The following is a 56105-nucleotide window of genomic DNA, read 5'->3' as shown; positions in this document are numbered from 1 at the left end:
GTTCGGCCCACGTCGCCTTGTACGGTGAGTGGGACGGACGAGGGCAGGTCTCGTTAAGGTGGTTCCATGACTGATGAAACCCTTCGCCTCACAGCCCGAATCACCGGAGTGGTCCAAGGGGTCGGGTTCCGTTATTGGACTGCCCGTAAAGCTGACGAGCTCATGCTGAAGGGAACGGTCCGCAACTATCACGACGGCTCGGTGCTGTTGGTCGCTGAGGGGGAAGCATCCGAGGTCAGTCAGCTCACCTCTTGGCTCCACTCCACGCAAGCACCAGGGCGGGTAGAGAATGTTGACTTTGAGGTTTCCGAAGCAACCGGAGAGTTCAACGACTTCCGTATTTTGGGCTAGGTCCTTGCTAGGTCCTTGCTAGGTCCCGGGCGACACCGTGGTGAGCCCTGATTCGGTAGCGGCGAGGAGTATCTCGTGATCGTAGGCGACCAGCCTGTCGGTCTGCAGTCGAATGGCTGTTTCCAAGTGAATAGCATCCGCGCTTCTCAACTGTCCCGGGACTGCCGCTGCGTACATGAGGTCTGAGCGGGTTACGTCAACCAAGTTGATTCCGGCCAAAACGGAATTGACGACGTCGAACGCCATGTTCCTCCGACGGGCCACACAGTGCAGTTCCGTGTAGAGCAGCATGGAAGCCACGAGATGCGCTCCTGAGCCTGCCATCTCCACCAAGTAGGCAGCAGCGGCGGCTGACTCCTGTTCGCTAACCACCAACTTCATGACCGCAGAAGTGTCAACGTAAACGATCACCTGTCGCCGCGCAGATCGGCCAGGATGTCGGCTGTAGTCATGTCGCTGCTGACGCGGGGCAAGATTGTGAAGTCCACTGGTGTCTCGCTTGCCGGCCGGACGCTGCCTGCTTGGAGTAGACGCTCAAAGGGTGAAGCCGAGGTGGAATGAGGGTTGCCGCCACCTCGCCGTTGTTGGTGACGTCGATGACTTCCCCATTTTTGACGCGTTCCAGAATCTTACTGCTCTGATTACGCAGTTCCCGGTGCGGAATAGTTGTCATGATCAGCCTCCGTAGCAATCGGAGCACGGCCCGGGCTGGAGGGGTCGTCTGCTGTCTCAGGCAGGCTGAATGGCAGCGCGCGATGCCTCAATGTAGTGCTCCAGCGGCTTCAGCGCAGGCTGGGAGGAGCTATCCCTGACAGCGTCGGCGCCAACGGCGTTGGCTGCACCGAGGGCGTGCGCGTACTCAAGTCCGGACTGGAGCGCCAGGACCAGCGCTGCACAGAATGCATCCCCGGCACCGATGGTGTTGGCAATATCAGTGACTCGCACTGCCGGAGCTTCAGCCGCCCTTTCGCCGTCGACGAAGATCGCCGAACCGTCGCCGCCGTAGGTTACAGCAACCAGGGGAGCGTCGCGGAGGGCCGGAATCAGTTCATATTCCGTCTCGTTCACGATCACCAGGTCACAGCGCTCCAGCAGCTCGGGAATGAGCGGTGCTGCCGGCGCAGCGTTCAGGACAAAGAAGCCCTTGGCCCGGCGCGCGGCTTCCAGCACAACTTCCTGGTCCACTTCGAGTTGGCAGAGGACGGCCTCGTCGTCAGCGAACGTAGCACCTTCCAGGCTCACCGAAGCGTTGGCGCCGGGGCAGACCACAATCTGGTTTTCACCCTCACTGTCTACCAGCACCAGCGCCGTTCCTGTGGCTGCATCTGCCCGGGAAACGTCTTGGACGTCGACGCCGGCGGCCGCCATGGCGCTGAGAAGGCTGGCGCCGGCGTCGTCCTGGCCTACAGCCCCCACCATGCGGGAGTGTCCGGCGAGCCGGGCCGCAGCAACAGCCTGGTTGGCGCCCTTCCCGCCGGGTTGCTGGCGGAGAACGCCTCCGCCCACGGTTTCGCCGGGCGAGGGGAGGCGGTTGGCTGTCGCCGTGATGTCGAGGTTGATGCTGCCCACGACCGTAAGTGCGGGGGCCAATTTAGGCGTAGGGGACTGCAGGGGCGTGCTCATGGAAGAACCCTTTCGGGAAATTAGCGGAGGGGAGGATTCAGGAGGACTGGATGACGGAGAGGTGCCCGGCCTTGGCGGCCACCAGGCACTTGGCGAGATAGAACGGAGAACCGTTCCTTCGCACGTATTGGGTGAGGACCAGTACGGGATCGGAGGGGCGGAGGCCCAGCAACTTGGCACGGCTGGGGCCGGCGGTGCTGAGGCTGATCTGGCATTCGCCGGGGCCAAGGGTCGCGCCGGGCAGCCCGCTGAGGACTTCCAGGAGCGTTGATGCGGAAAGCGTGGGAGCTTCTGCAGCTTCGGCCAGCGCTTCGGCTTCGGGGATTCCTTGGGCGACGTTCTCCTGGAGGTGCGCCAGGGGCTCACCGTTCCGGATGAGCACGCTTTCCCAGAACCACACGTCCTCGTCAGGCTGGACACCGATGCCTGGCGCCACGAATTCCGACGCCGGTTGCGTGATCGCAGCTACCCGTTTGACCTGGATGTCCTGCTCGGATCCGCCAAGAAGCTGATCGAACGGTCGAATGTGTTCAATGCCGATGCGGGGGAGCGAATCGGCAACAAACCGGCCAACTCCGCGTCGTGCCCGGGTGAGGCCATCTTCTTCCAGCAGCATCAGCGCTTCCCGGATCACGGTACGGCTGACGTCCATCATGCTGCCCAGCTCGGTCTCCGTGGGGAGCAAGGAACCCGGCGGCAGGATTTTGGTCCGGATCGCTTCGGCGATGCGGGAGTAGGCCGCGACGCGCAACGGCTGCCCGGGTTGGGCGGCGATGGGTCGTGACAGGAACTGGACGGCGTTGTCGGTCAAGGGTGCCTCACTTGAGATGGGTTACGGATACTGTACCGGATGACTGTGATAGGTTGCACAAGCTCGTAATACATGCTTGTATAACAACTCACATCTCGTGGCGCCCCTGCGCCCTCGGACAAAGGAGTTTGATGTGAACATCCCTAATACCGCGGTCGACCCGCAGGCCCCATCAGTGGTGACATCACCAACTGAAGCAGCCGCAGACGAAGGCCGTTTCCACGGCAAGGCGGCCGCGCTGCTGATCACCACGCTGGTTCTGGCGGTGCTGGCATTCCAGCTCAACGCCAGCATGATCACCCCGGCGCTGCCACACATCGGCTCCTTCTTCGGCGAAACGCCCGAAGCCGTGGCCCAAGTACAGTCGATGTTCTTCCTCGCCGGCGCCATCGCCGGACCCGTGATCGGCCGCTGGAGCGATTTCATCGGACGCCGTAATGCACTCCTCCTGGTGCTGGCCATCATGGGCGCGGGAACCGTGTTGTGTATCTTCGCCCCCACCCTGCCGTTGCTGGTCACCGGCCGCTTCATGCAGGGTGTTTCCAGTGCCATCTTTGCGCTTTCCTACATCGTCCTGAACGAGTACCTGCCCGCCCGACTCTTCGGAACATCCATCGGCATCATCGCTGCCATCAACGGTGGGGTTGGCGGCGTGGATGGCTACTTCGGCGGACTCATGGCTGAGACCCTTGGCTTCCAGTCGATCTTTGTCGCCGTCCTGGTACTGGCCGCGATCGCCGTCGTGTGTGTCATCAAAGTTGTCCCGGGCGGTAAATCCGCCGTTGCTCCAGGCCGGATGGACTGGTGGGGCGCGGGTTCGCTGTCCGTGTTCCTGGTGTTCATCACCTACTTCGTGTCCACAGGCTCGTCGGCGGGCTGGACCTCACCGGCAGCCCTTGGCCTGCTTGCCGGCAGCATCGCGTCCTTCACGGCCTTCTGGCTCATCGAGAAGAAGCGCGAAACCCCTCTTGTGGCCGTTCACCACCTTCGTTCACGCCAGGTGTGGCCCGTCATCGCCACTACCGTGCTGACGCTCGCGGGCATTTTCGCTATCATCAACTTCACTGTTGTGTTGCTGAGCCAGGACAAGGAAAACGGCTTCGGATTGTCCGCTTCTGTCGCTGCCTTGCTGTTCCTCACACCCGCAGCACTTATTGGTGTCTTCGCGGCTCCGCTCGCCGGGTGGATCGCCGACCGACGCGGCTGGATCAAGACCGTCCGCGTCGGCACGGCAACCAGCCTCGCCTGCGCAATCATCGCGGCGCTATTCGCCCACAACCAGGTAGCGGTGCTCATCGCCATCGCCGCTCTGGGCATCTTCTACAACGGCTTCTTCCTCACCGCCATCAACGGCCTGTCCGTGCTGCTCTCGCCCAAGGAAGCGCCGGCTGCACTGCCGGGCATCAACGGTGCCTCCTTCGGCATCGGGGCGAGCCTCGGCGTCGTGGTCGTTGCACCGTTCGCAGGCCAGGGCACCGCAGCCGGATACTCGGCGGCCCTCTGGATTTCGGTGTCCATCACGGCGCTTGCCTTCATCGTCAGCCTGTTCATTGCGGCCCCCAAGGGCGAAAAGATCTAACGCACGACGCCGGCACCCGGCTGCGCGCGCAACTCACCGCAGCTTCAGCCCACTCCGCACAACAAGCAGTCCGCTTCACCTGAAACGAGAGAACAAAATGACCCAGCCCGCCCCCTTCTTCCTCGACTGCGATACCGGCATCGACGACGCCCTCGCCCTGGCTTACCTCCTGGCCTCCCCGCGGGCCGACCTCGTGGGCATTGGCACCGTAAGCGGCAACGTCAGTGCGGCCGGCGGGGCCCGGAATACCCTGGACCTGCTGAACTTGGCTGGCCACCCCGACATTCCCGTGGCTATCGGCGCGCATGACCCGCAGGTTGGCACTTTTCACGGCGGCGCTCCGCACGTCCATGGTGACAACGGCATCGGCGGGGTAGATCTGGTCCCGTCGGACCGTGAGCCCGTCAAAGCCACGGCCGCGGAGCTGCTGGTCCAGTTGGCGCATCAGTATGAGGGGGAGCTTCGCCTTGTGGCCATCGGCCCGTTGACCAACATCGCCGAAGCGCTGCGTCTGGAACCGAAACTGCCCGAGCTGATTGCCGAGGTCACCATCATGGGTGGTGCAGCACTGGCCCCGGGAAACATCACGCCTGTTGCCGAGGCCAACATCGCCAACGATCCCGAGGCTGCCGCCGAAGTCCTGGCCGCCGACTGGAACGTGACGCTGGTGCCGTTGGATGTCACCATGACCAACGTCCTGGAGGAAAACCACCGCCAGGAACTGCTCGCCACAGAACACCCGGTTTCGCAGGCACTGGGCGAAATGCTTGGGTACTACTTCGGCTTCTACATCGACATCTTCGGTCGGGCTTGCTCGGCCATGCACGATCCCCTTGCCGCGGCCATCGCTGTCAGGGGGGTGGAACTCGCACTGGCACCGACCGTCCGGGTCCAGGTGGATACCACCGACGGACCTGGCCGCGGCCAGACGGTCTGCGATCTCCGTGGCCTGTACGCGGGATTCCCGGAGCAGCGCGGTTCGCGTTGCCGCGTGGTGATGGAGATTGGTGAGGATTTCGCGCCGCACCTGCTGGGTACCATGCAGGCGGCCTGGCTTACTGAGGCACAAGCGGTGGCACCGGTCGCCTGACTGGCGGAAGACTGAGGTATCGGCGACGACGGGGGCCCAAGCGGCCCGCCGTCGTCGTCCTCTTTTAAGCCGTAGTCCTCTAGTGGCTACGCGTACATAAGCGAGCCGGGGGTGGTGAGGGTTTCGCCGGTTTCCAGCCAGGTCTTGAGGCCCGAGAGGATCATGGGCCAGCCGCCGTACAGTTGGTCGTTCGCACCTTCGCGGAGCTGATCGTGTGTGACGGTGAGGTGGCAGGAATCGCCGACGGGCTCAATTTCCCACGTGATCCGCGACGTTCCCTCGGCCTTCACATCCTCGCCCCAGAGCGCACGCATGGTTTGGACGAGCCTGCGTGGGGGATCCACTTCGATGTTTTCGCCCTCGCCGAGTGGCGCGTCCGCCTTGACGTTGTGCATCTCGAAGCGGCTGCCCGGGGTCCAGTCCGAGGTAAAGGTGTTTCCGAACTGGTATTTGCTGCGGATCTCGCTGTTGGTTATGGCCTCCCAGAGCCGCTCCGGGGTGGTCTTGATGTAAATTTCGAAGATCTTTTCCATGGGACTTTCCAATCTGGATTTGAGGTCGCTGAGGGCAGCGGCCCATGGTTCTGCGTATTTGCTCACCCAGCGATCGTGGATGAGGCGGATGGGAACCGGATTCAGGAAGTGCAGCTTTTCGCGCCCCCGACGGCGGGTGACCACCAAACCTGCATCCTCCAACAACTTGAGGTGCTTGGCGATACCGAAACGGGTCATCTCGAACCGGGCCCCCAAGGCGGAGGCAGATTGGCCGTCCTCGCGGAACAGCTCATCCAGCAGTTCCCTGCGGGTCGGGTCTGCCAAGGCCTTGAACACTACGTCCATGGGCTCAGAATAGGTGACCAATTGGTCACATGTCAACGGTCGACGGAGCAGGGCATCCGCGCGGGGCGAATGTGCCCGCCTTGTTAGTACCTGCCCGATTGCTCCGCGAGCGGTTACCGGGTGATCTGCTCACGGAGGATGTCGGCATGACCGCAGTGTTGTGCGAGCTCGCGGAGCATATGCAGGTACACCCATCTGAGTGGGAGGGGACCGCGTCGGTTGCCCAGCACCAGGTCATCGAGTCCAAGGGGAGCGGCTGCCCGTCTGGAGGCTTCGCACGCCTCTCGATGCGCCGCCTGGATACTGGCGATGGTGTCTTGGTCGTCCAGAATGAACGACTCGTCAGGCGTGGCAGGGATGCCAATCTCGCTCCGTGGCCGAGAGGTGATGGCTTCGTCGAACCACACGTTCTCAACAAAGGTCGAGTGCTTAACCAAACCCAGAAGTGTTGTTCGGGAAGGCACCAAAGAACGGCGTGCTTGCTCCTCCGTGAGTCCATCCAGGCACTCGTTGAGGGCGCGGCGGTGCTCGTCCAGGAAGGCATCGAACTGCGTCCGGGCATCGAGCTTGATGACATCCTCAGCGAAGGTCGGCGGTTGGGTACTCATCCGAAAACCACCGTGCCGTCGTCGTTAATGCGCCAACCGGGGTTGTGCGCGATTTCCCAAACAATCCCATTCGGGTCCTTGACGTGGCCATGGAAGATGCCGCCGAAGGCCCCGGACTGGGCGGGTTTCACCACAGTGGCACCAGCCGACGCCAGGGCGTCAATGGTGCTGGACACCTCAGCCGGGCTGCCGACGTTGTGTGAAAGTGTTACGCCGCTGACGCCTGAAGTAGGAGTAGTGGTACCGAGGTCCTGATCGAACTTCTCGGCGTCAAACAGTCCGAGCATCAGTCCCGGCGCAACCTGGAAGAAAAGGATTTCGCCGGGAACATCCATGGCCGGATCCCAACCGAGCCCGTCCTTGTAGAAGGCGCGTGCAGCGTCGAGGTCCTTTGTGGCGAACGTGAGGAAATGCAGTCGCTGGTCCATACGGGAATCGTAGCGGGAAGGTACGACGGCGGTAGCCGGCTGTCGTCGCGCCGGCAGACCCGCCTAGGTGCTTCTGCAACGATCCGGTGGTCATTCGCGGGAATTAGGAACCCCCGACCGTCCACCGCGGCAACAATTAGGACATGAGTTCCTCTGCACGTTTGGCCCGGCGTCGGCTTCCACGTGCGGCCCTGCCGATAGCAGCGGCAATGTTGGCGACCTTAGCTTCCGCAGGTTGCGGTGCCTCGGTAGGCGGGGCGCCGCCTTGCTTGCCGCCGGAACATACCGTCAGTCCTTCCTCCGCGAAACCGGGTGATTCAGTCATTGTTTCTGCACCGGACGCCAAGTGCGATCCCCGATACGGTGACGACGCCCTGATCAGTATCGTGTTCATTGATGCGGCTGGGGTAGAGGTGCTCAACACGACAGCACCTATGGCCGACGGCGGCGGGTTCACCTTCACCGCGGAAGTCCCTTCGAACTCCGCCCCAGGCGTTATGGCTGTGAATGCCATGCCCCATGGCGTCGATTGGTGTGACGACACCGGCAAAAACAACCGGGTAAGCCAAGGCGAGTTGCCACTCGAGAGGGCATCCTGCGTGCTCCCCACGAAGCCCCTCAACATCAGCAAGTAGCCTGACTTGCCGGGTCCTGTTGAGGCCCGGTCAAAGCTGGTGGGAGGATGGAGCAGTGGAACCCCTCTTCGACTTCCTTGGCAGTTACTGGTGGCTCATTTTTCCTATCGGCGGGATGGCTGGTGGCTGGGCAAGGTCGTGGTCCAAGGCCAGCGAGGAGCGGCACCGGCGCAAGGTTGAGTTACTGAAGTTACGGAACCAACTGGCGGTCCACGAGGAAGCCAACCAAGCCGAGGTTGTTTCGCTGATTGCCGCACATGACTCGGTGAACCACCGGTGGCTGGAGTACGAGCTCGACGTAGGCAACCTCATTGATTTCCCGCTCATGACGGACGTCCGCGAACCCCTTACAGTCGCGTTCCTCAGAGCCAAAAAAGAAGCCGACGGCTTACGCCCCGCAGCACCCGAGGACATTACGACGCCGGCCCGGTTGGCCGAGTATCGAGCAGCTGTCCACAGCTTTGAACTCGCTTTCGACGTCGCCGAACGGGAAGCCAGGCGCATCAAGGACGGCAACTTCAGCGGCCCGGAACGGCAGCGATTGGCTACGGCAAGGAAGCTGCTCCGCATTGCTGAAGACACCGCAGCCACCCCAGCCGAACGCCAAACGGCGTACAAACGTGCCCGCAAAGAACTCGATGGCCTGATCGTCCTTCCGGAGGCAACGGTCGCCGCTCTTGAAAGCAAGATCATCAGCATGCTGGACACCCGCAAGGACCCCGATACGGACGTCCGGTTCGCTTGAGACTCTGGTGGTGTGGCTTCCTGACCCTCTTTGAACCCCCAACGCGAGCCATTCAACCGATATTGGGTGCTTTCCAAGCATTCAGAATCCAAAGTGGGTCGGGACGGCACAGCCGCTAACCAAACTCGACACCCATCACCGTCCGCGCCAACTCCCCGCCCAGATCGTCCTCGAGCTGTCGCATTCCCAGCCGCTCAGCCACCCGACGCGAGGCTGCGTTGTCCGGGTGGATAATCGCCACCAGACGAGCAACCCCAAGAACATCCCGCGCAAGTTCCAGGCACGCGAAAGCCGCCTCCGTTGCATAACCCCGGCCCTGCAGATCCCGGCGAACGTGGTAACCGACTTCGAGCTCGGACCGCCCGTTGACTTGTTGCCAAGTCAGCCCGCAGTCGCCGACGAACCCGCCGTCGTGCGTTTCCACAATCCACAACCCAAAACCGTCGCGAGCGTAATTCACCTGGTTCCACTCAATCCAAGCCAATGCTTCATCCCGCGTTTTAGGCGCGGGGTAGTACGTCATCACTGCAGGATCGCCGAGTAGAGAGCTCATCTCGTCGAGGTCATCGAGTGACATCTCACGGAAGCGGAGGCGGGCCGTCCGGTATGGGAGCATCTTTGAAGCCTAGCTGCAGAAGACCTGTGCCTTCCTCACCTTCTTTGAAATGGGCAGGGCCCTAAAACAACCGTGATCGGCTGAATTAGGGCCCATAAGACTCCAGAGTCGGTAGTGATGGCACGCCGTCTCTAAACGTGAGCCTCCTATCAGCCCCGGCCCATGCTCGTCGATGGGTCGCCGCCGCTTTCTGACGGGTCGGCGCGCAGGTCATCAGGGTCGCCGCTGGGCAGGCCGGCCGGGCCCGACACGTCGCCTGAGCCTGAAGAAACGTCAGCGTCCGATTCGCTGTCATGGCGAGTTCCGGCGTCGGTGTCCCGCATGCCAGAGTCGTTCGCGCCAGCGTCGCGGTGCCTGGGCGCATCACCTGTCGCGGTGCGGCCCTGCTGGGTGTCATTCGGAGAGAGGTCCTCATCCATGGCGTTGGAGCCTTCGCTGATGGAGGAGTGGACCTGGATGTCGTCGTCTTTGTCGCCCGGCTCGGGGACATGCCCGTCGTCGACGGGGTCGGAGGTGCCTGCCAGATCTTCCATCGCGTTTTCGGTGGCCTTGCGGATGCTGTCTTCTACGCCCATCAGAACGACTCCTTTGCACGAATGGTCCGTATCCGGATCTCGGATTGCATTAGTAAGCCTACTTACTTCCGCGAGCATACGAAACCCTTCCCGGGGTTGACAAATGCCTCTTCGCCACTCATGTATCCGCAGGTCAAGACCACTCGAGCCGCACTTTGTACCGGTGATCGTTGGAGGATAAGGTATTGCCAGACCGTTTTGCAGAGGGCGGCAATATTCGCTCCTTTGCTGTCTGCTGGGGACGCATTTCAGTCAGTAGGAACGTGCATGGTCAACCCCCGCCCTGAGCAGGAAGCTCTCCAGAATGGCTACTTTTTGGATCTAGTCCTGGGCAGCGAAGATGTCGAAGCTTTTCTCGGCGATCTCGCGGCTTTCTCCGCCGAAAGCCTCTCGCACCCGGAAGCACCCGTCTTTTGTGGCATCACTGTATTGCGTCGTAAGAAGTCGGCGACCGCAGCCAGCAGCGATGACCGCGCCAGAGCGATGGATGAGCTCCAGAACGACTTTGATGGCCCTTGCCTCACGGCCATGGACAAGCTCACCGCAGTGATGGTGCCGGATCTTCTTCGGGAGCATCGCTGGCCGGAGTACGTGCAGGCTGCCTCACATTCCGGGCTGCGGTCCATCCTCAGCGTCCCACTCTTGGTGGAAGGCGACACACGTGCTGCGTTGAACCTCTACTCGGAGCAGCCGGATGCCTTCAGCAATGACGACATTGAGCGGGCTGAAGTTTTCGCGTCCCATGCTTCAAAGTCGTTACGACTCGCCCTGAAGATTGCACAACTCAGTGATGCCCGGAACGATCTCGCAGCAGCCATGCAGTCCCGCACGGTGATCGATCTTGCTGTGGGGGCAATCATGGCGCAGAACCATTGCAGCCAGGAAGAGGCCTTCACCATCCTTCGCACCGCGTCCAGCAACCGCAACATCAAGCTGCGGCACTTGGCGAAGTCGATCATTTCCGCTGTTTCGTCGGGGAAGATCACCACGCACTTCGAGGAGTAAGTCCGCCCACCGAACCTGCTTCGTGACCCGAGGCAACCATGGAGCAGACTTAGACGGGTGACCGCCAATAAACCCCGCCCCGGCCTTGCGATCGCCGCGCTGAGCCTCGGGACGGCGCTGAATCCGTTGAACTCGTCCATGATTGCCGTGGCGCTGGTGGTTCTGCGGGAGCATTTCGAGCTCGACGTCGCCACCGTCACCTGGGTGATCACCTCGTTCTACCTTGCGTCCGCTGCGGGCCAGCCGCTCATGGGCCGGCTCGCCGACCGCTTCGGTCCGCGCCGCCTGTTCATGTTCGGCATGGCGCTGGTGGCGGTCACGTGCGCAGTCGCACCGTTCCTCCCCAACTTCGCCTTGGTCTGCGTGGCCCGCGCGCTCATGGCTGTAGGGACCGCGACGGCGTACCCGTCCGCCGTCGTGATGGTCACCGAGTTGAGCCGGCTGGCCAACCTGCCGTCCACTCGGCCGTTGGGCCGGATTCAGATGGCGAACACGTCGGCCGCGGCTGTGGGTCCCGTGGTGGGCGGGCTTTTGGTGAGTTTGGTGGGGTGGCAGGCGTTGTTCGCGATCAACGTGCCCATCGCGTTGTTGGCAATGATCGTGGTGTACAAGGTGGCGCCGGTGGATTCCGGGCGCGAGACCGGCAAGCTCGGGCAACTGATCCGCGATTCCGACATTCCTGGCATCCTCGCGTTCGTCACTTCGCTGATGTTGGCCATGATGGCGCTGCTCAACGTGATGCCCGGCTACCGCTGGTACCTGTTGGGTGCCGCTACGGTGATCGGCGCGCTGTTCGCTTGGCGCGAGCTGCGTTTCCAACCGCCGTTCCTGGACCTGCGCTTGCTGGGCCGGAACCGTCCGTTGCTGCTGGTCTACTTGCTGTTTGTGGTGTTCAGCGGCGTCTACTACTTTGCGTTCTTCGGGCTTCCGCAGTTGCTGCAGGAGGCAGGGAATTACGACGCCGGTGTGGTGGGCCTGCTGATGCTGCCACTTGCGGCGTTGTCGGTTGGGGTGACGCCACTGACCGTGCGGTTTATTGAGCGGTTCGGCGTGCGTTCCGTACTGATCGGAGGGGTGTTGATCCTGACGATCGCGACCGGCGCACTCGGGTTCCTGACCATGACCCTGTGGGCGCCGCTGGTGTTCGTCCTGACTGCCTTGATGGGTGTCCCGTATGGGGTGGTCAGCACGGCGTCGAACCAGGGCCTTTACGTTTCCGCCCGCCCCGGAGAGAGGGGAGTGGCCTCCGGGATCTTCCAGACCTGCCGCTACCTCGGGGCCATCACCGCGACTGTACTGATCGGCGTGCTCTATGGCCCGGGCGTGAACCAAGCGAACTGGGGGATCTTGGTGCTGGTGATGCTTGGCCTCAGTGCTGTGGTGCTGTTGCTGGCTGTGATGTGGCGTAAGCCAGCGGTTTAACGCCCCGAACTCGCCCGTCCGTGTAGCTTACTGGCGCGTGTAACTTACGCTCCGGTGTGGCCTATGCGCCGGTGTGCTGCGCGCAGTGCTCGCAGCAGAACATGCCGCGTTCGTTTTCCATACCGTGACCCAGAATGCGGCAGCCGCAGTGTCCGCAGTTGGGGGCCATGGCGTGGATGGCGCATTCGAAGCTGTCGTAGGTGCCGGTTCGCTCGCCTTGGGTGATGGTGAAGGTCTTGTCGTAATCGTTGCCACATGTATCGCAGGTTGCCATGGTGGAGCTCCATTCGAAGAGGCGGACCCGGCTCCCGCTGGAGGTGAGAGCCGGGATGTTCTTAAGCTAAGCATGCTTACTATCTGCCATCAAGACGGTGCCATAGACGATCTCTTGACTAAATAACTGAGTACACTCATAATTGAGTTAAGTCAGTAATTATCCAAGGAGAGTCAGTGAAAGCCTTCGCCCTCACGCAGTACAAGCAGCCGTTGCAGCAGATCGATGTGCCTGAACCCGTCCTCGGAGACCACCACGTGTTGGTGGAAGTGAAGGCTGCCGGCCTGAACCAGTTGGACGAGAAGATCAGGCTGGGGGAGTTTAAGCAGATCCTCCCCTACAAGCTGCCGCAGGTTCTTGGCCACGATGTCGCAGGCGTGGTTCTGCAGGTCGGAGCGAAGGTTCGGTCCTTCAATCCGGGCGACGAGGTATTCGCCCGCCCCGGAAATGACAGCATCGGCACGTTGGCGGAGCGCATCGCCGTAGCCGAGGGTGACCTGGCCATCAAGCCGGCAACCATCAGCATGGACGAGGCCGGCTCACTTCCGCTGGTGGCGTTGACCGCCTGGCAGGCGCTGATAGAGAGGGGCTCGGTGCGCCCCGGCCAGAAGGTGCTCATCCATGCGGGTGCCGGGGGAGTGGGCTCCATCGCTATCCAGCTAGCCAAATACCTTGGGGCCACGGTGGCTACTACGGTCAGTGCCGGGAACAAGGACTTTGTTCGGGACCTCGGCGCGGATGTGGTGATCGACTACCGGACCGAGGACTTTGCGGAGATTATCCACGACTATGACCTCGTCCTGGACAGCCTCGGCGGCGAGAACCTGGAGCGCTCGCTGACAGTCCTGAAGCCCGGCGGAAAAGTCATCGGCATTTCCGGGCCTCCGGACGCTGGCTTCGCTCGCCAAATAGGTGCGAACGCCCTGTTGCGGGGTGTCATGACCCTGATCAGTTCAGGTGTGCGACGCAAAGCCAAGCGCCTCGGCGTCACCTACGAGTTCCTCTTCATGCAGGCCAACGGCAAGCAGTTGAGGGAAATTGCGGCACTCGTTGATGCCGGAGACATCAAGCCGGTAGTGGGACGAGTGGTTCCGTTCGGTCAGACCTCCGATGTCCTGGCAGCACTTGAAAAGGGCGGCGTCCGCGGCAAGACCGTGGTCAGCCATCTCTAGGACAAAACCATTTCGAAGCGATAGGACCAAAACCATGAGCAGTGAACAGCAAAACCAGGGCAGTTACTTCCAGGTGCCCGCGAAAACCGTGACGGCTAACGGCGTCAGCTACGCGTACCGCGAATTGGGGCCCAAGGGTGGTGTCCCGGTGGTTTTCCTCATTCACCTTGCGGGGACCATGGACAACTGGGATCCGCGCATCATCGATCCCATCGCGGAGAAACATCACGTGATCACGTTCAGTAATCGCGGCGTGGGCGCATCCACAGGGTCCGTTCCGGACAGCATCGAAGGCATGGCGGACGACGCTGCCACCTTTATCAAAGCCCTCGGTTATCAAAAGGTGGATCTCTTCGGATTCTCGCTTGGTGGCATGATCGCCCAGTCGCTAGTGGTCAAACATCCCGGGCTCGTCCGCAAACTTGTGCTCGCCGGCACGGGTCCTGCCGGTGGAGAAGGAATCCAGAAGATCATCGGAACAACGTACTACGACGTACTCCGGGGTACTTTGACCCGACAAGATCCTAAGGAGTTCCTGTTCTTCAACCGCAACTCTGCAGGCAAACTTGCTGCGCGGGCTTTCATCGATCGACTGAAAGAGCGCACCACCAATCGCGAGGCACCCGTCAAGCTCCAGGCATTCCAGACGCAACTGAAGGCCATCCGCAGGTGGGGAATGTCGCCGTCGGACGATCTGGGGGTCATCACCCAGCCGACGCTGATCGCCAACGGCGACAACGACCGCATGGTGCCCTCGATTCTTTCGAGCGACATGCACCGCAGGATTCCCGGCAGCGAGCTGGTTATCTACCCCGACTCCGGGCACGGCGGCATCTTCCAGTTCCATGACAAGTTCGTCCCTATTGCCCTCGAATTCCTGAGCCGCTAATACGTCGGGCCGCTGATACGGTAGCTGAATGCAGCCTGCGCCCCAGACACTTGGCCGACGTGAGCGGAATAAGCAGGAAAAGCTTGACCGCATCACCGCGGCCGCACGAGAACTTTTTACCCAGTACGGAGTAGACGAGGTCACCACCCAGCAGGTGGCTGAGAAGGCCGACGTCGGATCGGGAACCTTGTTCTTGTACGCCAAGACCAAGGCGGAGCTACTTCTCCTAGTGCACAACGTGAAATATGCCCAGGCCCTCGACTCGGGAATCGAAGCAGCCTCCACGGAAAAATCGGTGCTGGACGCCGTGATGGCCATCATTCGCCCCATCATTGAGTGCAACCGGGTTCAGATCGAGAACGGCCGTACTTATCTTAGGGAGATCGTCTTCGGCGATCCTTCCGAACCGCACCATGCAGAGGCGTTGTCGCTCACTATTCGCACCGAAGCCGCCATCGCAGAGATTTTTTCCCGGGATGAGCGGCTGGTGGCCCGTGATCCGGAGAAGCTGGCCCGGATCGTCTCGTCGATCATGTTCATCAGCATGACGTCATCAGCCAACGTCGGACACACGGACGCCCAGGTTGGCGACGAGATCCGGGATCAGATCAACGTGCTCCTGGGCGCCTAGTTTGTAAGGGCTGGCCGGTTGGTGAATTGGCTTAGCGGTTGAGGAACGCCTCGTGCTGGCGGTGCGCTTCGGCCACCTGCTCGCGGATCTGCTCCACGTCCTTGGCCTTGTTCCTGTACTTCAGCGGCATCTGCACGATCTGGGCTTCTTCCGCGGTCAGGGCCCGGTAGATACGTTCGCGCTCGTTGGCATCAGCCGTGTAGTCGAGGTCGAGGTAGTTGACGGCGTGGCGGCGGGCGTTGTTGATGGCAGTCTGGGCCTTTCCAGCCGGGCTGAGGAGCGAGAGTACTACGGTAATGATCAGGGTGCCGATGATGACGCTGAGCGAGAGGCCAGTGGTGATTTCGATGACGTTGACGTGCTCGCCGTCGTTGATGAACGGCAGGTTGTTCTCGTGCAGGGCGTGCAGGATCAGCTTGACGCCAATGAACGCGAGGATCGCCGCCAGGCCGTAGGAGAGGTAGATGAGGCGGTCCAGGAGTCCATCGATCAGGAAGTACAGCTGGCGCAGGCCCATCAGTGAGAAGGCCGTGGCGGTGAACACGATGAAGACGTTCTGAGTCAGGCCGAAGATTGCCGGGATGGAGTCGAGGGCGAAGAGGATGTCCGTTCCGCCGATGGCTACCATTACCAGCAGCATGGGAGTCAGGGCCCTCTTACCGTTGACCATGGTGAAGAGCTTGTCGCCGTCGTACTTGTCCGTGGTGTGGAAGAACTTCTTGGCGAGCCGGATGATGAAGTTGTTGGCCTGGTTATCGCCGTGGTCGCCGGGCTTGAGGAGGTTGCCGGCCGTCAGCAGCAGAATCAGGCCGAAGATGTAGAACACCCAGGCGAACGAGTTGATCAGCGCGGCACCCAGGAAGATGAAGCCGGTCCTGGCGATCAGCGAGAAGACGATGCCGAAGAGAAGGACCTTCTGCTGATCCTCACGAGGGACCCGGAAGCTCGCCATGATGATCAGGAACACGAAGAGGTTGTCTACCGAGAGGGCCTTCTCAGTGATGTAGCCGGCGAAGTACTCGGACCCCATTTGGCCGCCGCCGAAGATCAGCACCAGGATGCCGAAGACCACTGCCAAGCCCACGTAGATGCCGGACCAGACGGCCGCTTCCTTCAAGGTGGGGACGTGTGCCTTCCGGATGTGGAAGAAGTAGTCGAAGGCGAGCAGCGCCAGAATAACGACGATGGTGATGCCCCAAATGAGGGGAGAGACAGTCATATGATCCTGCTTTCGTGAGGTGCGGCGTGGTACTCACCGAGGGTCAGAACTTCTGGGCTCAAATTTACCGGCTTCGTTGCGGCGGGTGATAACTGGGTGACATGCTTGCCGGTAGCCGTCACTTTCACGAGCCTGGCCATTATGGGTTCCCTGCTAATGATCGGGATGCACATTGTGACCCATACCGGATACGGCGCGGCCCTTCTGGCCTGTTCAGTGGGCGCCTGGGGTGCGATCACTGCGTGCATCTGGCCCATGTTCCAACGGTCAACCAAGGCCGGCTTCACCAAACGCTTCCTCACGTCCCTCATCGCCTACTTCGCCTTGTACGTTGTGGCGCTGGTTGGCGGTGCGTACTTCTTCCCGAACGGTAACCTCTGGTTCTACATCCCGGCCGCTATCGCCCTGGCTGCCATCGGACTTGCCGCTGCCTTCCGTGAGCTGCGCGCATGAGCACGCCCACAGAACACCCGCGGCACAAGCTCAACGAGCTCGTCCACTCGCCCGTCCGTTTCTCCATCATGGCGGCCCTCTCCAGGGCTGAGGCGTTGGACTTCAAGGACCTGCGAGATGCCATCCAGGTGAGCGACTCCGTGTTGAGCAAGCAGCTCTCGATTTTGGAGAAGGCCGAGTTCGTGAAGATCAAAAAGAGCTTCGCCGGCAAGATGCCCCGAACGTCGGCTAGCCTGACGGCTGCCGGCCGGGATGTATGGGCGGCGCACTTGCAGACGCTGCGGGAGATTGCTGGCGGCTAAAGCACCGCGATCGGTGCGGAAAGCACGACACCGGGACTCGTGTTGGGGTCAGAGTGTCTTCCGCAACCTGGCGCTATTCCCGAAGCTGGCCAGGCGCGGTTTCGCGTAGAGCCACGCGAGGAGTCCGAGGAGCGGGAGTACAAAAAGTAGGACCACCCAGAGCACCCGGGTGGTTTGGTCGAGACGAACTTCGCTGAGCACATCAAAGACTGCCCAGATGATCGATCCCATAACGAAAATAGCGGACGCTCCCGCCAACAACACCAAGATCCACTGCCAAGCTTCCACGTCGTCCCCCTCGACCAGATGGTCCGATCAAGCTAACACCCCTCGCTAGCCGCGGAGTAGCCCCTTGCCGCGGCTCATCTCCTGCGTCAACACAAAGTACGACGGCGTAGGTGCCCTTAATGCCGGCGGCTTAGCTGACCTGCTTCATAAGCCGTAGAGCGCGCGCCGCAAGAAGCTCCATGATCGCTGACGTTAGCTCTGAGGTCACGCGTTCAGCATAGTCATGCCCGGGCGGCTGCTCCGTGCTTAGGAGGGTTCGCCGTCGTTGTTTGTTAGTAGGAACTTGCGCAAGAGGTTAGCGAGTTGCACTCGCTCGGTTTTGGACAGCCCTTCGAGCATCTTGTGCTGGTTCTCCACGTGGTGGTCTACCACTTCATCCACCAAGGCGAGTCCCTTAGGGGTGAGGCTGATCAGCAGTTGCCGGCGGTTGTCCGGGTTGGTCTCACGATGAACCAGCCCCCGGTTTACGAGTCGGTCCACGCGGTTGGTCATGGCTGCGGAACCGATCATGGTCAGGCTGGCCAATCGTCCGGGAGTTAGCGGCGCTTCTGCTGCCGAGCGCCGGAGCGTTGCCAGCACGTCGAACTCCCACGGCTCCAGGCCGAACTGGCTCATGAACTTCTGCACGTCCAGTGATGCCAGGCGGCTGGCCCTGTTCAGCCGGCCCAGAACGCCCATCGAACTGACGTCCAGGTCGGGGCGCTCCTTGTTCCATTGCTCAAGAATCGTGTCTACTGCGTCGCGGTCCATCATCCCTCCAAGCTTGACCTCAAACAGTACACCACCTAGATTGTCTTACATCAAATAGTTCGACATCAAAATATATGGAAGTGGACAATGGTTAAGGCGTCTCCTCGGGATCTATTCATCACTGCACTGGCGCCCATGGTCTGGGGATCGACTTACTTGGTGACCACCGAGTTTCTCCCCGCCGACAGGCCGCTCCTGGCCGCAACCGTCCGTGCCCTTCCGGCTGGCATCGTGCTGATGCTCGTCACCCGCACATGGCCGCGGGGGAGCTGGTGGTTCAAGGCGGCCGCCCTGGGCGCACTCAACATCGGGCTGTTCTTCTTCCTCCTGTTCTTCACCGCCTACCAACTGCCCGGTGGGGTGGCGGCGCTGGTCGGGTCGATTCAGCCGCTGTTCGTGTTGCTTCTTGGAGTGCCGCTGCTGGGGGAGCGGATCCGCATGACGCACATCGTCGCGTGCGCTGTGGGAGCGGCCGGAGTCGGTTTGCTGGTCCTGCGGTCCACCGCGACGCTGACGGTTATCGGTGTGCTTGCCGGGATGGCCGGCGCGCTGAGCATGGCGGCAGGGATTGTGCTCACCAAACGCTGGGGAAGGCCCGACGGCGTGGGGTTGCTTGGGTTTACCGGCCTGCAGTTGGCGATGGGTGGAGTCATGCTCCTGCCGGTGACGTTGGTGGTTGAAGGGCTGCCACGGTCGGTCTCGGTGCCTAACCTGGCAGGCTTTGCTTACCTCAGTGTGATCGGTGCGCTGGCGGCCTACGCGGTGTGGTTCCGCGGGATCCAGCGGCTGCCCACGATGGTGGTTTCGTTCCTGGGATTTCTGAGCCCCTTGGTAGCTACGGTGTTGGGGTTTGCGTTCCTGGGGGAGGCGTTGTCGGGCTGGCAGATTGTGGGGGCTCTGTTAGTTCTGGCGGCTGTGTTTTTGGTGCAGCGGCCGCCAGCTGAGGCGAGCCCAGACCGTCTACGTCGGGTAGATACGCTTAGGTAGCGGGCGGCAACCAACGTGCGACGATTGGGCCGCTGGTCCGCGCAGGAAGGTGAAACTGCGGTGCCGAACTGCCCCTCTGAGGCCTCGATTCCAGCGTTGTGTGGCTTCGCCTGCAGGTCAGCGGGATACGCAAGGTCATAGCGGAGACCCGTCGACGGCTGTCCGCATCCCCCACACATTGCGGCTGTCGCGGGCAGTTCATGGGAACTTGATTCCAGCTGCCTCGTTGCCTCGGCTGTCTGAACGGACAGTTCTTGAACGCCGTATGCAGAGGCTTTGTCTATTGTCTCTCATACCCAATACCCTGGCGAGGTGAATACATTCGATGGGGAACTCGGGCGCACAGCGCTCCCTGAAGGGCTTTACGAACTCCTGCAAACGACGCGTCTGGAAGCCAAGCTCGCGCTAGTCCCGGAACTCAGCGCTACAGTCGATGCGATTCACGAAGACGACGCCCCGGATGTGCTCGCTCGCCACATCGCCGAAGTGGTCAAAGACGCGCTCATGGCTGCCGAGCCAGAGGAACGCGTCACGCTAGCCAACCGCCTCCTTTCCCAGATCCAGGCCGACAACCAGATCACGCCTGGCCCAAGTCAGCTGCTCTCGTTGCACCGACTGGACGCCCTAAAGCGACGGCAACTCAGGCGGCCCACCACGAAGCTCAGTGATTCTGCGCTGCTCACCAATGGCAAGGAAGATCCCAATCTTGCAGCTGAACTTCGATCCGAAATTGAATCGGCAAACACAGTCGACCTGCTTTGCGCCTTTGTGCGATGGACAGGCCTAAGGCTTCTCCAGCCTGCCCTCGAACGGTTGCGCGATCGTGGCGTGAAGTTCAGGGTTATCACAACCACTTATATGGGAGCCACCGAACGTCGGGCCATCGACGAGCTCGTTCGCCGTTATGACGCTGAAGTGAAGATCAGCTATGAAACGCAGGCAACGCGCCTACACGCCAAGGCCTGGCTCTTTCGTCGGGACACCGGCTTTGACACTGCTTACGTTGGCAGTTCGAACCTGAGCCAAGCTGCGCTCCTAGACGGTCTTGAATGGAATGTTCGGCTGAGTTCGGTCGCGACGCCTGCTCTGCTCAAGAAGTTCGAGGTCACTTTCGACAGCTATTGGGAACAACGGGCATTCCAGAGTTATGACCCCGATCGTGACGGCGACAAGCTGGAGGCTGCGTTGGAACGCAGCAGGGGTAAGCGGACGGCTGCTCCAGATGCCGTCACAGGCCTCGAAATCGTGCCGTTTCTTCATCAGGAAGAAATGCTTGAAGACCTCGAAGCTGAGAGGTCAAAGGGATTCAACAGGAATCTTCTGGTGGCCGCTACCGGGACAGGTAAGACTGTCATTGCAGCGCTAGACTACAAGCGCCTCTGTGAAGCGGCGGGCAGGCCCTTAACCCTGCTCTTTGTGGCTCACCGACAAGAGATCCTGAAGCAATCCCTACGAACCTACCGAAACGTCATGCAGGATGGCGCCTTTGGTGAACTCTTCGTGGGTGATCACAGGCCGCAGCGGTGGACGCATCTCTTTGCTTCAGTACAGTCTCTTGCGTCGCTTGGGATCGATAAGTTTGAAGCCAAGGAGTTCGACGTCGTCGTGATCGATGAGTTCCACCATGCGCTGGCACCTACTTATCGGCAACTACTCGAGTTCCTGCAACCTCAGCAGCTCCTAGGGCTGACTGCTACGCCCGAACGCGGCGATGGTGGCAACGTCGCCAATGAATTCTTCGAGGGGCGAACGGCCAGCGAGCTACGGCTTTGGGACGCCTTGGACGCCGACCTACTGGTTCCGTTCCATTATTTCGGTGTCTCCGATGATGTCGATCTCAGCCAGGTGGAGTGGCAGCGTGGCAACTATGACACCTCGCAACTCGACCGGCTGTACACGGGCAACGACGCCCGCGCCGCGAAGGTCATTCGGGAGCTTCGGGACAAGGTCGTCGGCACTGAACACATGCGCGCCATCAGCTTCTGCGTTTCAGTCCAGCACGCCCACTACATGTCGAAGGTGTTCAACGACGCCGGTATCCCGTCGGTTGCGGTTGACGGTGGCACCGATGAAGCTGCGCGTACCGGCGCTTTGGAACAGCTTCGCAACCGAGAGATCAACTGTATTTTCGCCGTAGACATTTTCAACGAGGGCCTTGACGTCCCCGAAGTGGACACCATCCTCATGCTGCGGCCAACACAAAGCGCCACAGTCTTCCTTCAGCAGTTGGGCCGCGGGTTGCGGCGAGCGGACGACAAGGCGGTACTAACGGTTCTGGATTTCATTGGCCAACAGCGCCGTGAGTTCCGTTTCGATCAGCGTTATAGGGCGCTTACCGGTTATGGACGAAAGCAACTCGGAAAGGCTGTCGAGGAAGAATTCCCGTATCTCCCCTCAGGGTCCCAAATTGTGCTTGACCGAGTGGCGCAGAAAGTCGTGTTAGACAACATCAAAGCCCAGCTGCGCTTCAATCGCAATCAGTTGGTCAGTGACGTAGCCGCGTATGGGCAAATCGAGCTCGCCGCTTACCTGCGCGAATCGGGCAACGACCTGAAGACGATATATCGCTCCACCCGTGACTCCTGGACGGGCTACCTTCGCCAAGCTCAGCTCATTGAGGGATTTTCTGGTCTTGAATCCGTGCTCAAACGTGTCCACCACGAACGTTCAGGTGCGGACGAAAGGAAGCTCCTTGGACGGATGGCTGCTCTAATCCACGTAGACGATCCGGAACGGGCGGAAGCGTATTCCATGCTCGTTGATGCCGAAGCACCCCGCTACGCAGAGCTGGGTATTCGAGAACAGACGTACGCTCGAATGCTGTTTTACACGCTTTGGGACGACGGCGGGGGCTTCAAGACATACGACGACGGTCTCGACCACCTTCGTCAATACCAATTTGTCTGTAGCGAGATTCGCCAGATCGTCCGTTTGGGAGTGATGGCCTCGAAGCACGCGGCCAAGGGCTTAGGTGCCGGGCTTCAACACGTACCCTTGTTGTCTCATGCGACATACCGACGTGAGGAGATTCTAGCGGCGCTTCAGTATGGGTCGCTGGAGCTGGGAAAGAATGTTCAGCACCGCGAAGGTGTGGCCTGGTGCCCTGCAACGGCGACAGACGCTTTCTTCGTCACGCTCAATAAAGATGACAGGAAGCACTCGGCAACCACGATGTACAAGGATTACGCGATCAGCCCGGAGCTATTCCACTGGGAGTCGCAAAACAGTACTGCGCCATCCAGCCCGGTTGGAAGGCGTTATTTGGATCGGAAGCTGCACGGCTCTCACATCCTCTTGTTCACGCGCGAAACTGCTGAGGACGAAACAGGCTTGACCGTTCCATACACCTGTCTCGGGCCGGTTGACTATGTCGAGCATGCAGGCGAGAAGCCCATCGCGATTACCTGGAAGTTGCAGCGCCAGATGCCGGCGGACGTTTTCGCAAAGGGAGCGGCAGTGGCGCAGTAGACATTCAAGGAATCCAGTGGTGGGAGCTCGCGGAGAGCGTCCCAGTACGATGGCGAGCAGATGGGGGCGGTCAATTGCGTGGTCAACTGCGGAATCGACTCTGACCGGATACCGGAGTCGCGGTCAGGGTCACTATGCCGAACAATATGTTCGAGCGCTAGCAAGCGCCAGTGGATTAAGTGTCGGCAAGTCGGACCCTGTACCCGTGTGCACTTGCTTTTATCTCGTCGAGGAGTCCGTCGACAGCAGTCTCGGAACTCTAGAGAGCCTGTCCGCGATATCCCCGGACTGGTGTGGGTTGCTGAGCCCTCCGACCACGTAAAGGACCAGTTTGCGAGCGCGCTGAGTTGCCCGTGGTCCAAGTGATACTTCGCAAAATCGCGCATAACTGCATCGACTCCTGCAGGTCGCTTGGCCAGCCACCGTAGTCGGGTCACGCGCCGACGGTGGCTGAAGGACGACGTCGGGCCTTACAGCCAACCTGGTGAACGCCTCCATGAACTGCTTTAGCGGCAGCGATTCGAGTTCTTCAAACCGCTTCCACAATTCGGTGGTATCGATGCCGTGGGCCGGCTCATAGTTGCCCAGGTCCAGCAGCCACCAGCAATCGACGGGCGTGGCAGCCGTTTCCGGGGATGATTTCGCTTCAACGTTGCCTAATCGCTCACCGCCGACGTTCGGTGGTCTGGAACGCGAGATGTGTCGGCACCGTTGGCTAAAGCGCGGTGTCCACCGTCACATCTTGACTGTGATCCGGCTCACCGCTTTAATAAACGAACGCCATTCATTTATAGCTTGTACCGGGTTCTCCTCCCCGGTTAGCGAAGGGCTGGCAATCCCAGCTCTGCCGCAGTTCCCAACACCCCGGCATTAGATTTAGGATCCCAATGACCCCCACATTTGATACTGATACACCGGCAGGCGAGAAGCCTGTGGGGCCAGCTTCCACTCAGACTCCAGCCGAGGGTTGGCGCCGAGTCCTCGGCGTTCCCTCGCTGGTGTTGCTGGGATTGGTCTACATGGTGCCGCTGACGATTTTCAGCACCTACGGCATTGTGGTGGAGTTGACGGGCGGACGCCTTTCGGCCGCCTACGCTGTGACGCTGGTGGTCATGCTATTCACCGCGCGATCGTATGGCCGGATGGCGCAAGCATTCCCGTTCGGGGGATCGGCATACACCTACGCGACGCGATCGTTTGGCGCCGGGCTTGGCTTTATGGCGGGGTGGTCCCTGCTGCTGGACTATCTGCTGCTGCCGATGATCAACTACTTGCTCATCGGCATCTATATGAACGCGGCCTTCCCAGCCATACCGGCATGGGTGTTCATGATCGTCTCAATCCTGGCCGTGACCATTCTGAACATCTTGGGTATCACCGCGATTGCCAAGGTCAATTTCGTTGTGGTGGGACTTCAGGCGCTCTTCATTGTGCTGTTCGTTGCGCTGGGACTGTCATCAATTACCGGTACTGGCAATCTTGACTTGATGGCTCCGTTCACCGGCGTCGATGCGGCCGAGGGCGTATCACCCATTCTGGCTGGCTCAGCGATTCTGTGCCTGTCGTACCTAGGATTCGACGCCGTTTCCACTTTCGCTGAGGAGACAAAGGACCCGAAGCGCAATCTGCCCAAGGCCATCATGCTAACCACCGTGCTGGCCGGTGTGATCTTCCTTGGACTCGCGTATATCAGCCACCTTGTACTCCCGGTCAGCACATTCAGGGATGTGGACGCGGCGGCCATCGAAGTCATTGGCGCAGCGGGCGGAAACTTACTCGTTGCCTTCTTCACCGCCGCATACATTGCAGGAAGTCTTGGATCGGCGCTGACGTCTCAGGCGTCCGTTTCCCGAATCATTCACTCGATGGGTCGAAGTGGTGTGTTCCCTGCTGCGTTGGGTCGGCTCCACGCTCGATTCCGCACACCCGTGCTTCCAATTCTCCTGACATCAGCCGTTTCGCTTCTGGCCTTTGTCTTGGATCTCCTGACAATTTCATCGCTGATCAGCTTCGGTGCGCTGGTTGCTTTCTCCGTGGTCAACTTGGCCGTGATCAAGCATTACTTCATTGACGAGAAAGCACGCGGCGCCCGGGGCGTGGTTCATAACCTTGTGCTGCCAGGCATAGGTTTTGCCTTGACGGCCTGGCTCTGGACGAGCCTGAGTGGGTTGTCGTTCACGTTTGGGATCGCATGGGCAGGCGTGGGCATGGTCTATCTGGCCTTCCTGACTCGCGGATTCCGCAAGCCTGCTCCGCAGTTGGAGCTCCAGGAAGTTTAGAGACTGCTCCGACCGGGCGTTTGGTGGGGTCGCCGCGCTACTAGAGTCCCTGCTTTTCCTATGGCAACGATTCTCATTGACTTTGCGACGGCGTCAAAGCCAGTAAGGCAAGCTCGACCAGACGTGGCATCTTCGTTGCTCCATCCACAGTTCTCGGCTCGCGGAGATGCCCGGCAAGGGTCAGATCAACTAAGCCATGTACGGTCGCCCACACGAGCCCTGTGATCTCGCGGACATCGCCCGAAACTACATAGCCTTCCAGCTGTCCCTTCGAAACCAGCGTGTACAAGTAGTCCGTGCAGGCGGTCGCGGCGTTTTCAAGATCGCGACTCGGATTACCAATTTGGAAGTCGCCGAATACAAGGCGGTAATGGGCGGGACGCGCCATTGCGCCTTCTGTATAACCGAGAAGGGCGCCCAAAAGCGGGGTGCGATCGCCTACACCAGACGCAGCTCCTAAACGCATCTGTTCGCCCAGATAATCAAGATTCTCTGCTGCAACAGCGCTTAGGAGATCGTCTTTATCTTTGAAATGTCGATACGCGGCCGTGCGGGACAAGTCCGCTTGTGAGCCCACGGCCCGCAAAGTCACTGCATCGGGGCCACCCTGAGTCAGTAAATCACTCGCGGCCGCCAACAGTTTCGATCGAGTCTCGCTGGGCAAAGAGTCCATGGTCAACCATCTTACCTACGGGAATTGCGGCTAATCCTTGAGAAGTTGACACTGTCAACACGCATTGGTTAGCCTGTTGACATTGTCAACAGATAGTTGGCTCTCGTGGCTTATTCGCACTCAAGGACCATGTCCTCCGCAAATGAGCCCGGGAAGAGAGAAGGATCAACATGAAATCCGAAGATCTAGCCGCAGCGTACTTCGAACTCTGGATGACCACCGATGATGATCGCCGCCACGAGCTGGCCAGCCAGGTCTTTACGGAGAACGCCGTCCACTATGCGGCTCCCGCGCACGTACAATTCCGTGGAATCGAAGCGATTGAGAGCAACATCAAGCGCGTAAATACGGAGAATATCCAAGGGAACGGACTTTCTTTCACGTCCGGTGACGTGACCCCTAACCACAACACTTTGCAGCTCGAATGGTCAGTGGAGACTCCCTCTGGGCAGACGGTCGCCACTGGTCGTGACTTCCTTCTTATTAACGACGACGGACGCGTCCAGGCTCTCTACATGTTCAACGGCGCCTGAGTCCTGCCGTAGCAAGTAGCGATCTAATCCAGGCCTTCCGGAACGGGCAGTCCGTTTCGGGAGGTGCGGATCTGGTGCGGGAGGTCAGTTGGCGTGGGGTTTTGGCTGTCCGATCACATAATTTTCGACAGCCGCATGCACTCTTCCCACAGCCGTTTCCGCGCCGCTGGATCGGAGCCCATGCCCGGCGTCGGAAGTTCCTTGCGTTTCGCCCAAAGCTTGCCGGAGACCGCCGCAGTGTCTGGCGAGGTGGCCAACCAAACGGCCGTGTCAGCTGCTTTCTCTGCCGTCTTGCCGAAGGTGTTCGTCATCCAACGGAACGGTCCGCCAACATCTTGCAGAAGACCGGTGTGCTTGACCAGGCCCGGGTGCGCCGCGTTGACCATCACATTTGATCCGCGAAGGCGCTCCGCGAACTCTTGCGTCAACAGAACCCGGCCCAGCATTGTTGGCGGCGTTGAGCGCAGGTAGCTGTAGTTGCCTTTCGCGGTTTGCAGGTCGTCGAAATCAATCTTGGTCACCGATGGGCCGCCCGAATACTTGGAGGCGATGTTTACGATTCGCGACGGCTGCCCCGCATCTCTGCTCGCGCCACGCTTGAGTGCATCCGCGAGAAGATTCGTGAGAAGGAAGTAGCCCATCACGTTGGTAGCAAACGTGAGCTCGAGGCCATCCGCTGTCACGTGGCGTTCCTTGCGGAAGACGCCGGCCCCGTTAACGAGTACGTGAAGCTCATCGTGGCGGGAAAGGAACTCTTCAGTCGCCGAGCGGATTGACGCCTGGCTTGAGAGATCGCAGGCAAGCGGCTCGAGGATTGCGTCAGGGACTGCGGCCCGAATGTCGCGCATAGCCTCTTCTGCCCGTGCTTTTGTCCGTCCGACCACGACGACGGTGGCACCTTCGCGGGCCAGTGCAGTGGCGATGGCCTTGGCAAGACCACCCGTAGCGCCGGTTACGAGCGCTGTTAGTCCGTTCATCGAGGCCATGGCTTGATCTCAGCACGAAACGGCGGGTTTTGCGAGGGTCCTGCAATGCTTGCCGAGCGGACAGTGGTTACTTCTTGGGCGGACGCGACTTTGGCGCTTTCGGGGGTAACGAGGCCACATGGTCAAAGGCCTTGGCCACCCAGGGCTCGGCCTTCTCAGCGTCATCGTTCCAGGCTTCGGGAAGACCTGTGTATCCGCCCATAGGACGTTCTTCCGGGCCGAACGGTTGAGTTTGCTGATCCGCCTCGAGCTCAGCTTTGTCAGCCTCGGAAAGGCGGACGCCGATGGTGGGGCCGAATAGTCCGGCAAACATGTTGCCATTCACGAAAGCGCCAAGATTGCCGAACATCGGCTTGACGATGACATCCGGATGATCGGGCAGCACCGAGCGGAAGCGTTCCTTATCGGCGTCAGAGGGCTTGGGCATCTGCATGTGGTTGTCCTCCTACAAAGCTTTGCGAGCGGTCGCTTTGCTTGATCCTGCAGCCGCGCCGCGGGAATAGCAATACGAAATCCATGGCATCGACAGTTGCGACTTCGGCATGACACCGGCTTGGGGAGTGGCTTTCAGCCTTAGCTGGAGCCGCAGAATGACAGAGGTTGGCAGCCCGAGATGGGCCAGGACATTGATACATTTCCCGGGCAGTCCGGCCATCCGTTGGATAAATATTTCCCAGCACTAGCTATCTGCTCAGATGTATGTAGACTTGACGGTGTTGTTGTGTTTGGCATTTGGTAGTTCAGGCAGTCCCCACGATCCTTCCGGATCGTGACCTTCTGAAGTAACGGTGGAGAACACCCCACACCCGGAGACCCGAAAGTCGGGACAATCTCCACCTTCAGTAAGGACTGAAAAAATGGCTACAGGTACCGTGAAATGGTTCAACTCCGAAAAGGGCTTCGGCTTCATCTCTCCTGAAGATGGCAGCCAGGACGTTTTCGCTCACTACTCTGCGATCAACTCCTCGGGCTACCGCTCCCTCGAAGAGAACCAGAAGGTTTCCTTCGACGTCGAGCAGGGCCCCAAGGGTCCCCAGGCAGTAAACATCCAGGCTATCTAGTCTTCGGATAACTCAAAAAGCGGGGCCGGTCACTGACCGGCCCCGCTTTTTTGTCTGCCCTCTGATAGAACATAACTCCTAGTGTTTGTTTGAGTTATAGAACACATATCCACATAGTGAATTACACCCATGTAATTCACGTCCAGCTCTCCGTAACGTGGAACGTAGTCCACCCGCAGAGCTGAAGGAGCATCCTCATGGATCGCCCGATCTTCGAACAGCCCCACCACCTAGACGCATCGCGCCAGCACCTAGTTTTGCCCGAATCACCACCTAGACGGACCGATAAAGGTCTGTGCAAGGCCGTTTTGCCACCTAGTCCCGTTTTCAAGATCTAGCCTGCGAAGTGAGCCTCATGACGGGCATCCACAAAAACAGAAGGCTAGGTCGCGTGTTCGATTCAGAGGTTCAGCGGATCCTCGACTTTGTTGCCCGCGGCATCGGCGTACGGGTTGTTGGCGCCCCGGGTAGCGGTAAGACGTCGGTGGTACGCAACGTCATGAGCAACCTGGAGAAGACCGGCGTTTCCGTGCACTTCATCAGTGGACTCCGTACACACCGCACCATCCCGTACTCGGCCATCAAGGGCCTTGGACTGGAAATGAGGCCCGGCCGCAGCGGAGTCTTCGATATCGCTGATGTGTTCTCGAGCCAGCTGGCCAAGGCCGGCAAACACCTGCTGGTAGTTGACGATCTCCACCTCGTGGATAGCGAATCCCTGGCAGTCTTGGAGGCTGTTAGACGGAGATCCGATTGCCCTATGGTGGCCACGGCCCCGGAAATATGGGCTTTCTCCAGGGGGCAGCTGGCCGTCCTCAACAACGGCAGGGAGGCGCACCTGCAGTTGGATCCACTCCACTACGAGCAGGTCCACCTCCTCATCGCGCAGGTTCTCGGTGCCCCGGCGGACGCAGACACAACGGCTCGCATCCTCACCAAGTCGGCCGGAAACCCTCGGCTCATCGTACGGATCGCTGAGACCGCCTCGCTGAGCAACCTCCTGGTCATGAAGAACAAGCAATGGTGCATGACGGCCGACACCCTATGGAACGAACACCTTCGCGGCACACTTGAGGCGCTCCTGGCTGAACTGAATGCTGAAGAGTTCACGGCGCTGCACATCATGGCGATTCTGGGTACGGCACGCGTTGATGTTCTCCACAAAGTCATTCAGCCAGATGCCTTGGAAGGCTTGGAGCGCAGGGGATTCCTGTCCGTCCTGGCGGACCACCACAATGGCTCAATAGCGGCCATCAGTCCGCCCGTCATCGCTGACTACTTCCGAGGGAACAAGAAGCTCCGGGACCGGAAACTGCTCCGCAGCAAGATCGCTGGCGTCCTTGAAGGTGCCCCACAGACCGCCCCGGAAAAGCACACAACGGCGGACTGCCTCTCCCGTGTGCTTTCATCTCTTCGTCTGGAGAAGGGCGACGACGACGCCATAACTTCCCGGCACTTCCACGACCACAACGCGGATCGCGAACACATCCGCTTCGAACGCTGGCAAGCCAACAAGTCAGCGGCCAACGCCGCAGCCCTCCTCCGCATCTATTGGGGTGCTCCCGTTAATGTGGCGCGTGCCAGTCTTGTCTGCGCCGAAACGACAGACTTCGACGCCGATCCCAGGGACCGCCTGTTTGTCGCCATCACAGAGGCCCTGCTTGCGATCCACACGCGCGGCGGGCCAGGTGCCGCCGTCGACATCCTCCAAAAGTTCGCCGGGGACAATCCGCAGCTGGTAGCTGAAGTGGAGAATGCCATTCTGTTCATCAGTGCTTCTCATGGCAGGGTTCCAGCTGATCCCGCTGACGAGCCAGGCGTTTCCGGGGGCCAAGGACCGGGAATGGGGATGTTGGTCCATGGTTTGCTTGAGCTGTACCGCTTCAAGCCAGGCGCAGCGTTGGAAGCCGTTGACGGTGCAGGCGACGATGATGCTTTTTCCCATCTTCGGCCGTTCATACACGGCTTCGCCCTCTTTGCCGCTGGACGCGTAGAGGAGTCGTTGGTATTCGCCTTGGATTGGCGGGCAGAAGCGCGCAAGAATCTGGACCAATTCGGCGTGGTCACCAGCAGCTACGTGGCCGCACACGGGCTGCTCTACCGAGGCCACTTTGAAGAGGCCGAGTACCTCATGAGCAGCGTCTTTGCAATGGGGCGGCCGGGCTTCGTTGTCGACTCGCTCTACGACGCCATGCTCAGGTTGGCTGGGCTCAGGCACGCGACAACTGCCATAGTGCCGACGCTTTCCATAGCCGCACAGGCGCGGACTGAGGTGCCGGACGTCGGTCCGTTACCCGGCATCGGCAAGGGAGCTTACGAGCTCATCGCTCATAACAACGCCCAACCTTCAGTGTTCGACCGCAAAGCCGCCAAACTCATCAGGCGGCAGCTGAAGAGCGGCTACGTCCTTGAAGCCATGATGACTGCGCTTCTTTGTACATGCCTTTGCCCGGGCCGGCCCGTTTTGGATCTGCTGCAGAAAATCCTGCGGGAGAGCGGCGTCACGGTCCATGACCAGCTCATTGCCATTGCCACCGCGGTGGTTGAAGGTGACCATAAGCTGCTGGGGCTGCTCCTCAAGCACTATGAACCCGACATCGACACCTACCAGGTGGGGATGCTGCTCCGAGGAGCCCTCAAGCGCCACGTGATTGATGGTAATGCAGCCGCAGCTGACGCTATGGCGCAGGCTTCCTCCATCTTCGCCGTCCGTTTCCCGTCGGCCAACGAGCAGCTCTCCTTCAATTCCTTCAGGACCACGCCTCTGACTGAACGGGAGATCGAGGTCGCTGTACTAGCCGGACACCGCACCAACGTGGAAATTGCAGAACACCTCGGCATCAGCGCGAGGACAGTTGAAAACCATATCTCCAACGCACTGCGGAAGACCGGTGCAACATCCCGCAATAGTCTTTTCATGCTGGTGGGGAATTCACTTCCGCCGCGCTGACCCGGGATAGGCTGGATTCACCTCCAATCACCGGTCTCTGTCGCTCCCCGCTGAGCCGGTTCCTCAGTGTGAAGGGTATCCGTGAGCAACTCTCCGGCTTTGGCTCGCCGACTAGGCACATTCGACGCATCGCTGATCGGTTTGGGGTCGATGATAGGTGCCGGTGTGTTCGCAGCGTTCACCCCAGCCGCTGCTGCCGCGGGATCGGGGCTGCTGATCGGGTTGGTAGTGGCTGCCTTCGTCGCCTTCTGCAACGCGACCTCGTCGGCCCAACTGGCTGCGGCCTATCCAACGTCCGGCGGTACCTACATCTACGGTCGGGAACGGCTCGGCCCTTGGGCCGGGTTCCTGGCAGGATGGGGATTCGTCATCGGCAAAACGGCGAGTGCCGCTGCGATGGCGATGACCTTCGCGGCCTATGCCGCACCGCAGGGTTGGGAGCGACCGGTGGCGATTGCCGCCGTCGTAATTCTGACCGCTGTGAATTATCACGGAGTGACCCGCACCGCCGGGCTGACGCGCGTGCTGGTGGTCGCTGTACTTGCTGCCCTGACTATTTCTGTCGCAGCGTTTTGGGGTGGCTCCGGTCCCGACTTTGGCAGTTTTATGGGGGAGGGGCTGCTGGCCCACGGCTGGTACGGCATTCTGCAATCAGCGGGGCTGCTGTTCTTTGCTTTCGCCGGGTACGCAAGAATCGCGACGATGGGTGAGGAAGTGCGTGAGCCCAAGCGCACCATACCCCGCGCGATCAGCATTGCCTTGGGGATCACCATCGTCATCTACGCCGTTATAGCCATTACTTTGCTGGCGGCTCTCGGCCCCGACGGCGTGGCTGCTACGGCGACCCCCTTGGCCGACGCGGTTGGTGCAGGCACCTTGGCTTGGGCTTCGCCCGTGCTTCGCGTCGGTGCAGCCGTTGCGTCTCTGGGTGCGTTGTTGGCACTCGTCGCAGGGCTTGGCCGGACGAGCCTGGCCATGGCCCGCGAACACGATCTTCCGCACTGGCTCTCCGCTGTGCATCCGCGCTATAAGGTCCCGCATCGTGCCGAAGTCACGTTGGCTGTAGTGATCTGCCTGATTATCGCAGTTGCTGATCTTCGCGGGGCAATCGGCTTCTCGTCATTTGGAGTGCTGCTCTACTACTTGGTTGCCAACATCGCCGCCTACACTCAGCCGCGGGAAGACCGCCGCTACCCGAAGTTCCTTCAGGTGGCTGGTGCTGTTGCATGCGTGGTTCTTGTTGCCACCTTGCCGCCCTTGTCAGCCGGTTTGGGTGTGCTCATGTTCGCGGTGGGCATCGTGTATCGTCTGGTGCGTTTGCGCTTTGATCGCCGCGCTGGCTGATATGCCGGCTGGGCACGGCCCCACCTGGGGGTAGTCGGGTGGAGCCGTGCCGCAGTGCCTCCTTCGCGTGGAGCGGGTGGGGTAACCCGCCGGACACCGGGAATCCCGCCCCGGGAGGCACAAAAGGAGACTATGGCCGGAACATGGTCTCTAGGTGTTCGAAACCCCAAACTAGGTGGTCGGGAGGCGGGTATTTGGGGGAAAATTCACCAAAAATAGGTGCTGAGCGGCAGCGTCTAGGTGTTGGCCCGCCGTCGAGCGTTCCTGCGTTCCACGGACTCCATGTAGGTGACGATGCTCGCAATAGTCAGGGCTACCGAGCAGACAACAGCCAGGGCAGTAGACGCTTCCTGGAACGGCACCACCACCAGCGGGCTGAGCATCATGGCATTGCCAAAGCCGGATGCAGCGAAGAGTCCGGCTTTCAGGAGCAGACAGGTCAGTGGTTCGGCAATCAACATCGCTACGGGCGCCACAACACCCAGAGCCATCGTGAAAACGACAGCCGTGGTCCGCATATCTGAAGGATCAAGGATTTCCAGGCCTTCCGGAGGGGGCGCAGTTCCGAGCAAGGTGGCTGACACCGCCGAGCAAACAGCTATGACGCAGGTGATGATGCGAAGCGCTGCTGGGTAGAAGTGCGTGATCACTAGTAAGTCCTTGTCGTTGTAGGTTCAACCCCCGTCCTTAGGGGTAGTAGTCCGAACCAAGGACATATGACGCGAAACCTTCCATTCGCACTGGCAGAATGGCGGGAATGGAGTCACCCACCACCGTTCCGGCCGTTGAGTTGCGCATTTCTATCAGTGAGACTGAACCGCTCATCTGGCGGCAACTCGTCCTCCCCGAAACCGCCACAGTCGCTGAGCTGCACGGTGCCATCCAGACGGCATTCGGGTGGAAGGACGCTCATCTCTACGCCGTTGCCGGCCATGACCGCGGGGGCAAGAAACGCATCATCATGGGAGTCGACGACGGCGACGGTCCAGATGGTACTGAGCTCGCGGTTGACGTTCGGCTAGCTGAGCTTTTTGACCCACACTCGCCAGGGTTGTCGGACCTTGAGTACGACTACGACTTCGGGGACAACTGGACCCACGAGATCGAAGTTGTTGGACCTGCCGTGCTCAACGAGAACACCATCGCTTGCCTTGGCGGAGCGATGCGGGGGCCGATAGAGGATTCCGGGGGAGTGGGTGGGTATGCCAACGTGGTTGCCGTTGTGTCCAACCCTAAGCATCCTGAGCACCGGGAAGCCGTGGATTGGCTCGAGTTCGTGACTCAGGAGAGTGTGTCCAAGTTCGATCCGGCTGCTTTCGAGATTACTGTCGTGAACGATCAACTGCGACTGTTGGCTCGTCGGCTGTGGCCGGGGGACGTCACCGAAGAGGAGGTAGTGTTCGTCTTGGGGCCTGCCCTTTGGTTCCTTAACCAGGCGGACCCAGATGGGTTGCCGCTGACATCGGCGGGCTATCTCAAACCGATCGTGGTTAAGCGAGCAATGACAGAACTCGGGTGGATCGAACCTTGGAACACGAACGTCTCCACTGAAAGTCACGCCGCACCTGTCCGCATCGTGCGCGAACGGCTCCAAGAATGGAAACTCCTTCGCAAGAGCAAGGACAGGCTGCTCCTGACACCGGCAGCCAGGAAGCTCATAAACAGGCCCGCGATGCTCTGGCACTACATCGCTGACCGATTGGCATCACCCGGGCACGAGGGCGTGAAGATCGCGACTCAGCTGAGGGTGCACTGGGACTTATCGGCAAGCCATCCGCCCCGCAAAATAGTGGACGATGTGGTTCAGCTTGCGCTCCACGAACACGGTCTGCGAACCGCGACGGGTGCCGATATTCCACTGGACTGGGCACGTGGCTTGAGGATCGATGTCCATCAGAGCTTGCTCTGTCTGAGGCTTCGGGGCTCGACAAAATGGGGTTCCGATGAGCTGGGACTATCCGACGCCGGCGTCAAGTTCTTGCTCGACGTCCAGACCCGCTGGGACGGCCGCAGCGTCTGAGTCTGCGGCCGCTCCAACTGACGGCTACTTCTCGCAGCCGATCCCATCTTTGTCGTTGTCCAAACCGTAAATGTCGGATCCCGTTACCGTCACTGGCCCTCGCACGTAAGCCGGGCCGTTGCCGCTGCCACCCGCGCAGTCAACGTCCGATGCGATGGGTACGCATCCGGAGTAGTTGGGGTCGCATCCGCTCTGGGCAGGAGGGGGAGCCGGAACTACTTTCGGCTGGATTTGCGCTGCAGCAGCGTCTGCTGCTGCCTTATCGGCGGCCGCCTTATCAGCCGCAGCTTGAATGGCTGCTGCGGCATCGGCGGCAGCCTTGTCGGCCGCGGTCTTGTCAGCCGCAGCCTTATCTGCAGCGGCTTTATCCGCCGCGGCTTTATCTGCAGCCGCCTTGTCGGCTGCAGCCTTCTCAGCAGCTGCCTTTGCCGCCGCTTCCGCAGTTCGCTGATCGGACAACTTCTTCGCGCTCGCAGAGTCCAACCACGTTATTTTGCCAGCCTGGTCGATGGCGCAAACAAACGTCTCACCCGCGGAAGTCTGAGTCGCCTTCTCAGTTGTGCAGACCGTGCCAGCGACCTTGCTGGGTGTTGGAGAAGGAGTTGCGGAAGGAGTTGCCTTCGTACTGTTTACAGAGCTGGCGCTTGTCGGCGCTCCCGGAGCGCACGCTGTGGCCCCAACCAGCAGCGACGTCACGGCAACCAGCCCCACTGCTTTTCGCCCTTGCGACCACGAAGAGTTGCCTAGCAAATGCCAGTTTTTGGTCATGCGAATAGAACGCTTTTTCAATATATTGCCCCCTTGTAGATGCGCCGATGCGATGGCGCGTCCAGTGACCATAACACCGTGCCGAACAGCAAAGGGAGGCGGAGTTGTCTATGACTTAGTGCGCTGCGTGCTTCTTCCGGTCGGCGGGCTTCGCCTGGCCTCCATCAGCAAGCACAACCGAAGCGCCGGTCCCCAACCCGCGGACCGTCCAGCCCGCACTCCGCCAAGCCTCAGGGTCCAGGACGTTGCGAGCGTCCAGCACCATCCGGCGTCGTACGAGTGCTCCCGCAACAACGGGCGAGAGCGACACGTATTCGTTCCATTCGGTGAGCAGCAGCACCAGTTCGGCGCCTTCGAGGGCGCGTTTGGTGGAGGCTTCGAAGCGGATTTCTGGGTAGCGGATCCAAGCGTTGTTGATGGCTTTGGGATCGGTGACGGTCACGTGTGCGCCAGCGGCCGCGAGCTGTTGGGCGACGTCCAGGGCGGGGGAGTCGCGGATGTCGTCGGTGTCGGGCTTGAACGCGGCACCAAGGATTGTCACCGTGCGGCCGGACAGGAAGCCGCGGCACATCTCGCGGGCGACCTCCACAGCGCGGGAACGCTGGTCCAGGTTCACCGAATCAACCAGGGCCATCCACTCATCCACGGACGGCACCGAAAGTTCGCGCGCCTGGGCACGGAACGACCGGATGTCCTTGGGCAGGCAGCCGCCGCCGAAACCGAGCCCGGCGTGCAGGTACCTGTTGCCGATGCGCGGATCCAAGCCCATCGCTTCGCTGAGCTCGCTTACGTCGGCGCCCGACGCGTCGCACAGCTCAGCCATCGCGTTGATGAAGCTGACCTTCGTGGCCAGGAACGCGTTCGACGCCGACTTGATGAGTTCCGCCGTCGAGAAATTGCAGACGAGCCGCGGGATACCGGCGCTGATCAGCGGCTCGTACACCGCATCCAAAACGGCTGTGATCGGCGTACCCGCTGCGGCACCCTTGCCGCCGGGAACGCCGTAAACCAGGCGGTCAGGCACCAGCGAATCCTTGACGGCCGTGCCCTGACGCAGGAACTCAGGGTTCCAGCCGAGCAGCACGTCCGAGCGTCGGGCCAGGATCGCGCGGAGCGTTTCCACCGTGCCTACCGGCACCGTTGATTTACCCACGACGGCGGCCCCCTTGGCCAGGTGCGGCAGGAGGCTCTTCGTGGCGCCCATCAGGTAGGAGAGGTCGGCTGTGTCCGAGGTTTTGGACTGTGGCGTACCGACGCAGAGGAAGTGGACTTGGGCATCTGCGGCAGCCGCGAAGTCCGTGGTGAACACGAGCCGGCCGGTGGTGCGACCGTCCTTGAGGAGCTCATCCATTCCTGGCTCGTGGAAGGGCGCCAGCGCCTTGTTGAGCTGCTCAACCTTGGAGGAATCGACGTCGATACCCACCACGGTGTGGCCCATCGAAGCGAGCGTCGCTGCGTGGACTGCGCCGAGGTAGCCGCAGCCGATCACGGAGATCTTCATGAGGTGGGTCCTTTGCTTGAGGTGAATTCGCTGGGCCCGTTATTTCCGCTGGGCACTCCGGAGATGACTTCGTTGTAATGGCGAACCAGGTCCGCGCTGAGGACGGGCCACGTCCGACCCTGGACTGAAGCGGTGGCCGACGTTGCGAACGCGCGGCGCTTGGCGTCGTCGCCGATCAGGTCCTGCACGTAGCCGCGCAGCTGGGCAAGGTTGCCGGGCTCATACAACCAGCCCGTGCGTGAGTTCTCCACGAGGTCCAAGGGGCCTCCGCGGCCGGTCGCGACCACGGGAACACCTGATGCCATGGCTTCCTGGATGGTTTGGCAGAAGGTCTCGAACTCGCCGGGATGGACGAAGAGGTCGAAGCCGGCGACAGCTTGAGCTAGTGCATCCCCGCCGAGGAAGCCGGCGAAGTGAGCGTTCGGTAGCGCCGCTTGGAGTGCTTCCCGTTGCGGGCCATCACCAACGATGACCAGTTTCGTGTTCGGCAAATCCGCCAGTACGGCCAGATCCTCAACCTGCTTCTCGACGGCGAGCCGGCCGACGTAGCCGATGACGCGGTGACCATCGGGCGCCACTGAGCTGCGCCACGCCGTCGACCGCTTAGCGGGGTTGAAACGCGCGGTATCCACACCGCGGCGCCACATGTCCACGCGCAGGATGCCGCGTCCGCGCAACTGATTCAACGCGAACGTGGACGGCACCAGGGTTCGGGTGGCCAGGAGGTGGATGTTGTCCACGCGGTTCCAGGCCCAGTTCTCCAGGAACGGCACACCGTACCGGGCGGCGTAGCTGGGAACTTCGGTTTGGTAGATCGCGACAGTCGGGATGCCGAGCTGATGGGCGGCCTGCACGGCACGCCAGCCGAGGACGAAAGGCGAAGCGAGGTGCACGACGTCGGGGGAGAAATCGGCAAGGATTCGCTTGACCCGATTCACACCACCCAACGCAACCCGCACATTCGTGTAACCGGCCAGCGGCACCGAAGGAAGCCGGTGCACATACGCACCCTTCTCGACGCTCGAAACATCAGTGTCCGACGTCGACGGCGCGATCACCATCACCTCATCCCCGCGCTCCTGCAGATGCTCAAGCACCCGCAGTATCGAGTGGGTTACCCCATTCATCAGTGGCAGGAATGATTCGGCGACGATTGCGATCCTCACGCTCACAACGGTGGTCGCGGCGGTTGGCTTAGCGGGTTCGAACGGGTGGCTTGTGGGGGAAGAGTTGGTTAACAGGTGGGTTGGGTGGGACTCGGCGCAAGCATTGGCTCTGGCTTTGCGGTCCGTTCGTGCACCAATACTTTGGGGGCTAGCACATTTGCTGGCGGGGAAGGTTGCCGCCCAGTTGGACAACGACGACGGCTCCGGCGGCGGTGCGGTCAGTCACCGTCGGTATGACCTTGGAAGACGCATCCAGAGAAATCGTGGACAGGGGGCGAGGAATGCAATTGGCTGTCAGTCGGACATCACTGGCCCAAAGGTTGGTCTCGCGTCTCAGTGGCTATGACGCAAGCGAGTCCAAACAGCTCTACCAGTGCTGCGCTCCTGACCAAGGGCTCTCCCAACCAGGGCCTCCTGGATGTCTTGCGATACAAGACGGACCGCCACTCTCCCATTAAACCGATCACACAACTCCTATGACGGCAGAATCCAACAATGATGTAGTCGTTTCGCAAACTCTTTGAAGCGCCAGCCGGAGCGTCCGCTGACACGCCGGGCTCCTGCAGTCGCGCCACTATTTTCACCCCAAGAGGGTGACTTTGAATCCAGTTCTATCGTGGGATCGCCCCGCGCCCCCACTCCACGGTATCCAGACCTGACAGTCCCAATCCGGCACCATATGCCTGATGAAGCACAGGCCTGCAACCTGTTGAAGTCGCAAAGGTAGGTCTGCCTCCTCGGACCGTGTCGTACGCTGCTCCTAGGTCCAAATTTCTTGAACAGGAGATCCTTCCCATGCCTTTTGTGGAAAAGAATGCCCATCGCCTGCGTTTGATCCTTGAGCTCCTGGACGCCCAGCCGGAAGGCTACTCAGGAACGACGGGTCCTGACGGGATTCTGTCCCATGTATTCGAGCTATTGCCGCCTGAAGGTTCGGAGGGCGAGGTGGGAGCCAAAGACAAGACACGTGCGGAAATCTATCTGCGGTGGTCAACCGTGGACTTGGTGAAAGCCGGCTGGCTGGAAAAAAGCGGAACCGGGATATGGAGAATCACCGACGAAGGGCGACAGGCACTCAAGGACTTCCCGGATGCACGAGACTTCGCGTCTGAGGCCCGGAACCGGTATAACGCCTGGAGCGCCCTTAGTGCTGAGAAAAAGCAAGAACAACTGCAGACCACGATAGTGCCGGTCGACAAGCCTGAGGAAACGATCCGGGATGCGGCCCTACCGTTCGTGCAGCGCGGACTTCAGGAAGGCGGATCGGTATTCTCCGAAGGCAGGAGTGTATGGGAAAGCGGACCCGTCGAGGAACTACGCTCCGTCTTCATAGACGCCCCTGATCCAGACGCTGGCAACTTTGTAGGAAAGCTCAAGGTTCAGCTCGCCAAAGTATCGGACGACGCGCGCCTACTCATGGCTGAACTGGTGTGTTGGCAACTGCTTCCGATCAGCCCGAACCGGATCGGAGAGCGAGCCAAAAAGGAAAGGGTGCAAACCCTGCTCGGGTACATGGACCATCCTGTGCAAATCCCGGTTGAGATTGCTAAGGCCTTCAAATTTGGCAGCTTTGACCCAGGCCAGGCCATGAACAACAAGCTCTACGAAGCGCTCGTGCTGATCATCGAACTTCTCGATTCGTGGTTGAAAAAGACCGAAGCCGACAAGGAAGCCCTGTTAGCCGATCCATGGGCGTGGCGGCAATTCATCAATGACCTCCCCGGGCACAGCTTCCGCACACAGCGGAACGCCCTGGTTTATCTTGTCCACCCGAAGTACATCACCTCGATCGTGTCCGATAACCACAAGACGCGAATACACGAGGCCTTCGTTGGCGAAATAGGCCAACCCAGCGAGGACATCGACCGCGATCTGCTGGATATCGTACTCAAACTTCAGCAGAAAACCGCTCAACCCGTAGACTTCTACTCCGACCCCCTTCGAAAGGCATGGGATCCCTCCCCTGCTCCGGGAGAAGAATCAGACGCCCCGACTCTTCCGGCCGAGGAAGACCCTCTGGCCCCCACAACAGGCGTCCGCCGAAGATTCGCGCCTGCCGACAACGCCCTTTCGCAGGCGCTGTTTATGGATCGGACATGGCTTCAGAAGCAGCTGAACCTGCTTGAGCGACGCGGTCAGATCATTCTTTACGGACCTCCGGGCACCGGCAAAACGTACCTGGCCATGCATCTGGCCGAACACGTGGCCGGCGACGCCAAATACACGTCAATCGTCCAGTTCCATCCCAGCTATTCGTATGAAGACTTCTTCCAGGGGTACCGGCCAGACACCACCGACAATGGCTCGCTCACCTACAGGCTCCAGGATGGACCGCTGCGCCGAATCGTTGACCAGGCATGCTCGAATCCGGAATTCAACTACGTACTAGTCATCGACGAGATCAACCGCGGCAATCTCGCCAAAATCTTCGGTGAACTCTACTTCCTGCTCGAGTACAGAGACACCCCGATCAAACTGCAATACAGCAAGAGCGACGAAGATTCCTTCAAGCTCCCCTCCAACCTCTTCTTCATCGGCACCATGAACACCAGTGACCGCTCCATCGCCCTGCTCGACGCTGCGATGCGCCGTCGTTTCTCCTTCGTGGAACTACATCCGCACAAGGAACCTACCAAATCCGTTCTACGAGCATGGCTCGTCAGCAACCGTCTCGACACTGCCCCCGCAGACCTTCTCGACGCTGTCAACGAAAGGATAGGCGACGGCGATTTTCAAATCGGCCCCAGCTTCCTGATGCCCAAAAACCCGGAGTTCCTTCCGGATCAAATAGAAGAGATCTGGGACCACGAGATCCTGCCGCTTCTAGCCGAACACCACTATGGCGAGGGACTGAACATCGAACAGGTTTACGGCCTTGACGCCCTCAGGGCAGGGCACCAACAACGCGAACTCCCAGACACTGGTGAGGAGGAAGCAGCCGAAGGAAAATGAAGCGCCTCGAACTTACCGAAGGATCAGCCTCCGAACGCGCCCAGCTCCCTACAGACATCGTCACTACCCTCTGCCGCCTTAACGTCGCCACTGCCGTCCCGGCCGGCCCCGGGGAGTGGATCATCTCGAATATCCGAAAAGTAGGAGTCATCCGTCTCGGGGACTGCCAGATCGAAATCAAACCGAAAATACCAGTTTCCCGCCTCTTCTTCATGATGAGCTATTCGACTGACCCTGCGGTCTGGAAAGAGCAGGACATCGTTATCGATCGGGACGAGAACCTACTCAACACCATTAGCGACGCCTTCATCCGTCAATCAGCCCGAGCGACAGAGCGAGGGCTCCTGCAGGGCTATGAGACTTTAGAAGACTCACAGCCGATCTTCCGTGGACGCCTGAATGTCGACGCTCAGATAGGACGCCGAGCGGGCCTCCCACTTCCCGCACAGGTGATATTCGACGAATACACCACCGACATTCCCGAAAACAGGCTGCTTCTCACCGCAGCTCAACGACTCCTACGGGTCCCTTCGCTCTCCCGCCTCCATCGAACCAACCTGCGGAAACTGGTCCAGCGACTCCATGATGTAAGCGAATTTCTTCCCGGAACAGAGCTGCCCTCTATACAGTTCACTCGCCTAAACAGCCGCTACCGCGCGGCCATAGCCCTGGGAACACTCATCCTTCAAAACGCCTCGCTGGAACAACGCCGCGGAGAAATCACAGCCACAGCGTTCCTGTTCGACATGTGGAAGATCTTCGAAGACTTCCTCACCACCGCACTCGGAGAACACCTCCGCAGCATCGGCGGCACCGTCGAAGCCCAGGCAAAAGGCACCTCACTCGATACAGCAGGGAAGATCTCTCTTATCCCAGACCTGTTGTGGAAGGACGCACGCGGAGTAAGGGCAATCATCGACGCTAAATACAAAGTTCCCAAAAACACTTCATATCCCAACGCTGACATCTACCAAATGCTTGCATACTGCACTCGCTTCGCTCTTCCTGCGGGGCACCTTATCTACGCCAAGGGAGAGGAAGAGCCGCGATTACACGAAATCATCGGTCGTAGCACGAGCATCTACTGCCACGCGATCGATCTCAACCTGAGCCCAGGCGTGCTGCTCAACCAAGTACGGCGCTTAGCTTTCAAAATTTATCGATCAACATGGGCCGTTCCCTGACCCTAGGCGGTACGCACGCGCCCCTGTATCTAGCCGGGTTAGGTTGTCTCACCATTCAGGCGTCTTGAAGGCCGGGTTAGGTTGTCTCTTGGGCCGGGTTTCACCTTATTACGTCGCCCTGTCCATGGCCAGCAATCTAATTTGGAGTCGAGACCTCGCGGCTAGGCGTGATGCTCCCGCGGAATCTCTCAGTAGTGCGGGCCATCGCTTCGGCCGTGAGTGTCAGGTCTTGGTGGGGCATTGCGTAGCCGGAAACGGACCGTCGACCGGTCAATGCCTCCCGGTCAGGACGGGTGGGCGAATTCTGCGAGTAAGACTTGCCAAACTCGAAGCGTGATGGACCCCTGCCGCTTCTGAGGTTCCGGGCTGATTTGTGTCCCGCCAGTGCCGCATACCCGTCGGGACTGGCTATTTGCTCCCGGCGTCGAACTTGTCAGGGTCGACTGCAAACTCAATCGTTGGCAGGTCGCTCCTGTAGAAAAGGTCGAGCACCCGGGGATTTCCAGCGCTGGAGTGTCTCGACCTCAAAGCCTGCGCAGAGGCCGTAGGCTCACCTAATGACTGACCAAAATGCCCGAGGTTCCGAATGGAAAAAATGGGACCTGCACGTCCATACGCCGCTCTCACTGAGACAGGGCTACGGCGGAGACACTCCTGAGGTTTGGGAAAAGTTCATCCAGGAAATCGAGAATCTACCACGATGCTTTGCAGCATTGGGTATCAACGATTATTGGTTTCTAGACGGCTATAAGCGTCTTCGAAATGAGCATGCAAACGGACGCATGCAGAACATCGACACGCTCTTTCCTGTTATCGAGATGCGTCTTAACCAGTTCGGTGGTTCCGAGTCCAAGCTCAGCAGAGCGAACCTCCACGTCATTTTCGATCCTGAGCTTGCACCCGAAGTGATTGAGTCTCAGTTCATATCTGCGCTTCGCCCTAGGTTTCACCTGGATGCCTCCGGTGAGAATTTCTGGAATGCCTCGATTACGAGAGATTCGCTCGAAGACCTGGGCCGAAAGATGAAGCTGACCGTTCCCCCGGAACGTTTGGGGGATTATGACTCCGACCTGGTTGAAGGATTCAATAACGCTAACGTGACCCTTGAAATGGTCCAGGAGGTTTTGACGGGACACGTCTTCAAGAACCGCTCGCTCCTTGCGCTGGGGAAGACTGAGTGGGCCGATATCAAGTGGGCTGACGGTGCGATAACGAGCAAGAAGCATTTGATTAACATTGCGGACATCGTGTTCACCGCCTTCGATGAAACAACAACTTGGTCCAAGAGCAGGCAGACGCTTATTGATAACGATGTGACCTCCGCGCTGCTGGACTGCAGCGACGCCCACACCTGGAGTACGAATACCGCCAATAAAGACCGGATCGGCAACTGTGAGACGTGGATACGCTCAACCCCGACGTTTGCCGGCCTTGTGCACGCGCTCTCCGAATTCACCAGCAGGGTATACGTTGGGACCGAGCCGGAAGATCTCCGGAGGAGACGCGAGTCTCCCGAACGGATAATAGATTCAATTGCGGTGCGACCAGTCGAGGGAGCGGCCTCGGATCTGTTCAACTACTCCATCCCCCTAAATCAGGGGCTGGTTGCCATTATCGGTAACAAAGGGCAAGGTAAGTCGGCCCTCCTTGACTGCCTGGCTCGAGGAGGAAACTCTTCCCGAGCAGATTACTTTGCATTTCTTAACCGAATGCGATTCCTGAATCCAAAGAATAAATTCGCCTCGGCATTCGAGGCTGAGGTGACGCTCGCCGACAAGACAACGCATGTGGTTGGCCTAGCCAAACCGCACGACCCGGCCAACCTTGAAAGGGTCGAATATCTTCCCCAAAGACTTATCGAGACGATTTGCGCCAGCGATCCGCTGAGCCCAGAAAATGACGCGTTTGAGGGTGAACTGAGCCGAGTCCTGTTCCACCACATTGACGAAGTAGATCGGTCAGGCGAAGAAACTCTAGATGGTCTTCTTCGTCTTCGAACTAAGTCTGTCGATGCAGCCCTAAGCAGGCTCCGCCTGGATGTAGATGTCAAGTCTGTCCAGCTCGTACACCTCGACCGAGAGATGAATGAGGTCACGTTGGTAGACCTTAAGAAGCGCAGGGATGAGACGCGTCTTCAGGTCGATGCAGCCGTGGCTGATTTGGACGCAGCCGTTCTAAATCTTAAGGAACTCGAGGCTGGAGAAGCTGAACCCACTGAAGTCGCGTCCGATCGGGACGCGCTTGCCCAAGCGGTTGCCGAGGCTGAGACTCTCGATTCCCAGGTGGCCACTCTGACTGTCGAGGGGGCTCAGGTATCTAAACAGCTGACTGAGCTTGTTAGCGTTGAGCAGGCCGCGCAGTTTATGTCCCAGCAGGCTTCCACTCTGAACCTTGAATACCGTAAGGCCATTGGCATTCCAGCGGGAGACGTGGTGACTGTAGTGATCGACTCGGCTGCGATAGTGGCGGCCCGCTCGGAGCGAGTTGCCAGGCAGTTACAAATTACTGCTGAACTGTCTAAGGCTCGCGACGCTCTCAAATCCTTGGGAAACGTGTGTGACGCTCTTCGGATTAAGCTCACCGCGCATGACGGTGTTCGAGAGGCTGCACGTCGTGCGGTCGAGCAGCTGCGGAAAAGGGTTGAGGCGTTGACTGGCGACCCGGGTGAGCCGGACTCGGTTTCTGGGCTGGACGCTCGGATCAGACGCGTGGGTGAGATTCCGGGCGAGATAGAGAAGTTGCAGAACGACCTTGCAGAACTGGCGAAGGGGATCTACTCGCAGCTTATGTCCCGAATAGACACAATTCGCAGTGTCTATAAGCCAGCGGAGGAGTTCGCCCGCCACGATGCCTTGGCAAGCGCGGCTGGCATCACGTTTGATGCCAGTATTAGGTTCTCCAGTGACTGGGGACGCCTTTCCGATGTGCTCGACGGGCGACGAAATTCAGAACTGCTGAGCCGACTCGAAGACGTGAGAGTTAGTCTCGACCCGATGGACGAAGACGAAGTCGTAACAGCTACCCTCGACATCCTGAAACGCATGGGTGTTGAAGGTGGAGACCTGTCTAGACCTGGTCGTTCACTAGATACAGCTTTCAGGTCTAATACGACCCCGTCGGAAACTATTGCGCACTTGGCTGGTCTTACATGGTTAGAGACGTCATTCAGCTTGTCCGGAAATGGAATTCCCTTATCGCAGCTTTCGCCTGGCGAGCGCGGCTTGATTCTCCTTCTCTTCTACTTGGTGCTTGACCGGAGTGACACTCCACTCCTCCTTGATCAGCCGGAAGAGAACCTTGACAATTCCGCAGTACGCAGGGTCCTCGTTCCGGCGCTTCAGCAGGCGAAACTCCGGCGTCAAGTCATCGTGGTAACGCATAACGCTAACCTAGCCGTCGTCGGCGATGCGGATCAGATAGTGCATTGCTCTTACGACTCCGGAGTTTTCACATTGCACAGCGGACCGCTGGCGTCGCTGGATACGGGCGAGTTCGTCATAGACGTCCTCGAGGGTGCACGGCCTGCATTTGAAAACCGCCGTAAAAAATATGAGGAGGTTGTAGTCCAGCCCCTCATCTGACATGGGACGGGATTACCGGCGAAAACGAGCTCTAGTTCTGTCCAAGGATTAGGTGCTCGGGAGCCCGCTGCTACGACGGCGGAAGTCACCCCGGGATACAAAACGGCATTCGGACTGAACTGTGGTTGAAAGGGGTTCGGCCTTGCCGTCATGTGCGCAGTTCAGTGGGCTTGCGGCCTACTGTCGACCCCGCGCCCGCTTCAGATCCTTCCGCAACCCCCGGTTGTCCGCCCGCAGCTCCCGGTTATCGTCAGCTAACCCGCGGTTGTCCTCCGTCAGCCCCCGGTTCTCCGCCTCCAGCTCCAGCACCAGTTTCACGCCCGCTAGGTTCAGCCCCTCGTCCAACAACGCCCCGATCCTACGCAGCGTCGCAAGGTCGCTTTCGCTGTAGCGGCGAGTGCCGCCGTCGGTCCTCTCAGGGGTGAGCAGGCCTTTGCGCTCGTACTGCCGGATGTTCTGCTGCCCTGTGCCAACCAGTTCCGCTGCGACCGAGATCGCATAAACCCCACGCGAGTCAGAGCCCTCGCCTGAGGCGCCGTCCGCACCAGAAGGAGCCAGGCCGCCGTCGTACTCTTCAGCGGCAGTCTCAGTATCCGAAGCTGCCATCAAAGACCTCCAAAAATCTTCCGGAAAACTACTTGCATCAACTCTCTCACCGGTGCTATAAAAAATCTATACCAGCCAATACAGATCAAGCAGGACTGAGCAGGTTGGTACCAACAACAGAATCAGCATCAAGATCCAAAGGAGTGAGAACCACATGCTGATGCGCACTGACCCGTTCCGCGAATTCGACAGGCTCGCCCAACAGGTTTTTGGCACAACAGCTCGCCCGGCCGGAATGCCGATGGATGCATGGCAGGAGGACGGACAATTCGTTGTTGCCTTCGATCTGCCTGGTGTAAGCCCTGATTCAGTTGAACTGGACGTCGAACGGAACGTCCTCACGGTAAAGGCAGAACGTAAGTCGCCCGCGGGCGAGAACACCGAGATGATCGCCGCCGAGCGCCCACAGGGCGTCTTCAGCCGCCAGCTCATCCTCGGCGACACCCTGGACACCGACGGCGTCCAGGCAAATTACGACGCCGGAGTGCTCACACTCCGCATCCCCGTCGCCGAGAAGGCAAAGCCGCGGCGCATTGAGATTCAGTCCAGTGGGCAGAGGCAGGAAATTAACGCCTAATCCCGTTCGCCCTGCCGGAAGGCCCACCTGGGGGTGGCCAACCGGCAGAGCGCCGGCCGGGAACAACGGAGGCGGCCGCATCGGAATAGTTGGGCGCAGGCTTCGCGCCACGTCACAGCGTTTTTTAGCGCACATGAAAGCGACCCCCGCCCGTCGTCTCCCGATTGATGGCCCCCGGCTCAGCCGGGGGCCATCTCCAAATCCGCAGCAGGAACCGGAACCAGCAGTGAGCACGCAACCTGACCACTACGCCACACTTCACGTGTCGCCGGACGCGACGACCCGTGAGATCAGCCGCGCCTACCGCACGCTGCTTCGAACCCACCACCCGGATACCCGCCAAAGGGTCGACGACGGCGACACAACCTCCGCGGCCGACCTTCAGGAACTGCACGCCATCATGCAGGCGTACGTTGTTTTGTCGGACCCAGGGAAGCGGGCGGCATACGATCGTGCGCGGCTGAGTCCTGATGGGGCAGGCGGTTCGGGCGGAACGCCTGTGAAGGTCCGATTCCATCGGCGCGAAACTATCCCGGGCCGAGACTCTGCGGGCCGCGACCGGTACCAGTCGCCGCTCGCGTTTGGGCCACCCCGTTGGGAACCTCCATCCCGCAATATGAGATCACCGAGGAGTAATCCATGAGTGCTTGGCGTCCATACGACGGTCACATCATTCCAGCGTTCTACGAGCGGTTCGAGAAACGATGGGGGAGAGGGACGGCCCCGTTCCTGGACCCTGAAGTCCACGAACAACCCTTGCCGCGTGCTCAGTGGATCAACCCGGACACCGGTGCTGCGGTCGCCGTCGTACCCATCTGGACCGACGACCCTGAGCACCGCTCCTTCGGCGTCTTCTACTTGCCGCCGGCCGGGGATATCTGGATGCTCCGCCCAGGACCAACGACGTTCCTGGAACCGAGCGGGGGTGCCAGCAAGGAGCAAGTGACACTTCGCAACGACGCGTTCAAGAAGGCAGTCAACCACGCCAAGGAGTTCATCTACGGGCCCCAACTTTGAATGGCGTCTCGGCGTGAGCGCATTGCGGACGCGTCCTGACCTCAACCAGTCGTAGCCTGAAACCACGGAACCCCGACCCAGAGGACACGTCCATGACTGCGGCAGGCCCGAGCATCAGCACAGTTCCCACCGGTTACTCCACCGTCAGCCCCTGGCTGATCACCCGCGACACCAACACCCTTTTCGAATTCATCACGGACGCGTTCGGTGCAAAGGAGATCGATCGCGTTGTCGGTGAGGATGGCAGCATCGGACACGCGGAGGCGCGGATCGGCGACTCAGTAGTCCTCGCTTTCGACAGCCGACCGCATTGGCCAGCGACGCCGTCGTACCTCCGCCTCTACACGCACGACGCCGATGCCGCCTTCCACGCCGCCCTCGCCGCGGGGGCTACCACGGTTTCGGTCCTCGACAACAGTGCCTGGGGTGATCGGGGCGCCCGCGTCCAAGACCCGCTGGGAAATGTCTGGTGGATTATGTCCCATATGGAAGACGTTTCCGACGACGAAGCCGTGAGCCGATGGGAAGCCCCCGAGTACGCGGCCGGCATGAGTTACGCCATTGAGTCGCTTCATCGGCACATGACCGGTCAGCCGGACGCGCTGGTCCCGGACGAGGTCAAAGCGATGGCACCGATGGTTCGCGCCGAGGGAGTAAGTGCCGTCCCGGCAGGGTACCGGTCCGTGGAGCCTTGGATCATTTCCCGCAGCACTCCAGAGCTCCTTGAATTCATCACGGCCGCTTTCGGCGCCCAGGAAGCGTTCCGCGTGCCCATGGAGGACGGCTCCATCGGACATGCGGAAGCGAAGATCGGCGACTCAAACATCCTCGCCTTTGACTCGCGTCCCGACTGGCCTCCCACTCCGGCTTTCCTCCGTGTGTACGTCGACGACGGCGACGCCACCTTCGCTGCTGCACTCGCCGCCGGTGCCACAGCGGTCACCAACATGACGGAGATGTTCTGGGGCGAAGAAGTGGGCCGGGTTCGAGACCCGTCGGGGAATCTCTGGTGGATCCATTGCCGGGTGGCTGAGCTCTCTGAGGAGGAAGCGTACTCGCGGATGAGCGATCCGAAGTTCGTGAAGGCCATGGAATATGTATCGGGCGTGGACTTCTTCGCGAGGGGTTAGCTCTCGGCAGTAAGAACAGAGCTAACCCCTCAGTGACTCCACAGATATCTCGCGGAGGTCTGCCCGGAACTTATTGCCAGAAACCTCTGTGAGGGGCGGCGGCCTCGTCCTCCAGGAGCGGACCCACCACGGAGATTTGGCGCTGACCACGACTAAAGACTTCTCGGCAGGGCAGGGCAAGCGTGGGGTTTTCGGGATTGTCTCCTGTTATAGCAAGCAGTGATTCCTCGCTGAGGCCGTAGACAACTCGCCCGATCCCCGTCCAGTAGACAGCGCCGGCGCACATGGCACAGGGTTCTGCGCTCGAGTAGAGCGTTGATTTGGAGAGCTGTTCTGGGCTGAGTCGCCGGAAAGCCTCCGCCGCAGCCCTGAGTTCGGCGTGCTGGGTGGGGTCGCCTTCCGGCGGCATGGAGTTGTTTCCTTTCGAGCTGACCACCGTGCCATGCTCGTCGACCACCACGGCGCCGAAGGGATGTCGTCCGTCAGCTTTAACCTGGTGGGAAAGGCTGATGGCCAAGCGAAGGAAGTCCAAATCCTGTCCCGCGATGGCCAGGCCAGCATTCTCTGTGCTTGTCACTTCGAATCTCTTTCTATCGATAGTGGGTTAGACGAAGAGGCCGTGAGGCTCGCCAATGCGGTCAAGATACTCTCTGCGCCTCGCGAATAGCCCGGGCACGGTCGATGCAGCACGGTCAATGATTTCGCTGAGGTCAGCGTTGCACAAGCGGCCATCGCGAACCACAACGTCACCCGCCACTACCGTGGTGCTGACGTCGCTGCCGCGGACTGCATGGACCAGGTTGTGATGGACGTTGGCGTACGGCCCCTCGGTGATGAATGGCGTGGTTCGGGGGGTACCAGTCCGCACCGCAATGAAGTCAGCTTGTTTGCCCGATTCGAGCGAGCCGATCCGGTCGGCCTGCCCAATTGCCCGCGCACCACCCAGGGTGGCCATTTCCAGAACGGTCCAAGAGTCCATAGCGGCGGCATCCATGGCGCGCAGTTTGCCCAAGAGCGACGTCACTTTCATCTCCTCGAACATGTCCAGATTGTTGTTTTCCTTCTCCCCGTCCGTACCAATGCCAACGTTGACCCCGGCCGCGAGCATCTCGGCTACCGGTGCCATCCCGCTCGCCAATTTCATGTTGCTGACGGGGTTATGGGAGACACCTACGCCTCTGTCTGCAATCAGATTTACTTCCTCGTTATCGAGCCAGACAGCGTGAGCGATCATGGTTCGCGGAACGTCGAAGAACCCGAGTTTTTCCAAGGCCATCATGGGGCGTAAGCCAAACTCGTTGTGCCATTGCTGCAATTCCACTTGTGACTCGGAGCAGTGCATGTATATGCCGGTGTCGTATTCCCGGGCAAGATGCATGGCACGAGAGCGGCCCTCCGAATCTGCGTAGAACAGGTGTTCAAGTCCGACCCAGGGCGTAATTCTTCCGCCGGCACCGCCGGACCACTCGCGCAGCATGCGCTCGTTGTCGTCCAAGGTATCGAAGTAGTTGTGATCTGGATGAGCGCCCACGTAGTTCACACTGACCAAACGGTTGCCCAGTGCGGATGCGGCGCGAGCGCTGCCATCCATGTATCGCCACATATCAATAACGGTGGTGGTCCCGGAAAGAAGCCCTTCGGCGTAACACAGCCAGGCAGCGGCTTCAGCCTCGTCAGGCCGGAGCACTCGATGCATGGGGTCGATGTGTAGCCGCAACCATTCCCAGACGGGAAGATGCTCAGCTGTGCCCCGCAGAACGCCTGAGTGATGGTGGGAGTTTACAAGGCCTGGCATCAGTACGTGGCCGGTCAGGTCAACAACTTCAGCCTCCGGGGTGGCGGCCATGAGGTCGAGGGCAGGGCCCACGCTGTGTATGTTTTGGCCTCGAACAGCAATCGCACCTGCAGGGATGACTTCGCGGCCCGCGTTCATCGTCAGAACGACGTCAGCAGTGTAGATGGTGGTCTTCATGGCTTTCTCCAATTTCTTATCAGTGGGTTTTAGCAAGGCAATGCGTGAAGGCAGCGCTAGTGAGGATGTGTGTCACGGCCAGGGGCGCCGGTCCCATCGAGTTTTGCAACCTCTTCTTCGTCCACTGCTAAGTGCTCGGCGCCCTTGGCAGCGACGGATGGGTTGCGTGGCGTTCCGATTTTGATGTGGTTGAAAAGAATGTTGAGGGCGATCGCGAGGATCGCGGCCGAACTAATGCCAGAGCCAAAGATGATGGCAAACCAGCCCGGGAACTGGTCGTAGAACGCAGGTGAGACGATGGGGATCATGCCAAATCCGATGGATGCTGCCACCACGATGAAGTTCACGGAATTGGAGTAGTCCACCTTTCCGAGCGTCCTGATACCCGCTGCAACGATGGTGCCAAAGAGCACCACAGCGGCTCCGCCGATCACGGGCGTCGGGACCGCGGCCACAACTCGGCCCAGCACGGGCAGGAGACCTAGGATCACCAGAAGGCCCCCGCTGGCGGCAACTGCGTACCTGGACTTGATCCCCGTGATGGCGACGAGTCCAACGTTCTGGGCAAAAGCCGTCTGCGTAAACGAGCCGAAGATCGGCGAAATTACGGACGAGGCCATGTCTGCCCGCAAGCCGTCGGCGATGCGCTTGCGGTCTATTTTCGTGTCAACGATCTGACCCACAGCGAGGATGTCTGCGGTGGTTTCCGTCAGGGTGACCAACACGACAATGAGCATCGCTACGATGCCTGCAATTTCGAAAACGGGCGCACCGAAAGCGAATGGCATGGGAAAGGCGAATGCCGGTCCTTCGCCGACGCCGGAGAAGTCAGTCTTACCCAGAATCAACGCGACTATGGTGCCGAGAACCATCGCCAGGAGTATGGATAGGCGCGAGATGATGCCCGCTCCGGCTTTGGATAGCAGCAACACAACGAGGAGCGTGAACCCGGCAAGCCCGATGTTGTCCACGGACCCGTAGTCGGTGCTTTCTGAATTGCCACCCATTGCCCAGTTAGCCGCGACAGGCATGAGAGTGAGGCCAATTGTGGTGATCACTGTGCCTGTGACCACAGGTGGGAAGAAGCGGACAACTTGCGCGAAGAATGGAGCCACCACTAGACCGATCGCGGAAGCAACAATGACAGCTCCGAATATTTCGGGAAGCCCACCGCCTCCGTTGATGATCGCGATCATGGTCGCCACTCCGGCAAACGATACCCCTTGGACGAGCGGCAGTTGGGAGCCGAAGAAAGGAATCCCTAGCGATTGAATGAGCGTGGCGATGCCGCCCATGAGCAGGGAAGCCGTAATGAGGGAGCCGCTCTCAGCTGGGGAAAGACCGGCGGCACCTGCTATCACCAAAGGTGTGGCGATGAGGCTGCCATACATTGTGAGCATGTGTTGCAGGCCGTAGAGAAGAGTTCGTCCGAAACTGAGTTTTTCGTCCTCCGGACGGCGGTTGGGGATTGCCTTTGACAACATTGAAACTCCTTCAATGGGAGTGCATGGAGCTGAAGTGCGGGGGTGTTTGGGGGGATATCTAACGTGCAACGCCGTGGCCACCGGATGTGGGCTGCGTCATACTGGGGAGCGTAGTTGCGATATTCCCGATGAACCAAGCTGGTTATCATCGGTTTTCCCGATAGAAGAGGTTTCGTGAATATCTCCTTGGACCGACTGGAAGCGTTCGTCACTGTCTGCGAGGCGGGATCATTTTCTGCCGCCGCACGCCGACTCGGCAGATCACAGTCATCCCTGTCGGGAGCAATAGCCCAACTGGAGATCGAGATCGGGGTGGAACTCTTCGATCGCTCCACCCGCATCCCAACCATCACAGAAGCGGGACAGCGCTTGGTCTTGGATGCCAGCACCGTGATTGAACGGGCTCGAGCATTCGAACTTCAAGCGGACGCCTTCGCCTCCGGAACTGCCCACACGATGACAATCAGTGTCAACATTCCGCTCAGGATGATTTCGGAACCGTTGCAGGAGTTCGGCGCACGATTCCCAAACGTCAACCTGGTGGTGCAGAACCCCGCTGACCAACGCCCGATCAGTGACTATGTTCTTTCCGGCTCCACAGCCATGGGTGTGTGCTTTACGCTGCCCAACTACCAAAGGTCACTGGCCTTTCGGCGCCTAGGCAACCTGATCTTGGTGCATGTAGCCCACAAGGACCACCCGTTGGCAAAACGCGATCTGGTGAAATTTGAAGATTTGCGGGAGCATAGACGCTTGGTTTACGCCGATCAGGCCAATGTCCATCCAACTGGGGAGTACCTGCGAAATGCGCAAATTTGGCAGATATTCGATTACGGCCCACTGGTGGAACTCACACGTGCCGGCCTGGGATGGGGAACCGTTCCGAGACAATTCATCCTTCAAGAGCTGGCCAGAGGGGAACTGGTAGAACTCCGCCTGGAGGCATATCAGCACACTGACTGGCTGGTTGGTGTGGACCTGCTCTATTCCCTGGAGCACAGGCCGACGGAACCGGAGTTGTGGCTGCGCAACCGCTTGGCCTCTCACGTTGTGTCGGAGATACCTACCCCATGCATCTAACGCTTCGAACCGGCATGCCAGGGAATGGAGCGCCTCGACGCGGGTGGCGGGGACAACCCAAAAAGAAGGCTGGTGCAGCCTTTGGAAAGAATCCTAAGGCGGCTGCACCAGCTGCTAGTACGACTTTCTGTTATGAGTTGTGACACCTATTCATTGGCCGCTCCTAGTTCCCGGCTTCGATTGTTTCCGGGCCTTTCAAAATCCTGTGCAGGGCGGGGCGAAGCTGAGGTGGTCGTTGAGGGCTCCGTCCCCGGGAGAACACCTCCCATTTTACGGCTGCCCATGGGAAAAAGCGCTGGAATTCGCTGTATTTCAGGGGTGCCTGCCGGGGGAGCGGTGCCTGCCGTGGCACGATAGATCACGATGAAACTGCGCGCTGATCAGACCGGAAACCGTGGCCTCCCGATGCCCCTTTGGCTGCAGGGTGGTTTGGAAGCGGCTCAGGCAGCGTTCATTTCAGCCATTGTCGTGATTCTTCCCCTGGTGGGAGTGTGGGCTACCGACGGATTCCAGAACCGGAACGTGGACGCCTTGGCGCGCCTCGCCGGCCAAGCCTGGCTGCTGATCCACGGGGTCCCGTTGGAGTTGGCGCACGTCAACCTCGGAACCGCGGCCCAACCCGGCTCAGGTTTACTGTCCCTCATCCCGTTGGGCCTGACACTCATTCCGTTCCTGCTCGCTTGGCGTGCGGGCCGTCGGCTAGCCCGGGCGTCGTACACCGACCAACTGTGGCAGGCGTTCCTTGGCGCGTTCGTGGTGTACGCGGCATTCGGGACGGCCACGGGATTCGTCTGCCGCACCCCCGAAGTTGTCATCAACCTGTGGTTCGCCATGACCATCCCGCTGATCTCGTTCGGCCTCGGCATGATCGTGGGCGCCCGACGCGAAGCGGGCTCATGGAGCCGCCTGATCGGCGTCGACGCCGTCGCCTGGCTCGCGAAAACCAGTCAGCATTCCCGCTGGGCCGGCTCATATGTGGGCTCGGCGTTGAAGGCAGGCTTCGTAGCGGCGATGGCTTCCGTTTGTTTGGCCGCGCTGTTGCTGGCTGTGACCATCGTGTGGCATTGGACGGACATCATTGCCGTCTACGAAGGTCTGCAGGCGGGCGCCATGGGTGGTGCCGTGCTCACCATCGCGCAGCTCGGCTTCCTGCCAAACCTCGTCATTTTCGCCCTGTCCTGGTCCACCGGCGCAGGCTTCTCACTCGGCGTCGGTTCAACAGCGGGTCCGCTGGGTACCGCCGTCGGACCGCTTCCGGCCGTCCCGGTCCTTGGGGCACTTCCCGCAGGACAGCTCGACGCCGGTGCCATGGCTTTGGCGCTTCCCGTGGTCGCCGGCATCCTGGCGGGTTGGTGGTTCCTGCGTGAAGGCGAGAACCATTTCGACGAGTGGCTCTCCATCAAGATCAAAGCCCGCTGGTTCACGGCTACCGCCTCCACCCTGTTCCTGGGCGCGTTCATAGGCATCGTTGCAGGGCTTCTCGGCGGGGCCTTGGCGTGGATCGCGCGAGGTTCAGCAGGAATTGGACGGCTCACGGAAATCGGACCCCACCCGATGTGGACGGCAGTCTGGCTGGCCGCCGAAGTGGGCATCGGCGTCGTAATTGGCTATGCCGTGGGGCCGTGGCTGGAACGCCGCCAAAAGCTGCGCGAGGCCAACCTCGACGAAGTAGCGTACGACGACGAACACGCCTGAGCGGGTTCGTTCAGCAACTTGGGGCTAGCGCAGCGGCCCCGGCATCGAATCCTCGAGCTGCGTCAGGCACTGTGTCTTGGCGGATTCCGTCAACGCTCCGCGTGAGCAGTCCTGGTACGTGCTGACCTGGTTGAAGAAGAGTACGGATGTCAGGATCAGCAAGCACATGACCGCCGTGACAACCAGGCCCGAAATGGTCCCGAACAGCATCAGTTTTGGGTGCTTGTGCTTCAGCGTCCGCACCAGTACGACGATGCCCAACACCAAAGCTGCGAGCGTGAGGATGGCGCTCAACCACACGTAGTTCACGTTCAGGGAGAACACGAAGAACGCACCCAAAGCCGCCAAAAGGAAGGCACGGAAGAGGTTCTGGCTCACGCCGAGGGCGGACTTTTCGGCCTCGGAGCGGGGTTGTTGGCTCGGCTTGGGACCGACGTCGGGATTCATGTTTTCCAGCCTACGCGAGCCGCCCATAAGCTAGTGCAATGCGCATTGTTGTCCTTGTCTCCGGTACCGGTTCAAATCTTCAGGCTGTCATCGACGCCGTGAAGTCGGGTGAACTGGATGTCGAGATCGCGGCTGTGGGCGCCGACCGGCCCGATACGTACGGCGTAGAGCGTTCCGACGAGGCTGGCATCGAGACGTTCGTGGTCAACTTCAACTCGTTCGAAACCCGCTCCGAATGGGATTCCGCCTTGCGCGACAAAGTCCTGTCCTACAAGCCGGATGTGGTGGTTTCCTCCGGTTTCATGCGGATCGTGAGCGCCGACTTCATCGACGCTTTCG

Annotated in this window: 55 protein-coding genes (1 of these 55 cut by a window edge); 30 read left to right on the top strand and 25 right to left on the bottom strand. The window is 60.1% G+C overall.

Features of this window, described 5'->3' with window-relative positions; all coding sequences use genetic code 11:
* Window positions 1-66: 66 nt before the first annotated feature.
* Complete coding sequence (locus ACIQTW_RS14885) at window positions 67-351, top strand: acylphosphatase (protein WP_402938175.1); 285 nt, start codon at window positions 67-69, stop codon at window positions 349-351.
* 18 nt (window positions 352-369) lie between these two features.
* On the opposite strand, the gene ACIQTW_RS14880 is transcribed toward ACIQTW_RS14885, so the two are convergent.
* The 4 genes from ACIQTW_RS14880 to ACIQTW_RS14865 are packed head-to-tail and all read right to left on the bottom strand — an operon-like array spanning window position 370 to window position 2785.
* Window positions 370-762, bottom strand: a complete 393-nt coding sequence (locus tag ACIQTW_RS14880) for a type II toxin-antitoxin system VapC family toxin (RefSeq protein ID WP_402938173.1) — start codon at window positions 760-762, stop codon at window positions 370-372.
* Between the two features lie 37 nt (window positions 763-799).
* On the bottom strand, window positions 800-1024 hold the full coding sequence (locus tag ACIQTW_RS14875; RefSeq protein ID WP_402938170.1) for a type II toxin-antitoxin system Phd/YefM family antitoxin: 225 nt from the start codon (window positions 1022-1024) through the stop codon (window positions 800-802).
* Window positions 1025-1080: 56 nt separating this feature from the next.
* On the bottom strand, window positions 1081-1974 hold the full coding sequence (locus ACIQTW_RS14870; RefSeq protein WP_402938168.1) for a ribokinase: 894 nt from the start codon (window positions 1972-1974) through the stop codon (window positions 1081-1083).
* 37 nt (window positions 1975-2011) lie between these two features.
* Window positions 2012-2785 carry a GntR family transcriptional regulator gene (locus ACIQTW_RS14865; protein WP_402938165.1) on the bottom strand — a complete coding sequence of 258 codons (774 nt, stop codon included), beginning with the start codon at window positions 2783-2785 and terminating at the stop codon, window positions 2012-2014.
* A gap of 133 nt (window positions 2786-2918) precedes the next feature.
* On the opposite strand from ACIQTW_RS14865, the gene ACIQTW_RS14860 reads away from it, so the two are divergent.
* A complete protein-coding gene (locus tag ACIQTW_RS14860) occupies window positions 2919-4364 on the top strand; it encodes an MFS transporter (protein ID WP_402938162.1) in 1446 nt (481 codons plus the stop codon).
* A gap of 97 nt (window positions 4365-4461) precedes the next feature.
* Entirely contained in the window at window positions 4462-5454 is a 993-nt protein-coding gene (locus ACIQTW_RS14855) for a nucleoside hydrolase (protein ID WP_402938159.1), read from the top strand.
* Window positions 5455-5540: 86 nt separating this feature from the next.
* Here ACIQTW_RS14855 and ACIQTW_RS14850 read toward each other — a convergent pair whose 3' ends face one another.
* From ACIQTW_RS14850 to ACIQTW_RS14840, 3 genes are all read right to left on the bottom strand, one after another.
* The gene (locus ACIQTW_RS14850) at window positions 5541-6293 is read right to left on the bottom strand and encodes a metalloregulator ArsR/SmtB family transcription factor (protein WP_091467577.1); all 753 of its coding nucleotides are present in this window, start codon (window positions 6291-6293) and stop codon (window positions 5541-5543) included.
* Between the two features lie 113 nt (window positions 6294-6406).
* Window positions 6407-6901 carry a DinB family protein gene (locus ACIQTW_RS14845; RefSeq protein WP_402938156.1) on the bottom strand — a complete coding sequence of 165 codons (495 nt, stop codon included), beginning with the start codon at window positions 6899-6901 and terminating at the stop codon, window positions 6407-6409.
* Window positions 6898-7329: a VOC family protein gene (locus ACIQTW_RS14840; protein WP_402938154.1), complete on the bottom strand. Its 432-nt coding sequence runs from the start codon at window positions 7327-7329 to the stop codon at window positions 6898-6900. Before ACIQTW_RS14840 ends, ACIQTW_RS14845 begins: the two co-directional genes overlap by 4 nt.
* A gap of 143 nt (window positions 7330-7472) precedes the next feature.
* On the opposite strand from ACIQTW_RS14840, the gene ACIQTW_RS14835 reads away from it, so the two are divergent.
* Window positions 7473-7964 (top strand): hypothetical protein, encoded by a 492-nt coding sequence (locus tag ACIQTW_RS14835; protein WP_402938151.1) that lies wholly within the window; start codon window positions 7473-7475, stop codon window positions 7962-7964.
* A 55-nt stretch (window positions 7965-8019) separates the two neighbouring features.
* Window positions 8020-8709 (top strand): hypothetical protein, encoded by a 690-nt coding sequence (locus ACIQTW_RS14830; RefSeq protein WP_402938148.1) that lies wholly within the window; start codon window positions 8020-8022, stop codon window positions 8707-8709.
* 115 nt (window positions 8710-8824) lie between these two features.
* Here the strand turns inward: ACIQTW_RS14830 and ACIQTW_RS14825 are convergent, their stop codons facing one another.
* Both ACIQTW_RS14825 and ACIQTW_RS14820 read right to left on the bottom strand, forming a co-directional pair.
* Complete coding sequence (locus ACIQTW_RS14825; RefSeq protein ID WP_402938146.1) at window positions 8825-9325, bottom strand: GNAT family N-acetyltransferase; 501 nt, start codon at window positions 9323-9325, stop codon at window positions 8825-8827.
* A gap of 149 nt (window positions 9326-9474) precedes the next feature.
* Window positions 9475-9900, bottom strand: a complete 426-nt coding sequence (locus tag ACIQTW_RS14820; RefSeq protein ID WP_402938143.1) for a hypothetical protein — start codon at window positions 9898-9900, stop codon at window positions 9475-9477.
* Window positions 9901-10167: 267 nt separating this feature from the next.
* Here ACIQTW_RS14820 and ACIQTW_RS14815 point away from each other — a divergent pair, with 267 nt between their 5' ends.
* Together ACIQTW_RS14815 and ACIQTW_RS14810 are read left to right on the top strand one after the other, a co-directional pair.
* Window positions 10168-10905, top strand: a complete 738-nt coding sequence (locus ACIQTW_RS14815) for an ANTAR domain-containing protein (protein ID WP_402938140.1) — start codon at window positions 10168-10170, stop codon at window positions 10903-10905.
* Between the two features lie 57 nt (window positions 10906-10962).
* Window positions 10963-12327 carry an MFS transporter gene (locus tag ACIQTW_RS14810; protein WP_402938137.1) on the top strand — a complete coding sequence of 455 codons (1365 nt, stop codon included), beginning with the start codon at window positions 10963-10965 and terminating at the stop codon, window positions 12325-12327.
* A gap of 61 nt (window positions 12328-12388) precedes the next feature.
* Here ACIQTW_RS14810 and ACIQTW_RS14805 read toward each other — a convergent pair whose 3' ends face one another.
* Window positions 12389-12601 (bottom strand): hypothetical protein, encoded by a 213-nt coding sequence (locus tag ACIQTW_RS14805; protein WP_402938134.1) that lies wholly within the window; start codon window positions 12599-12601, stop codon window positions 12389-12391.
* 176 nt (window positions 12602-12777) lie between these two features.
* On the opposite strand from ACIQTW_RS14805, the gene ACIQTW_RS14800 reads away from it, so the two are divergent.
* Genes ACIQTW_RS14800 through ACIQTW_RS14790 form a run of 3 tightly spaced genes read left to right on the top strand, consistent with a single transcriptional unit; the run spans window position 12778 to window position 15293 of the window.
* Window positions 12778-13773 carry an NADP-dependent oxidoreductase gene (locus ACIQTW_RS14800; protein WP_402938132.1) on the top strand — a complete coding sequence of 332 codons (996 nt, stop codon included), beginning with the start codon at window positions 12778-12780 and terminating at the stop codon, window positions 13771-13773.
* A 34-nt stretch (window positions 13774-13807) separates the two neighbouring features.
* Complete coding sequence (locus ACIQTW_RS14795; RefSeq protein WP_402938129.1) at window positions 13808-14662, top strand: alpha/beta fold hydrolase; 855 nt, start codon at window positions 13808-13810, stop codon at window positions 14660-14662.
* A gap of 28 nt (window positions 14663-14690) precedes the next feature.
* Entirely contained in the window at window positions 14691-15293 is a 603-nt protein-coding gene (locus tag ACIQTW_RS14790; RefSeq protein ID WP_402938126.1) for a TetR/AcrR family transcriptional regulator, read from the top strand.
* 31 nt (window positions 15294-15324) lie between these two features.
* On the opposite strand, the gene ACIQTW_RS14785 is transcribed toward ACIQTW_RS14790, so the two are convergent.
* Window positions 15325-16512, bottom strand: coding sequence for a TerC/Alx family metal homeostasis membrane protein (locus ACIQTW_RS14785; RefSeq protein WP_091465915.1), 1188 nt, complete (start codon window positions 16510-16512; stop codon window positions 15325-15327).
* A 141-nt stretch (window positions 16513-16653) separates the two neighbouring features.
* On the opposite strand from ACIQTW_RS14785, the gene ACIQTW_RS14780 reads away from it, so the two are divergent.
* Window positions 16654-16965, top strand: a complete 312-nt coding sequence (locus ACIQTW_RS14780; protein WP_402938122.1) for a hypothetical protein — start codon at window positions 16654-16656, stop codon at window positions 16963-16965.
* Window positions 16962-17267, top strand: a complete 306-nt coding sequence (locus ACIQTW_RS14775) for a winged helix-turn-helix domain-containing protein (protein WP_402938119.1) — start codon at window positions 16962-16964, stop codon at window positions 17265-17267. Before ACIQTW_RS14780 ends, ACIQTW_RS14775 begins: the two co-directional genes overlap by 4 nt.
* 48 nt (window positions 17268-17315) lie before the next feature.
* On the opposite strand, the gene ACIQTW_RS14770 is transcribed toward ACIQTW_RS14775, so the two are convergent.
* Window positions 17316-17555, bottom strand: a complete 240-nt coding sequence (locus ACIQTW_RS14770; RefSeq protein WP_402938116.1) for a PLDc N-terminal domain-containing protein — start codon at window positions 17553-17555, stop codon at window positions 17316-17318.
* A gap of 246 nt (window positions 17556-17801) precedes the next feature.
* Window positions 17802-18308 carry a MarR family winged helix-turn-helix transcriptional regulator gene (locus ACIQTW_RS14765; RefSeq protein WP_402938113.1) on the bottom strand — a complete coding sequence of 169 codons (507 nt, stop codon included), beginning with the start codon at window positions 18306-18308 and terminating at the stop codon, window positions 17802-17804.
* A gap of 84 nt (window positions 18309-18392) precedes the next feature.
* On the opposite strand from ACIQTW_RS14765, the gene ACIQTW_RS14760 reads away from it, so the two are divergent.
* The 3 genes from ACIQTW_RS14760 to ACIQTW_RS14750 all read left to right on the top strand — a co-directional run bounded on the left by ACIQTW_RS14760 (window position 18393) and on the right by ACIQTW_RS14750 (window position 25039).
* Window positions 18393-19292 (top strand): EamA family transporter, encoded by a 900-nt coding sequence (locus ACIQTW_RS14760; protein ID WP_402938110.1) that lies wholly within the window; start codon window positions 18393-18395, stop codon window positions 19290-19292.
* Between the two features lie 312 nt (window positions 19293-19604).
* Window positions 19605-22760 (top strand): DUF3427 domain-containing protein, encoded by a 3156-nt coding sequence (locus tag ACIQTW_RS14755; RefSeq protein WP_402938465.1) that lies wholly within the window; start codon window positions 19605-19607, stop codon window positions 22758-22760.
* 887 nt (window positions 22761-23647) lie between these two features.
* Window positions 23648-25039 (top strand): APC family permease, encoded by a 1392-nt coding sequence (locus ACIQTW_RS14750; protein ID WP_402938107.1) that lies wholly within the window; start codon window positions 23648-23650, stop codon window positions 25037-25039.
* A gap of 73 nt (window positions 25040-25112) precedes the next feature.
* On the opposite strand, the gene ACIQTW_RS14745 is transcribed toward ACIQTW_RS14750, so the two are convergent.
* A complete protein-coding gene (locus tag ACIQTW_RS14745) occupies window positions 25113-25712 on the bottom strand; it encodes a TetR/AcrR family transcriptional regulator (protein WP_402938105.1) in 600 nt (199 codons plus the stop codon).
* Between the two features lie 170 nt (window positions 25713-25882).
* Here ACIQTW_RS14745 and ACIQTW_RS14740 point away from each other — a divergent pair, with 170 nt between their 5' ends.
* Window positions 25883-26245 carry a hypothetical protein gene (locus ACIQTW_RS14740; protein WP_402938102.1) on the top strand — a complete coding sequence of 121 codons (363 nt, stop codon included), beginning with the start codon at window positions 25883-25885 and terminating at the stop codon, window positions 26243-26245.
* 113 nt (window positions 26246-26358) lie between these two features.
* Here the strand turns inward: ACIQTW_RS14740 and ACIQTW_RS14735 are convergent, their stop codons facing one another.
* Both ACIQTW_RS14735 and ACIQTW_RS14730 read right to left on the bottom strand, forming a co-directional pair.
* Entirely contained in the window at window positions 26359-27231 is an 873-nt protein-coding gene (locus ACIQTW_RS14735) for an SDR family NAD(P)-dependent oxidoreductase (RefSeq protein WP_402938100.1), read from the bottom strand.
* A 67-nt stretch (window positions 27232-27298) separates the two neighbouring features.
* A complete protein-coding gene (locus tag ACIQTW_RS14730) occupies window positions 27299-27664 on the bottom strand; it encodes a TfoX/Sxy family protein (RefSeq protein ID WP_402938097.1) in 366 nt (121 codons plus the stop codon).
* A gap of 424 nt (window positions 27665-28088) precedes the next feature.
* On the opposite strand from ACIQTW_RS14730, the gene ACIQTW_RS14725 reads away from it, so the two are divergent.
* The 3 genes from ACIQTW_RS14725 (at window position 28089) to ACIQTW_RS14715 (ending at window position 32586) form a co-directional block, all read left to right on the top strand.
* Entirely contained in the window at window positions 28089-28292 is a 204-nt protein-coding gene (locus ACIQTW_RS14725; protein WP_011773907.1) for a cold-shock protein, read from the top strand.
* 391 nt (window positions 28293-28683) lie between these two features.
* Window positions 28684-31242 (top strand): LuxR C-terminal-related transcriptional regulator, encoded by a 2559-nt coding sequence (locus tag ACIQTW_RS14720; protein ID WP_402938093.1) that lies wholly within the window; start codon window positions 28684-28686, stop codon window positions 31240-31242.
* 81 nt (window positions 31243-31323) lie between these two features.
* On the top strand, window positions 31324-32586 hold the full coding sequence (locus ACIQTW_RS14715) for an APC family permease (RefSeq protein WP_402938090.1): 1263 nt from the start codon (window positions 31324-31326) through the stop codon (window positions 32584-32586).
* Between the two features lie 236 nt (window positions 32587-32822).
* Here ACIQTW_RS14715 and ACIQTW_RS14710 read toward each other — a convergent pair whose 3' ends face one another.
* Window positions 32823-33236 carry a hypothetical protein gene (locus tag ACIQTW_RS14710; RefSeq protein ID WP_402938087.1) on the bottom strand — a complete coding sequence of 138 codons (414 nt, stop codon included), beginning with the start codon at window positions 33234-33236 and terminating at the stop codon, window positions 32823-32825.
* A gap of 107 nt (window positions 33237-33343) precedes the next feature.
* Here ACIQTW_RS14710 and ACIQTW_RS14705 point away from each other — a divergent pair, with 107 nt between their 5' ends.
* Window positions 33344-34606: a plasmid pRiA4b ORF-3 family protein gene (locus ACIQTW_RS14705; RefSeq protein WP_402938085.1), complete on the top strand. Its 1263-nt coding sequence runs from the start codon at window positions 33344-33346 to the stop codon at window positions 34604-34606.
* A gap of 24 nt (window positions 34607-34630) precedes the next feature.
* On the opposite strand, the gene ACIQTW_RS14700 is transcribed toward ACIQTW_RS14705, so the two are convergent.
* The 3 genes from ACIQTW_RS14700 to ACIQTW_RS14690 all read right to left on the bottom strand — a co-directional run bounded on the left by ACIQTW_RS14700 (window position 34631) and on the right by ACIQTW_RS14690 (window position 38041).
* Window positions 34631-35089 (bottom strand): hypothetical protein, encoded by a 459-nt coding sequence (locus tag ACIQTW_RS14700; protein ID WP_402938082.1) that lies wholly within the window; start codon window positions 35087-35089, stop codon window positions 34631-34633.
* A gap of 400 nt (window positions 35090-35489) precedes the next feature.
* A complete protein-coding gene (locus ACIQTW_RS14695) occupies window positions 35490-36875 on the bottom strand; it encodes a UDP-glucose dehydrogenase family protein (RefSeq protein ID WP_402938080.1) in 1386 nt (461 codons plus the stop codon).
* Complete coding sequence (locus tag ACIQTW_RS14690; RefSeq protein WP_402938077.1) at window positions 36872-38041, bottom strand: glycosyltransferase family 4 protein; 1170 nt, start codon at window positions 38039-38041, stop codon at window positions 36872-36874. The genes ACIQTW_RS14695 and ACIQTW_RS14690 overlap by 4 nt, the downstream gene beginning before the upstream one ends.
* Window positions 38042-38836: 795 nt before the next feature.
* On the opposite strand from ACIQTW_RS14690, the gene ACIQTW_RS14685 reads away from it, so the two are divergent.
* The 3 genes from ACIQTW_RS14685 (at window position 38837) to ACIQTW_RS14675 (ending at window position 45758) form a co-directional block, all read left to right on the top strand.
* Entirely contained in the window at window positions 38837-40993 is a 2157-nt protein-coding gene (locus ACIQTW_RS14685) for an AAA family ATPase (protein ID WP_402938074.1), read from the top strand.
* On the top strand, window positions 40990-42177 hold the full coding sequence (locus ACIQTW_RS14680; RefSeq protein WP_402938071.1) for an McrC family protein: 1188 nt from the start codon (window positions 40990-40992) through the stop codon (window positions 42175-42177). The genes ACIQTW_RS14685 and ACIQTW_RS14680 overlap by 4 nt, the downstream gene beginning before the upstream one ends.
* A 557-nt stretch (window positions 42178-42734) precedes the next feature.
* Window positions 42735-45758, top strand: a complete 3024-nt coding sequence (locus ACIQTW_RS14675; RefSeq protein WP_402938068.1) for a TrlF family AAA-like ATPase — start codon at window positions 42735-42737, stop codon at window positions 45756-45758.
* A 177-nt stretch (window positions 45759-45935) separates the two neighbouring features.
* Here the strand turns inward: ACIQTW_RS14675 and ACIQTW_RS14670 are convergent, their stop codons facing one another.
* Entirely contained in the window at window positions 45936-46364 is a 429-nt protein-coding gene (locus tag ACIQTW_RS14670; protein WP_402938065.1) for a MerR family transcriptional regulator, read from the bottom strand.
* Window positions 46365-46518: 154 nt separating this feature from the next.
* Between ACIQTW_RS14670 and ACIQTW_RS14665 the strand changes: the two genes are divergently transcribed.
* The 4 genes from ACIQTW_RS14665 to ACIQTW_RS14650 all read left to right on the top strand — a co-directional run bounded on the left by ACIQTW_RS14665 (window position 46519) and on the right by ACIQTW_RS14650 (window position 49088).
* Window positions 46519-46941, top strand: a complete 423-nt coding sequence (locus ACIQTW_RS14665) for an Hsp20/alpha crystallin family protein (protein WP_402938063.1) — start codon at window positions 46519-46521, stop codon at window positions 46939-46941.
* Between the two features lie 226 nt (window positions 46942-47167).
* Window positions 47168-47584 carry a J domain-containing protein gene (locus ACIQTW_RS14660; protein ID WP_402938060.1) on the top strand — a complete coding sequence of 139 codons (417 nt, stop codon included), beginning with the start codon at window positions 47168-47170 and terminating at the stop codon, window positions 47582-47584.
* Complete coding sequence (locus tag ACIQTW_RS14655; RefSeq protein WP_402938057.1) at window positions 47581-47958, top strand: hypothetical protein; 378 nt, start codon at window positions 47581-47583, stop codon at window positions 47956-47958. The genes ACIQTW_RS14660 and ACIQTW_RS14655 overlap by 4 nt, the downstream gene beginning before the upstream one ends.
* Window positions 47959-48050: 92 nt before the next feature.
* Window positions 48051-49088 (top strand): VOC family protein, encoded by a 1038-nt coding sequence (locus ACIQTW_RS14650; protein WP_402938055.1) that lies wholly within the window; start codon window positions 48051-48053, stop codon window positions 49086-49088.
* A 70-nt stretch (window positions 49089-49158) separates the two neighbouring features.
* On the opposite strand, the gene ACIQTW_RS14645 is transcribed toward ACIQTW_RS14650, so the two are convergent.
* The 3 genes from ACIQTW_RS14645 to ACIQTW_RS14635 are packed head-to-tail and all read right to left on the bottom strand — an operon-like array spanning window position 49159 to window position 52544.
* Window positions 49159-49665, bottom strand: a complete 507-nt coding sequence (locus ACIQTW_RS14645; RefSeq protein ID WP_402938052.1) for a nucleoside deaminase — start codon at window positions 49663-49665, stop codon at window positions 49159-49161.
* A gap of 27 nt (window positions 49666-49692) precedes the next feature.
* Window positions 49693-51060, bottom strand: coding sequence for an amidohydrolase family protein (locus tag ACIQTW_RS14640; RefSeq protein WP_402938050.1), 1368 nt, complete (start codon window positions 51058-51060; stop codon window positions 49693-49695).
* Window positions 51061-51116: 56 nt separating this feature from the next.
* The gene (locus tag ACIQTW_RS14635) at window positions 51117-52544 is read right to left on the bottom strand and encodes a nucleobase:cation symporter-2 family protein (protein WP_402938047.1); all 1428 of its coding nucleotides are present in this window, start codon (window positions 52542-52544) and stop codon (window positions 51117-51119) included.
* A 174-nt stretch (window positions 52545-52718) separates the two neighbouring features.
* Between ACIQTW_RS14635 and ACIQTW_RS14630 the strand changes: the two genes are divergently transcribed.
* Together ACIQTW_RS14630 and ACIQTW_RS14625 are read left to right on the top strand one after the other, a co-directional pair.
* Complete coding sequence (locus ACIQTW_RS14630) at window positions 52719-53624, top strand: LysR family transcriptional regulator (protein WP_402938044.1); 906 nt, start codon at window positions 52719-52721, stop codon at window positions 53622-53624.
* A 363-nt stretch (window positions 53625-53987) separates the two neighbouring features.
* Window positions 53988-55319 carry a DUF6350 family protein gene (locus tag ACIQTW_RS14625; RefSeq protein WP_178997746.1) on the top strand — a complete coding sequence of 444 codons (1332 nt, stop codon included), beginning with the start codon at window positions 53988-53990 and terminating at the stop codon, window positions 55317-55319.
* Between the two features lie 24 nt (window positions 55320-55343).
* Here the strand turns inward: ACIQTW_RS14625 and ACIQTW_RS14620 are convergent, their stop codons facing one another.
* Window positions 55344-55793, bottom strand: a complete 450-nt coding sequence (locus ACIQTW_RS14620) for a hypothetical protein (protein ID WP_402938040.1) — start codon at window positions 55791-55793, stop codon at window positions 55344-55346.
* Window positions 55794-55804: 11 nt separating this feature from the next.
* Here ACIQTW_RS14620 and purN point away from each other — a divergent pair, with 11 nt between their 5' ends.
* Window positions 55805-56105, top strand: the 5' portion of a protein-coding gene (purN, locus tag ACIQTW_RS14615; RefSeq protein WP_402938037.1) for a phosphoribosylglycinamide formyltransferase. It continues 281 nt past the right edge of the window; 301 of the gene's 582 nt are visible here — the first part of the coding sequence; the start codon lies at window positions 55805-55807; the stop codon falls past the right edge of the window.

The sequence above is a fragment of the Paenarthrobacter sp. NPDC090517 genome (assembly GCF_044769165.1).
Classification (GTDB): domain Bacteria; phylum Actinomycetota; class Actinomycetes; order Actinomycetales; family Micrococcaceae; genus Arthrobacter.
The sequence above is the reverse complement of the archived record's forward strand: the minus strand, read 5'-3'. Positions and strand labels throughout refer to the sequence as shown.

Bases quoted from the DNA above. Each gene is read 5' to 3' on its own strand.
- ACIQTW_RS14870 (WP_402938168.1), bottom strand. From the start codon at position 1,974: ATGAGCACGCCCCTGCAGTCCCCTACGCCTAAATTGGCCCCCGCACTT.
- ACIQTW_RS14725 (WP_011773907.1), top strand. From the start codon at position 28,089: ATGGCTACAGGTACCGTGAAATGGTTCAACTCCGAAAAGGGCTTCGGC.
- ACIQTW_RS14705 (WP_402938085.1), top strand. From the start codon at position 33,344: ATGGAGTCACCCACCACCGTTCCGGCCGTTGAGTTGCGCATTTCTATC.
- ACIQTW_RS14670 (WP_402938065.1), bottom strand. From the start codon at position 46,364: ATGGCAGCTTCGGATACTGAGACTGCCGCTGAAGAGTACGACGGCGGC.
- ACIQTW_RS14675 (WP_402938068.1), top strand. From the start codon at position 42,735: ATGACTGACCAAAATGCCCGAGGTTCCGAATGGAAAAAATGGGACCTG.
- ACIQTW_RS14680 (WP_402938071.1), top strand. From the start codon at position 40,990: ATGAAGCGCCTCGAACTTACCGAAGGATCAGCCTCCGAACGCGCCCAG.
- ACIQTW_RS14665 (WP_402938063.1), top strand. From the start codon at position 46,519: ATGCTGATGCGCACTGACCCGTTCCGCGAATTCGACAGGCTCGCCCAA.
- ACIQTW_RS14875 (WP_402938170.1), bottom strand. From the start codon at position 1,024: ATGACAACTATTCCGCACCGGGAACTGCGTAATCAGAGCAGTAAGATT.
- ACIQTW_RS14845 (WP_402938156.1), bottom strand. From the start codon at position 6,901: ATGAGTACCCAACCGCCGACCTTCGCTGAGGATGTCATCAAGCTCGAT.
- ACIQTW_RS14635 (WP_402938047.1), bottom strand. From the start codon at position 52,544: ATGTTGTCAAAGGCAATCCCCAACCGCCGTCCGGAGGACGAAAAACTC.
- ACIQTW_RS14730 (WP_402938097.1), bottom strand. From the start codon at position 27,664: ATGCAGATGCCCAAGCCCTCTGACGCCGATAAGGAACGCTTCCGCTCG.
- ACIQTW_RS14745 (WP_402938105.1), bottom strand. From the start codon at position 25,712: ATGGACTCTTTGCCCAGCGAGACTCGATCGAAACTGTTGGCGGCCGCG.
- ACIQTW_RS14805 (WP_402938134.1), bottom strand. From the start codon at position 12,601: ATGGCAACCTGCGATACATGTGGCAACGATTACGACAAGACCTTCACC.
- ACIQTW_RS14775 (WP_402938119.1), top strand. From the start codon at position 16,962: ATGAGCACGCCCACAGAACACCCGCGGCACAAGCTCAACGAGCTCGTC.
- ACIQTW_RS14735 (WP_402938100.1), bottom strand. From the start codon at position 27,231: ATGGCCTCGATGAACGGACTAACAGCGCTCGTAACCGGCGCTACGGGT.
- ACIQTW_RS14840 (WP_402938154.1), bottom strand. From the start codon at position 7,329: ATGGACCAGCGACTGCATTTCCTCACGTTCGCCACAAAGGACCTCGAC.
- ACIQTW_RS14625 (WP_178997746.1), top strand. From the start codon at position 53,988: ATGAAACTGCGCGCTGATCAGACCGGAAACCGTGGCCTCCCGATGCCC.
- ACIQTW_RS14650 (WP_402938055.1), top strand. From the start codon at position 48,051: ATGACTGCGGCAGGCCCGAGCATCAGCACAGTTCCCACCGGTTACTCC.
- ACIQTW_RS14850 (WP_091467577.1), bottom strand. From the start codon at position 6,293: ATGGACGTAGTGTTCAAGGCCTTGGCAGACCCGACCCGCAGGGAACTG.
- ACIQTW_RS14825 (WP_402938146.1), bottom strand. From the start codon at position 9,325: ATGCTCCCATACCGGACGGCCCGCCTCCGCTTCCGTGAGATGTCACTC.
- ACIQTW_RS14835 (WP_402938151.1), top strand. From the start codon at position 7,473: ATGAGTTCCTCTGCACGTTTGGCCCGGCGTCGGCTTCCACGTGCGGCC.
- ACIQTW_RS14740 (WP_402938102.1), top strand. From the start codon at position 25,883: ATGAAATCCGAAGATCTAGCCGCAGCGTACTTCGAACTCTGGATGACC.
- ACIQTW_RS14685 (WP_402938074.1), top strand. From the start codon at position 38,837: ATGCCTTTTGTGGAAAAGAATGCCCATCGCCTGCGTTTGATCCTTGAG.
- ACIQTW_RS14780 (WP_402938122.1), top strand. From the start codon at position 16,654: ATGGGTTCCCTGCTAATGATCGGGATGCACATTGTGACCCATACCGGA.
- ACIQTW_RS14765 (WP_402938113.1), bottom strand. From the start codon at position 18,308: ATGATGGACCGCGACGCAGTAGACACGATTCTTGAGCAATGGAACAAG.
- ACIQTW_RS14760 (WP_402938110.1), top strand. From the start codon at position 18,393: ATGGTTAAGGCGTCTCCTCGGGATCTATTCATCACTGCACTGGCGCCC.
- ACIQTW_RS14640 (WP_402938050.1), bottom strand. From the start codon at position 51,060: ATGAAGACCACCATCTACACTGCTGACGTCGTTCTGACGATGAACGCG.
- ACIQTW_RS14795 (WP_402938129.1), top strand. From the start codon at position 13,808: ATGAGCAGTGAACAGCAAAACCAGGGCAGTTACTTCCAGGTGCCCGCG.
- ACIQTW_RS14885 (WP_402938175.1), top strand. From the start codon at position 67: ATGACTGATGAAACCCTTCGCCTCACAGCCCGAATCACCGGAGTGGTC.
- ACIQTW_RS14620 (WP_402938040.1), bottom strand. From the start codon at position 55,793: ATGGGCGGCTCGCGTAGGCTGGAAAACATGAATCCCGACGTCGGTCCC.
- ACIQTW_RS14785 (WP_091465915.1), bottom strand. From the start codon at position 16,512: ATGACTGTCTCTCCCCTCATTTGGGGCATCACCATCGTCGTTATTCTG.
- ACIQTW_RS14750 (WP_402938107.1), top strand. From the start codon at position 23,648: ATGACCCCCACATTTGATACTGATACACCGGCAGGCGAGAAGCCTGTG.
- ACIQTW_RS14655 (WP_402938057.1), top strand. From the start codon at position 47,581: ATGAGTGCTTGGCGTCCATACGACGGTCACATCATTCCAGCGTTCTAC.
- ACIQTW_RS14790 (WP_402938126.1), top strand. From the start codon at position 14,691: ATGCAGCCTGCGCCCCAGACACTTGGCCGACGTGAGCGGAATAAGCAG.
- ACIQTW_RS14695 (WP_402938080.1), bottom strand. From the start codon at position 36,875: ATGAAGATCTCCGTGATCGGCTGCGGCTACCTCGGCGCAGTCCACGCA.
- ACIQTW_RS14820 (WP_402938143.1), bottom strand. From the start codon at position 9,900: ATGGGCGTAGAAGACAGCATCCGCAAGGCCACCGAAAACGCGATGGAA.
- ACIQTW_RS14815 (WP_402938140.1), top strand. From the start codon at position 10,168: ATGGTCAACCCCCGCCCTGAGCAGGAAGCTCTCCAGAATGGCTACTTT.
- ACIQTW_RS14855 (WP_402938159.1), top strand. From the start codon at position 4,462: ATGACCCAGCCCGCCCCCTTCTTCCTCGACTGCGATACCGGCATCGAC.